Below are 54,333 nucleotides of genomic sequence, written 5' to 3'. Positions count from 1 at the left end.
CGACCCGGATGCATATGAACAGACACTTGAGCGGGTTGTCTCTTACCTCAAGCCGACGGACCGGGTGCTGGAGCTGGGCTGTGGCACCGGCAGCACGGCGCTCAAGCTTGCACCACATGCGGGATCAATCCTTGCCACCGACTTTTCCAAAGGCATGATCGCACAGGCAGAAGCGAAGATAGGTGTGGACAACGTGCGCTTCATGCAGGCCGACACGTTCAGTCCCGCATTGGCGGACGGATCCTTTGATGTTGTCCTGGGGTTCAACCTGTTTCACCTTGTGGACCGCGTTGACGACGCAATGGCGCGTGTGCACGATCTATTGGTGCCGGGCGGCGTCTTTATCTCGAAAACGCCCTGTATTGGTGAGCGGTCGCTTGGGTTGAAGTTCGGGTTGTTGAAACGGCTCATTCCGCTGATGCAACTGTTTGGCAAAGCGCCGTTTGTCCGCTTCGAAACCATCAAGAGCCTCGAGGCGCGGATTGTCCGTGCGGGGTTCGAGATTGTTGAGACAGGAAACTATCCCCTGCGCCCTCCCAGTCATTTTGTTGTGGCCCGCCGTCCTTGACCCTTGTTTTTGGTCCTGTCAGACGCAGGTTAGGTCCAGCTGGGAACAAAGGAGCACTGCGATGCTGAACGTATACCTGTCCGGGGAAATTCATACCGATTGGCGAGAGCAGATAGTAGATGGCGCACAGGGCCTTGATGTGACCTTTTCCGGGCCGGTGACTGATCATGCTTCAAGCGATGATTGCGGTGTTGCGATCCTTGGGGCCGAAGACAAGAAGTACTGGCATGATCACAAGGGCGCGATGGTGAACGCCATCCGTACCCGCAAGGGAATTGCGGACGCGGACGTGGTCGTAGTGCGCTTTGGTGACCAGTACAAGCAATGGAATGCCGCCTTTGATGCCGGGTATGCTGCGGCACTGGGCAAGTCGTTGATCATCCTGCATGGCCCCGATCATGCCCACGCCTTGAAAGAGGTGGATGCAGCAGCCCTGGCCGTGGCCGAAGAGCCCGGGCAGGTGGTGGATGTATTGCGCTATGTGCTCACTGGCTCTTTGCCCGGATAGGTCGCCTGGTGGCACTGTTCCGGGCCTCTGGCCCGAAATGCGCCCACCCGCCGACCCTGGGTCACACTTGTAACGCTTCGGGTGCGCTCTTAGCCTTTTTGAAAGGGAGACGCGCAGATGAAATTCGACTACGTGATCGTTGGTGGTGGCTCAGCGGGATGCGTGATGGCGTCGCGACTGAGTGAAGATTCCACAGTGTCGGTGTGCTTGATCGAGGCGGGTGGCTCGGGGCGCGACATCTTTGTCCGCGCGCCTGCGCTGGTGGCGGGCATGATCTCTGGCAGACCCAAGATCAACAATTGGGCTTTTCACACGGAACCGCAGCCCGAATTGAATGGACGGCGTGGGTTTCAACCGCGTGGCCGCACATTGGGCGGGTCGAGTGCCATCAACGCGATGCTGTACGTGCGCGGGCATCAGCGCGACTATGATGAATGGGCGGAGCTGGGCGCCGACGGGTGGGATTGGGACAGCGTGCTGCCCTATTTCAAACGGTCAGAGGGCAATGTGCGCGGTGCGGATGATCTGCATGGGGATAGTGGGCCGTTGCAAGTCGCCGAGCAGTCCGATCCGCGCCCGATCACGAACGCCTTTATCGAGGCCGGCGCGCAACAGCAGTTGCGTGTCACCGATGACTTCAATGATGCGGAGCAGGCGGGTGTGGGTCTGTACCAAGTGACGCAGCACCATTCCGGCACGGCCAAGGGCGAGAGGTGCTCGGCCGCGGCGGCCTATCTGCCGGAAAATGTTCTGGCGCGGACGAACCTGACCGTGTTGACACGCGCCATGGCGCATAAGGTGGAAATAGATGGCACGCGCGCGGTTGGCGTACGCATCAAACATCAAGGCAAGGTGAAGCTGGTCACGGCGGGGCGGGAGGTCATCCTGTCTGGTGGTGCATTTGGATCGCCCCAACTGCTTCTCTTGTCCGGGATCGGTCCGCGCGATGAACTGGCGTCGCACGGCATCGAACCGGTCCATGAACTGCCTGGGGTCGGGCAGAACCTGCAAGACCATCTGGACTATATCATCAGCTACCATTCCAAGCGCGATGACGTTGTGGGGCTGGGTCCCAAGGGCTTGATGGCGTTGGCCAAGGCGGGGTTGCAATGGCGCAAGGACGGGTCGGGCATGTTCGCGTCACCCTTCGCCGAAGGGGGCTTTCCTGCGCTCCGATCCGTCTGTTGACCGCCCTGATCTGCAACTGCATTTCGTTGTGGGCATCGTGGACCAGCACATGCGCAAGATACATGTGAAGTTCGGCTATTCCTGCCATGTCTGTGTGCTGCGCCCGCACAGCCGGGGCCATGTTGGTCTGCACTCTGCTGATCCGTCAAAACCGCCGTTGATTGACCCCGGTTATCTGACCGACCGGCGTGATCTGGATGTGATGATAAAAGGTGCACGACAGATGGAGAGCATACTGACCGCACCACCGCTGGAGCCATGGCGCGGCACGCAACTCTATCCCCATGACGGCAGCGATGCGGGGTTGGAGGCTGACATTCGGGCGCGCGCAGATACGATCTATCACCCGGTTGGCACGTGCCGGATGGGACAGGACGAGATGGCAGTAACGGACGCTGCGGGCCGGGTGCATGGTGTTGAGGGGCTGCGGGTTGTCGATGCCTCTCTGATGCCGCGCCTGCTTGGCGGGAACACGAACGCCCCCACCATCATGATGGCAGAAAAGATCAGCGCCGAGATGCGCGCAGCGTGATCCAATAGACGCTGCGCGACACCATTCCGTATTGGAGGCCAGCCCCCAAACCCCCGAGGTATTTTCAGCCAGAAGAAGGGGTCAGGGGCGTGGCGGAATGTTCTTGGCCTTGTCCACGGCCGGGCGGGCCATGAAGCGATCAAGGTAGGCTGCAAGGTTTTTGTGGTCGTCCCAACCGATCATCTCCTTTGCACCATAGAAGTTCAGGGCGTTGAGCCAGGGTGCGATCGCGATATCCGCGATGGAATATTGCCCGGTGATCCAGTCCTTGTCGCCGAGTTCCTTGTCCAAGACGGACAGCAGGCGTTTGGATTCGTTGACGTACCGCTCTTGTGGGCGTTTATCCTCCCAATCGGAGCCGGCGAATTTCAGGAAGAAGCCCATTTGACCGAGCATCGGACCGACACCGCCCATCTGGAACATGAGCCATTGGATCGTCCGGGCCTTGTCGCTGGCCGTCTCGCCAATCAGCTTGCCCGACTTTTCCGCAAGGTAGATCAGAATCGCACCGGACTCGAACAGGCCGACTGGCGTGCCATCCGGGCCATTTGGATCAATGATCGCCGGGATCTTGTTGTTGGGGTTGAGCGACAGGAATTCGGGGCTTTTTACATCCGCATCCGACAGCGTGACCAAATGCGCCTCGTAGGGGATCTCCATCTCTTCCAGTGCGATGGACGCCTTCACGCCGTTCGGCGTTGGAAACGAAAACAGTTGCAGAACGGATGGATCCTTGGGGGTCCACTTCTGCGTGATGGGAAAGGCGCTGAGGTCAGCCATGGGTCGTCTCCTTGAAATGATGGGTCCCACATAGGCGAAATTCCCCCCAAAATAGGCTTTGTCATGTGGGAAGATGTGTTAACCAGTGTTTGCACGCGCACATCAAAACAAAATAGAGCGTGTGGAAGCCAACGAGGGACTAGATATGCTAAACGAATTCAAGGATTTCATCGCCAAGGGCAATGTCATGGACATGGCCGTGGGGATCATCATCGGTGCGGCCTTTACCGCCATCGTGACATCGCTGGTTGGTGATCTGATCAATCCGATCATCGGTCTGTTTACGGGTGGACTGGATTTCACTAACAACTATGCGGTTCTGGCGGGTGATGTGGCCGAGGGCGCATCGCTGGAAGCGGCCCGCGAAGCCGGGGCAGCCGTGTTTGCCTATGGCGCGTTTCTGATGGCCGTGATCAACTTCCTGATCATCGCGTTCGTGGTGTTCATGTTGGTGCGCTACGTGAACAAGGTCAAAGCGGCAGCAGAGAAGCCGGAAGAGCCCGCCGAAGAAGCGCCAGCAGGTCCGTCCGAACTGGATGTGTTGCTCGAGATCCGCGACGCTCTGGCCAAGTAAGGCTCAACACCGCAACAAGACCAAGTGGGGCCGCCCGGTGCAATCCGAGCGGCCTTTTTCTTATTGTTTGAGGGCAAGGTTGGGGGCAACCACGTCGATGCCCAGCGCTTTGCCAACGGCGTAGTAGGTCAGTGTCCCGGCATGCACATTCAGTCCGGCCAGCAGGTGCGGGTCATCCTCGCAGGCCTGACGCCAGCCCTTGTCCGCCAGTGCCAGCATGAACGGCATCGTTGCGTTGCCAAGGGCGATGGTTGATGTGCGGGCAACGGCACCGGGCATGTTGGCCACGCAATAGTGCATGATCCCGTCGACATCGTAGATCGGATCGTCATGCGTGGTCGCGCGGGACGTTTCAAAACAGCCGCCCTGGTCGATCGCGACATCGACAATGGCAGCTCCGGGTTTCATGGTCGATAGCTGATCACGCGTCACCAGCTTGGGCGCTGCGGCGCCCGGGATCAGGACCGCGCCAACCACCATGTCGGCCTCCGCCACCAGTTCGGCGGTATTGCCCGCACTGGCGTAGCTTGTCTTAAAAAGGCCGGAAAACGCGTCATCCAGGTAACGCATCCGGGGCAGGGACCGGTCCAGGACCGTCACGTCAGCGCCCATACCGGCGGCAACGCGGGCTGCGTGCGTGCCGACAACACCGCCTCCGATCACGACCACCTTGGCAGGCCCGACACCGGGCACGCCGCCCATCAACACGCCGCGCCCGCCATTTGCCTTCTGCAAGGTCCATGCACCGACTTGCGGGGCCAGGCGGCCTGCCACCTCTGACATGGGGGCAAGCAGGGGCAACCCGCCATTGGTGTCAGTCACGGTCTCATACGCGATGGCGGTGCAGCCGGACGCGAGCAGGTCATGGGTCTGTTCCGGATCCGGGGCCAGATGCAGGTAGGTGAACAACAACTGTCCCTCGCGCAGCATCTTGCGCTCGACCGCTTGGGGCTCTTTCACCTTCACGATCATGTCTGCGGCGGCAAAGACTTCCTCTGCCGTGTCCAGGATATGCGCGCCTGCCGCCACATAGTCGGCATCATCGAAACCAGCACCCTTTCCGGCACCGGCTTGCACGCTGACAGTATGACCATGAGTTACAGCCTCGCGCGCTGCATTGGGTGTCAGGCCGACACGGTATTCTTGTGCCTTGATCTCAGTTGGGCATCCGATGTGCATAGCAGTTACTCCTCCAGTTGCGCCCAGAGTCGCGCAATTGGCTTGCAATTGGGCACTAGAAATGGATCGTGTTGGTGCGCAAACATCGAAGAAATGTGCGTACTTACGCTCTTGTGACGAAGGATCCTGCACGCATGGCAATTGATTCAACAGATCGCCGTATCCTGTCTGCTCTGCAAAAACAGGGGCGGATATCGAATGCAGACCTGAGCGAAGCGGTGCATCTGTCACCATCTGCATGCCACCGGCGTGTGCAACGGCTCGAACAAGCGGGGTACATTCGCGACTACGTGGCCTTGCTCGACGCTCGAAAGATGGGTGTGCCGACAACAGTTTTTGTCGAGATCACACTGCAGGGTCAGGCGGACGAAGTGCTTGAAGCCTTTGAAAAAGCAGTCGCGCGCATCCCGGATGTGCTAGAGTGTCATCTGATGGCGGGCACCGCGGACTACATCCTAAAGGTAGTTGCAGAAGGGACTGAAGACTTCGCGCGCATCCACCGTCAACATCTCGCGCGCTTACCCGGGGTGGCACAAATGCAGTCAAGTTTTGCACTTAGAACTGTTTTTAAAACAACGGCTTTGCCGGTCTGACCTGCACCGCGACATAGCGCCATTATTTTGGCCGTCGTCATACAGCGGTGATGTTCATCAGGCACGCACACGGAGGGCGCGAATCGCCGCAATCCAACTACATATTTTGGAGTTCACGATGAAAGACGCAGATACTCAGGAGTTGTCCTTTGACGATTGGGACGAGCTGAAATTTCCACGCAAAACAACGCAGGGCTTTGATGAGGTCGTAGAGCGCGCCATTTCGCGCCGGGGCTTTTTGGGGGGCGTGGTTGCCTTCGGGTCGGGCGCGGCCGTGATGGGCACCGGTATGCTGAAGGGGACAACGGCAATGGCCGGTCAGTCCTCACGCTTTGCCTTTGACCAGATTCCGATACAAACCGACGGCACCGTACATGTGCCCGACGGCTACAGCTGGGACGTACTGGTCCGTTGGGGCGATCCGTTGTTCTCGGACGCACCCGCATTCGATCCGGCGAACGGTGTGCCCGTCGCGGGCTCGGACCGTGTGTTTGCCGAAAACACCGACGGCATGCATCTCTTTACCGTGGGCAACAAACAGATCCTCGCGGTCAACAACGAGTACGCAAACCGCAAGACCAACCTGCCCAACAACGCAGAAGGCGTGCCTGCCTCGGCAGACGATGTGCTGATCTTCCAGAACCTGCAGGGCGTCACCATTATGGAAGTGGCCGAAGGCAATGACGGCTGGAGTGTTGTGATCGACAGCCCCTACAACCGCCGTATCACGCACAACACACCGATGACGCTGGATGGCCCCGCAGCCGGCCACGATCTGCTCAAGACCGAGGCGGATGCCACGGGCACCGCATCGCTGGGGACCATGAACAATTGTGGATCGGGTCCGACCCCCTGGGGCACCTACCTGACGTGCGAGGAAAACTTCAACGGCTACTTCGGTGCAACGGGCGACATGCCCACCGACGAAACGACGGCCGCAGGCTTTGAACGCTACGGCGTTGGCCCGGATGGCTGGGGTTATGACTATCACAAGTGGGACGCCCGCTTTGACGTCAGCCAGAACCCGAATGAACCGCATCGCGTGGGCTACGTGGTCGAAATCGATCCAACCAACCCCGATGCTACGCCCGTCAAGCACACCGCCCTAGGGCGTATCAAGCACGAGAACGCGGCCTGCGCCTTGGCGCCTGATGGTCGCGTAGTCGTCTACATGGGCGACGACGAGCGGGGCGAGTTCATGTACAAGTGGCTGTCGCGCGAAGTGTACGTACCGGGTGGCGATACCTCGACCTTGCTGAGCGACGGGCAGCTTTATGCCGCCAAGTTCAACGACGACATGACGGGCGAATGGGTGGCGCTGACACCCGACGCAACCGGCATGGACGAGGCGCATATCGCCATCTTCACCCGCATAGCTGCCTCAGCCGTGGGCGCGACCACGATGGACCGCCCGGAATGGGTGGCCGTGAACCCCACGGCGGTCGAAGCCTATTGCTGCCTGACCAACAACAAGAACCGTGGCGTGCAGCCCAATGCAGGGGGCGACGACACGTCGGCCAACGGTCCCAACCCGCGGGAGGCCAACAATTTTGGTCAGATCGTGCGGTGGCGTCCCCATGGGGACAACCATGCCTCCAACACCTTTGACTGGGATCTGTACGTGATGGCGGGCAACCCCAAGGCGCAGCAAGGACCCTACAAAGGGTCGTCCAACGTCAACGAAGGCAACCTGTTCAACTCGCCCGATGGCATGGCGATCGACTCGACTGGTTTGATGTGGATCCAGACCGACGGGGATGACAGCAATGAGGGCGAATTCGAAGGCATGGGCAACAACCAGATGCTGGCAGGTGATCCGGTGACAGGTGAAATCCGACGCTTCCTCACTGGTCCCAAAGGCTCCGAAGTGACCGGCCTCACTTGGTCGGCAGATCGCCGCACCATGTTTGTGGGCATCCAGCACCCGGGCGCAACGTTCCCGGATGGCGAGGAGGTACTGCCCCGTTCGTCCATCGTTGTGGTCAAACGTGACGACAACGCATTGGTCGGCTAGGCCGAAAGGCACAAGGTCCGGGCGTCTATTATGAATGACGCCCGGGCCGGCAGCACGCCAGTTTCTTCGGTTTCATTGCATGGCATTGCAAAGCACTGAGCGTTACTATTTGTAACTGCCTCGCCGGACAGCGTGCGCTTTCACCACAACTTAACCTGTTTCCGTTTCGACGTTTCAAATGCATTTACGGGCGCTGAAATTTGCGACGCGCCTCGTCAGCTGCGGCGCGTATGGCACAGCCGTTGCTATGGTCGTTGATCAATCCCATGGCTTGGATAAACGCAAACACAGTTGTTGGGCCCAGGAATTTCCATCCCCGACGCTTCAATTCGCGGGCAAGCGCTATTGAGGTTTCGCTGGTCGATTGTGATTGGGGCGGGCCCAGATCCTCTGCGTTTGGCTCAAACCCCCAGAAAAACGATGCAAGCTTGCCTTCCGTTTCGACCATCTTCACTGCGCACGCGGCATTGTTGATGACTGCGGCGATCTTGTGAAAATCAAAGTCGTCGAATGCTGCACGAAAGCCTTCTCGCTTGGTGAGGATCGTGCGCCAACTCAACCCCGACTGAAAACTTTCCAAGCACAGTTTTTCGAACAGACGAATGTCGTCCGACACCGGAAATCCCCATTCGTGATCGTGGTAGTCAAGAAACTCGGGGGCCGCGCCGCTCCACTTGCATCGGGCCAGCCCGTCTGCGGCAACGAAATCTGTCATGCGGCGTCGTCCCTCAAGAAGGCGAGGCGCGGATCGGTTCGCGCTGGTGCAAGTTCCTGGATATGCGGGGTTGCAATCCCTTCCGATACAAATGGGTCCGCAGCGACACGCTGCTCAAGCGCGGACAAGTCGATGTTTGTCGCCAGAATGGCACCACCACCTTGCGGTTTTAAACCACCGACCAACACAAACACGCCATCCTCAAAGCCGCGGGCGATCCAATCGTTGTGGGCGGCCATGAAGTCAGGAGCCTTTGACTTTTGTTCGGTCAGGGTCAGCGTGACAACGTACATGTTCAGTCCTTCTCATCATTTTGGTCTTGTGATCCCGCGACCGCATCAAGCCATGCCAGCATCTGCGCAACCTCAGTTTCAAGGAACGGCTCGTCAGGATAAGCGTTGGCAAGGGTTGCAGCACCTTGGCTGCGGGCCAGAATGTGCATGGCCAGCGCATCGGCATCTTGTTCCCTGCCCATCTCTTCAAAACGGTGGCGCAGCCAAATGCGGAACAGGTCAAACAGTTCGCGGGCTCCTGATCCACCGGGGTGATCCAACTTCGCCAACTCGGAGAACAAGGTCCCGACCGGACACCCGAATGACCGGATCTTCGTGTTGTTCATCACCAGAATGCCAATGAAGCTTGCAATGCATTGCTTGGGTGTCTGGTTGCTGTCGACCCAACCTTCAAGCATTTTATGACGATCTTTGATGCGGCGCTCAATCACCGCGTCCAGAATTTCGTCCTTGGTCCTGAAATGGTAGTAGAAGTTGCCGCGGGATATGCCGACCAATTCGGCAACACCCGCAAATGAGGTGGCTTCGAACCCGCGTTCATAAAACAGCCGGTCGGCCGCGGTGACGATCTTCTCGCGTGTGGCGGATGCTGCCATTTTTAGGTCCCTCCCATCGAATTTTCTATCAGGCCGCCGACATCAAGTCGCGATCGGCGAAGGGGTAATCATTGTATCCTGTCTTACCCCCGACATAGAACGTTGCCTTGTCGATGGCGTTCAGTGGAAGGTCTTCGCGATATCGCCGAACAAGATCGGGATTGGCAAGAAAGGGTGCACCGAACGCCACAAGATCAGCGTGGCCGGACTGGATCGCGGCAATGGCGTCTGCCTTGCTGTAACCGTTATTTGCAATGTAAGTCCCGGGAAAGTGGCTCCGCAGCCTACGATAGTCGACGTCTTTGGCGGAACCTTCAATATGGCCCGTGATCCCCATACTCGCTTCGGTGACATGAAGGTATGCCAAGCCATGGTCGGCGATTGCGGCAACAATTTTTTCGAAATGCTGCTGCGGCTCAGAGATCGCCCATCCCATTAAACGTGTTTTCAGGAGACAGCTTCACACCGACACGGTCAGCCGGAAAGACGGTAGTGACCGCTTCGATCACTTCTTGGAGGAACCGCGTTCTGTTTTCGATGGATCCGCCATAGCCATCCGTGCGCTTGTTGGTCCCATCTCGCAGAAACTGGTCGATCAGATAGCCATTTGCACCATGCACTTCGACGCCATCAAGACCCGCATCCTTCGCATTTTGTGCGGCAAGACGGAATTGATCGACAACATCGGGAATTTCTGACGTCTCAAGCGACCGGGGGGTCTCGAATTTCTGATAACCACTGGCAGTGAAGGCAAATCCATCAGGCTTCATGGCAGATGGGGCGACGGGCAACGCATTGTCCTCCTGATGAGAGGGGTGCGAAATGCGGCCACAATGCTGAAGCTGCGCAAACATGCGGCCGCCCTTTGAGCGGACGGAATTCATAATGCGCAACCAGCCCGACGTTTGCTGTGGGGTGAATATGCCAGGCGTATTCGGATAGCCCACTCCCTGCTGAGAGACTGGCGCAGATTCTGAAATGATCAGCCCTGCCGTGGCCCGATCCGCATAATGCTCGACCATCATTTGGCTTGGAACACCGCCGTCGATGGCGCGACTGCGGGACATCGGTGCCATTACCATCCGATTTGGAAGCTGCAAGCTTCCCAAGGAGGTCATTGAAAAGAGGTCTTGTGTCATTCAGTTTGTCCGTCTGTGATATTAGGTCGATTGTCCTAGAATCATGAATAGGACGCTTGACCTATTCTGTCAATCGGATCCTCTTGGGTCGACAGGTTCGCGTGGTGTACGGAAGCAGGTTTTGGTGCTGACGCGTCATTTGGAAGAATGGGATCGGGCATTTGTCCGGCAGATGCAGAAGCGATGCGTATCGTCGGCTGACAGTCTGTCTGCCGCACGCTCTCACCACTCGGACGCTGGAACGGCGCGATCCCTGAGCGCCGGTTCACCCGCCGTCTCATTGGCCATTGCCAAAAAACAAAAAACCCCGCAGCCGGGCGGCTACGGGGTCCTTGAATTCGTCAGCTCACGCTGGTGGCTTAAAGCAGCCCTTCGCGTTGCGCTTTTTTCCGAGCCAACTTACGGGCCCGGCGGATCGCTTCAGCTTTCTCGCGCGCTTTTTTCTCAGACGGTTTCTCGAAATGTTGCTTCAGCTTCATTTCACGGAACACGCCTTCGCGCTGCAGCTTCTTTTTCAGGGCACGAAGCGCCTGATCGACATTGTTGTCGCGAACACTAACCTGCATGTGGTTGTCACCACCTTTCTAGATAAGAGTTGCAAGGATTTGCAGGAGATGTGCGCATAGCAAACCAGATCGGCTTTGTCCATAGCGAGGCGTTGGCGATCAGAACAGGAAATCACTTGCCTGAAGATCGTCTATGTCCACACCCCGAAGGATCATGGTGTTGCCGTCCAGATCATCAATTACAGCGTTGCTGCCTGCCTGCCGAAGATGCCCATCGTTCACCAGGTCATTGTAGGATGTGATCGAAGCAACAGCGCGTAGATCGACCACTTCCGACTGGGCCGCAGTGTTGAAATCTGTGACCACATCACGGCCGGCGGAAAAGACGAACACGTCCTCACCGGCACCGCCGGTCACGACGTCATTCCCGGTGCCGCCATCCAGCCTGTCACGGTCTGCGTATCCCAGAATGCGGTCATTGCCCGCACCACCCAAGAGGAGATCGCGCCCGCCGCCGCCGCCCATGACATCGTTGCCCGAACCACCATTAAGAGTGTCATTGCCGCTCTCACCCGTCAGGGTGTCGTTGCCGCCGGTGCCAAAGAGCGCATCAGCGCCGACACCGCCCTTGAGACGGTCATCGCCTACACCGCCGTTCAGCCTGTCGTTGCCAGCGCCCCCGTTCAGGGTGTCATTGTCACCCCCGCCGTTCAAAACGTCGTTGTCAGCGCCGCCAAAGATGTTGTCCCGTCCGGCACCACCCTCAATCGTGTCACTGCCAGCCTGACCTGCAAGGAAGTCGTTTCCATTCTGACCGCGCAACATGTCGTTGCCTGCCCCGCCGTCCAGTCGGTCATTGCCTCCCGTGCCAACCAGCACATCATCACCGTCGACCGGGTCAACGGGCGGTGTCGGAGAGCCTCCGGTATCAAGGTTTACCGGAGCGGACGTGCGTGCGAAATTCTGCGTGACGTAAACGGCGTCATACCCAGGGCCGTCGCCTTCCTCGATCCCGATTCCAATCAGTTCAAAGTTGGGGTTCAGGATGTTGGCACGGTGGCCGGGGCTGTTCATCAACGACGTGTGCAGATCGACCACGTCATCCGAGATGCCAGGTGCACCCCGTTCGGATTGGAAGGCTATGTTCTCGCCCCAGGTCCAATTGCCGGAAAATGTGAAACCGGCATCGCGCATGCGGTCGCCGGGATCGGATTGGTTGATACCGGTATGACTGAAGTTACCGGTTTGATCCATCCAATCGCTGTGGTCCTCACTTGCGTCGTTCAAACGCCTTTCGAGGGTCAGCGGATCAAGGCCGCGAGATGTGCGTTCCTCGTTGATGAGGTCGAGCATTTGGCGTTCAAAACTGCTTGCAACGGACATCATGTGTTCCTTTCCTGAGTGCGTAGCGGCTCCTGTCTCGTTAGGCAGCAAGGTGTGGGCAAGCGGAGGAGCTTGCGCTGAAAATTTCAGCAATTCGGCGCGGAAATGGCTGTGTTTTGCGGCGGCAATCCGCGTCTCATAACGCCAAAGGGCACTGTTGGCTGACTGTCGCTTCCGTATGGTGCGCTATGCAGCGGGAGGTTGCGCAAAGAGCCGTTGCCGGGATGCGACAGCACAGACACTTGTCTGCTTGCAAGGCCCGCTCTAGGTCTCTTCACATGACAGATTCATCGCAAGACCTGATTGACAGGCTTCTGGGCGCCGCCCTGATGCACGTCCCATTCGACGGTTGGTCCGAAACCACGTTCAAGGCGGCGGCAACGGATGCGAATGTCGATTTGACCATGGCCCGCGCCATATGCCCCCGCGGGGCAGTGGACCTTGCCCTTGCCTATCACGCGCAGGGCGATGAAGCGATGCTGGCCCGCCTCAAGTCAGAGCCATTGCCGGATCGCTTTCGCGACAAGATTGCCGCCGGCGTCAGGTTTCGGATCGAAGCGGTAACGGACAAGGAAGCGGTGCGTCGTGGCACCACCCTGTTTGCCCTGCCCGTCTATGCGGCGGACGGCGCCAAGGCCATTTGGGGCACGGCGGACAAGATCTGGGATGCGCTGGGGGACACGTCAGACGACGTGAACTGGTACACCAAGCGCGCGACGCTTTCAGGCGTCTACTCGTCCACGGTACTGTATTGGCTGGGCGACGACAGCATAGACAATCAAGCCACCTGGGCTTTTCTTGACCGGCGCATCGACGACGTGATGCAGATCGAAAAGGTCAAGGCGCACGTGCGTGACAGCAAGGTGCTGTCGACCCTCTTTGCCGGGCCGAACTGGCTGTTGGACCAGATCAAGGCGCCGTCGCATAGCTCGAATTCAGACTTGCCCGGAACCTGGTCATCCCCCCGTAACTGACCACGCCAGGATCACGGCAACCTGCACGATCAGGACAAAAAGGTTTGTCAGGATGACGGGGCTTGCCACACCCACAACCACTGCGCTTGCCAGCTTGTAGGAAATCTGCACGCCAAAGAGCGCAAAGGTCATGGGCACGGCCCATGGATGGTTCACCACGTTCAAAACAATGAGTGCAGCACTCGTAACCGCGAGGCCGAAATAGACGCATGCAAGAATGCGTCGTGCATCCGTATCCGGTCCAAAAGCGCTGTCCATCGTGCCGTTCATCAACCCAGTGATCACCGGGATCAGGATCACCAGGTTCAGTCCGAGCGCGGCAACCAGCATGTGGGTTCCTTTCCTTGTCCATGCCGGGATACGGTAGGCAAAACGAAAGGGATCAGAATGGCTCAGGACATGCGCGCTGTCGAAATCACCAAACCCGGCGGACCGGATGTGCTGCAGCCCGTCACCCGTCCACGTCCCACAGCGGATCACGGCCAGGTCGTAATTGAAGTGGCTTGGGCCGGTGTGAACCGACCGGACGCGCTCCAAAGGGCTGGCCTGTACAACCCGCCGCCGAATGCAAGCGACCTGCCGGGTCTTGAAGCGTCGGGCACAATTGTCGAGGTCGGTCCGGGCGTAAGCGGCTGGGCTGTCGGGGACAAGGTCTGTGCCCTGCTGCCCGGTGGCGGCTACGCCGAGTATGTTGCGACACCCGCCGCCCATTGTCTGCCGGTTCCGGACGGTATGGGACTCAAGGAAGCGGCCTGCCTGCCCGAAACCTATTTCACGGTGTGGTCCAATGTCTTCATCCGCGGAGGCTTGACGGGCGGCGAACGCTTTCTTGTGCATGGGGGGTCATCCGGGATCGGTACAACCGCAATACAGTTGGCCAATCATTTTGGCGCACGTGTGTTTGCCACGGCCGGATCCGAAGAAAAATGCCAGGCATGCCGCGATTTGGGCGCCGAGGTGGCCATCAACTACCGCGAGGACGATTTCAAACAAGTGATGAAGGACGAGGGCGGCGCGCACCTGATCCTGTGCATGGTCGGCGGCCCTTACATTGCCAGGAACCTGTCGGCACTGGCGGATGACGGACGGCTGGTGCAGATCGCATTTCTTCAAGGCCCGAAGGCCGAGGTCAACTTTGCCCAGCTCATGACCCGCAGGCTGACCATGACCGGCAGCACATTGCGACCGCAAAGCGATCTGGCCAAGGCACGCATCGCTCAGGATTTGCGGGAAGCGGTATGGCCACTGCTGTCGGCGGGTCGGATCAGGCCGGTGATGGATTCCGAGTTCCCGCTGGACGATGCCACGGGTGCACACGCGCGCATGGAAAGCTCGGGTCATATCGGGAAGATTGTTTTGGAAGTCGCAGGCGGCTAGGGCGTGATCCAAAGGCCGCCTGTCGGCGACACTATTGTCCAGGGGGCTCTGCCCCCGTCCTTCGGACTCCCCCGTGGTATTTTCAGTCAGAAGAAACGAAGCGTTAAGGTTAACGTGCTCCTTTCTTGAGGCGGTATAGGCTGTGGAGCCGATGACCGTGTCAGGAGAAGCAGCAGCTTTCCCCGTTCGCCCGCGGTGCTCACACTGGATGAGTGGCGCGGGCGATTTCGTTTCTTCTGACTGAAAATACCACCGCCGGAGGCTCCGACACGTGTCGGCTGCGCCCGAGGCTGAAAATGAATTGATCCGGTCTCCTTGAACATCAAACCGAATCGAGACATATATGTCTCATGCGAGACAAAGATGTATCAAAAATAGATCATATCCTCGAAGCGGCGTTCGAGGTTTTCAGCCAAAACCCAGGCGCATCGCTGGCCGATGTCGCCAAGCAGGCGGGTGTTGGACGCGCAACGCTGCACCGTCATTTCGCGGGGCGCGATGACCTGATGATCGCGCTGACGTTGACCGCGGCCAAGGAACTGGATGCCGCGGTTGAGGAGGCCACAGCCAATTGCCAAACCTATTCCGAAGGGTTGGAAGCCGGGCTGCAGGCCATTCTTCCGCTGGCGGCCCGGCACATGTTCCTGTCAACCGACCCAGCCAGCCAGGATCCGCGTGTGACCGAGGTCTATGCCACGCAAACACGCGATCTCGCCCATGACATCGACATGGCCAAGGCCGAAGGCAACTTCGATCCGCATGTCCCCACCGAATGGATCGTGCAGGCCTACGAAAACCTGATCTACGCTGGCTGGGCCACGGTCGTTGCCGGTGATGCAACTCCGAAACAGGCCGCCGCTCTGGCCTGGCGTACCCTGACAAAAGGAACCTGCCCATGACCCCTGCAAGTCTGGAAACACTTGGCACCCAGATCGATGAAGTGTTCTTTTTCATTGGCATCGCCATCCTGTTGATTGAACTGGCCGAGGTCTTGTTCAAAGGCAGCCACAAGGGGCGCACGATTGCTGAGATGTTGGTAAGTGCCAGCACCCAAATACCGTCGATCGCCGTGCAGGTCTTCATCCTGACGGGTGCCTACATCGTCTACTATATCTTGGCCGAAATCGCGCAGCCCTGGCAGATTCCGCTGACTTGGTGGGGCATCCTGCTGGTCGTGATTGCAGCCGACCTGACCTACTACTGGGAACACCGGATTGCACATGAGGTGCGTGTGCTCTGGACCCAGCACGCGGTCCACCATTCCTCGCGCGATTACAATATAATTACCGGCATCCGCTTCGGCCCGCTTGAGGGTGTCTGGAGCCTGATCGCTCACATCCCATTGGTCTTCCTTGGTTTTTCGCCCGAGATGATCTTTTTCGGCATCATCGTGGTGCTGGCCTACCAGACGTGGATTCATACGGAAGTGATCGGCAAGCTGAGATGGTTCGACAAGGTTATGAACAGCCCGGCCAACCACCGCGTCCACCACGGCTGCGACGATAAGTATATCGACAAGAACTATGGCGGCATCACCGTGATCTGGGATCAGCTTTTCGGCACCTACCAGGCCGAGGAAGAGACGCCGCGCTATGGCCTAAAACGCGACTTTGACAGCCGCAATCCCATCCGCGTCTGGTTCTCGGAGCTTCCCGGTCTTTGGCACGATGTCGTCAACGCCCGCAGCTGGGGAGAGGCGTGGCGCTACCTGATGCGGCCCCCGGGCTGGACGCCGGGCGGAACCTCAGCGGATCGGAGTGAATAGCGCATCGCGCGCCGTGCAATCGCGCACCACATCCTGACCGCACGGCACCGGATCAAGATCGCGGGACAGGCATATCCGGGCTTCCTGGATATGCCCATCGCGGCAGGTGATGGTTACGCCGTCGGCTTCCATGTCCGGATTGGATTGCAGGAACGCCTCTTCCACCACGGATGCGGGCAACTTGACCGTTTTGTCGAGCTTGCGGAACACAGGCGGGCGGATCACGCGGCCATACGCCTCGCGCGACAGGGCATAGTAGGCGGGTGCTGACAGGCCGGAACACACCCCGTGTTTCTTCCACTGGTGCCACGCCAAACCGGATGTGCCCATGATGTCCGCCATGTCCCGCGTCATCGCACGGCTGGGCGGACGCTCGGCTGTTTGGCAGTATTCGGGCCAGCCGCGATGGTATTGCGGCCACAGCCCATGCATAATCCACCCGTGATCATGCCGCGCATCGCATTGGTCGGATCCGCGCGCGTCCCCTTCGTAGGCGCACCAGTTCGGCGACCAACTCAGCGACAGGACGTAATAGTCAAACTCGCCTGATCGATCCTGCGCCCAGGCCCCCGCTGCCATAGCCAGCCAAATCAAAACAACACGCATCAGGCTTCCCTTTTCCGATCGATCCGACTATATCGCGTCCAAGTTCCCCTACAACGGAAACCCGCCTTGGACCCCAAGGCCGCCTCTTTCAGGCGACGGGAAAGATATGCATAGGAGCATGTGACAATGGCAAAACCGATCATGGCCAAGGCAACCGCCGTCTGGCTGGTGGACAACACGACGATCAGCTTCAAGCAGATCGCTGACTTTGTCGAAATGCACGAACTGGAAGTGCAGGGCATCGCCGATGGTGATGTGGCGGCGGGCGTCAAAGGCTTTGATCCCATTGCCAACAACCAGTTGACGCAAGAAGAAATCGACGCTGCAGAACAGAACCCGCTGCACAAGCTGAAACTGAAGTTTAACGCCGCCGCCGTGGGCGAGGAAAAGCGCCGTGGCCCGCGTTATACGCCCCTGTCCAAACGGCAGGACCGCCCGGCTGCGATCTACTGGCTGGTCAAGTTCCATCCGGAACTGACCGACGGCCAGATATCGAAACTCGTGGGCACGACCAAGCCGACGATCCAGTCGATCTCGCGAGCGCACGCACTGGAACATCTCGAACATCCAGCCGGTCGATCCGGTGGCCCTTGGTCTGACCAAGCAGTCCGAACTGGATGCTGCCGTTCAGAAAGCCGCCTCCAAGAAAGCGGCAGAGGGCAGTGTGATGTCCGATGACGAACGCCGCAAACTGGTCAGCACCGAACAGTCGCTCGGCATGGAAGCCGAACCCAAGATCCCGACAGCCATCGAAGGGCTCGAAACCTTCTCGCTTGCGGACGATGACGAGGACGACAAAGAAGACGAAAGCACGCTGGTCGATGCCGACAGCTTCTTCAACCTGCCCAAAGGCGACGGCGAAGAAGACGAACAGCCCTAATCTAGTGCTTCAATTGATGGTCAGGGCAGCAACTGCCCTGGCATGACGTCCGACATGTGATCGATGAACGCCCGCACCGCCGGGCGCATCAACCGGCGTGATGTGAACGCCAGATGCACAGGCGCACGGCGCGTGTGCCAGCCGGGCAGTACGCGGCGCAGCGCCCCATCTGCAACGGCTGGCGCGGCCACGATGTCCGGCAACACCACCACCAGATCCGAACGGACCGCCGTTTCCAGCAACAGCCACGGGTTCATTGCGATCATGCGCGGTTGGACGGAAACCTCATGCACGTGCCCCTCGGGCGACGTGATGTGCAAGCTGGGGGTCGCGGACATGCCTGGATGCATCAGCCCAACCGGACAAGTGGCCAGATCATCCAGGTTTGCGCATCCGGCAGCTTTCGGTCCGCAGAACAGGCTGGCAAAGACCGTGCCCATCGGTTTCGCGATGATCTCATCATTTTCGGGCGGGCCAACCCGCACAACGGCATCGAACCGCTCTTCAATCAGATCGACATGCCGATCCGACAGGTCTACCTCCAGCGCGCACTCGGGATAGGCTGCCAGAAACCCCGCCGCTGCCGGAGCCAACAGCGCCTGACCAAAGATCGTCGGTGTGCTGATGCTGACTGTCCCGCTGAGGACAGCGCGCAACCCATCTATGGTCAGCTCTGCCGTCTCGGCCGCTGCAACTATGCGTCGGGCCTCGTGGGCCGCGACCTCACCGGCCTCCGTGATACACACCTTGCGTGAGGTGCGCTCGAACAGGCGCAACCCGGCCCGCTCCTCCATCTTGGCGATCCGCCGGCTGACGGTTGTTGTCGGCACCTTCAACACACGGGCGGTGCCGGCAAAACTGCCGCACTGACGCAGCTCGACCAGAATACGCGCATCTACCAGATCGCTGATGATCATCCCATTTCCGCCATTGCTGCATTCCGAATTTGTTCAATTGTTTCAATACGATCCCGGGCCATGTCATGGCGCGGCGGGGCCAGAGTGTTGGTGACACGGACCCGCCGGTCAATTCAAGACAGAACCCAGGAGAGACCCAAAATGGCACTACCCGCTTCCGACCTGACCCCCGACAACTGCGTGTTTCTGATGATCGACCACCAGGTCGGGCTCATGCAGTTCCTCCCATCGATCGACCCGCTCCAACTCAAGAACAACATCCTCGGCCACGCCCGCACGGCCAAGGCATTCGACATTCCCGTCATCATGGGCACAAGCTGGCCGGATGGCCCCAACGGGCCAACCATGCCGGAACTAAAAACCCTGTTCCCGGACGTGAACGTGATCGACCGCCCCTTCGTGAACTTCTGGAAAGACGACGCATCCCGCGCGGCGGTTGAGGCCACGGGGCGGCGCAAGCTGGTCATCTCAGGCCTCGCAACCGAGGTATGTGCGGCATTCCCGGCCATTTCGGCCCTGCGTGACGGCTACGAAACCTACGTCGTGCTGGACGCCTGCGCCGACTTCAACCCGATGATCCAGCAGGTGACAACTCAACGGCTGGCGGCAGCCGGGGTGATTGTCACCACATGGGTCGCGGTTCTGGCAGAGCTTGCCTCGAACACCGAAGTCAACGGCCAGCATATCGGGCGCTTGCTGGGCGACCATATGGGCCAATACTACGCCGCGATGAACAACTTCCTCGGAACCGCAGCACATACGGATGCCGTGCGCGAAGGGGTCGGGCTGACGGGAAATCCACCAATCCCGGCTATCCTCGACTGACCGGTCCGGCCTTGCGTTCCCGGCGGGTGCGCCTACGATTGGCGTGCCCGTATCCATGTCCCGCAAAGGCGCACCCCATGAACCAATATGCTCAGGTCGAGGGCGACAGCCCCGCTAACATCATCTGCGATCTGCGCAGTGACACCGTCACGCGGCCCGATGCTGCGATGCGCAAGGCAATGGCCGACGCGGATGTGGGCGATGACGTCTTTGGCGATGACCCGACGGTCAATCGGCTCGAAGCGACGCTGGCCGAACGGCTTGGGAAAGAAGCGGGGCTGTTCCTGACCTCGGGCACGCAAAGCAACTTCGTTGGCATGCTGGCGCATTGCGCACGGGGCGAAGAGATCATCACAGGCCGCCCCTATCACATATACAGATACGAGGCTAAAGGCGCCTCCGTTCTGGGCGGCATAGGGTTCGAGGCGTTGGATGTCGCCGATGACGGAGCACTCAACCCGTCCGACATCACCACAGCGGTGAAAGAGGATGACCCCCACATGCCGATCACCCGGCTTCTGGGGCTGGAAAACACGCACAACGGCATGGCAATCCCGCTCACCCGACTGGGTGACGCGGTGCAGGCAGGCCGCGACGCGGGGTTGGCCGTACATCTGGATGGTGCGCGCTATTTCAATGCCGTGGCCGCGCTCAATTGCCCCGAAACCGCGCTGGCCGACATGTTCGACAGTGTCTCGATCTGTCTGTCCAAGGGGCTGGGCGCCCCCGTCGGCTCAGTCCTCGTCGGCCCTCAGGACCTGATCGACCGCGCCCGCCGCTATCGCAAGATGCTGGGCGGCGGCACACGGCAGGCCGGCATCCTTGCCGCCGCTGGCCTTCATGCGCTGGATCACAACACCACCCGCCTGACCGAAGACCATTCCCGCGCCACTGTACTCGCTGACGCCCTGAGACAGTACGGAGGCGTACAGCAAGCCACCAACATGATCTTTTTCACGCCGCCCGGCGGGGTCACTGCGGACTTGCCGCACCACATGGCCGCTCACGGCGTTCAATTGACCGGGGCCACCGGCACAACACGGCTCGTACTGCACAAGGATGTCACCGATGACGGGTTGCAAGCCGCGATCACCGGGTTCCGCAGCTATTTCGATTGATCCCGAACAGCCCGTGACCCGGCAAAGGTCACAACCAGTGCTGCAAAGGTGATGGCAAACACACCCAGCAAGCCGGTGACACCGGGAAAGACCGAAAACAGGATCAGGTCAAAGCCCAAGGCCCAGATCAATCCGGTGAAATCGAACGGGGCCAGCGCACTGACCGGCGCGCGGGCCACCGCTTCGTTTGCCACGATGTGACCGACACCGCCGATTACGCCTGCCAGTACCAGCCAACCCAGCACCGCCGCGTTCAGCGCCACCCAGCCAAGGGGCAGGGTGGCCAGACCGATGACCGCCGACACCACGGCAAAGTAAAACGCAATGGTCGACGAGCTTTCGGTCAGCGTCATCGTCTTCGTATGCACCCGGACAAAGGCCATGGTCACGGCGTAGGCCAGCCCGGCGGCAACGCCGATCAACGCTCCATCACCCGGTCGCTCGAACGCATCCCACAACAGCAACAGGACCCCGCCAAAGCCTAGGGCGATGGCAATGAAAATGGCGTTCGAAAGCCGTTCCTTCAGCATCAGGGCGGCCAGCGGCAGAACCAGCACGGGCGCGAGGTAGGCCAGCGCCTGCGCATTCGCGACCGGCAGATAGGCCAGCGATAGAAAGGACATCGCCATGGAAAATGCCCCGAACACGCTACGCGTGACATGCAGGCCCGGTCGGGTCGTGCGCAGACCGTGGGGAAAGTCACCCAGCCACATCATGTACAGGCAGATCGGCACCAGCGCGACGGCAGACCGCCAGAACATGATCTGGCCGATGGGCACGGTTTCAGCTGCACCATGCACGGCCGCTGACATCGCGGTCATCAGAAAGGCAGCCAGCAGGCGCAGGCCCACGCCCTGCAGAAAGTCTTTGCGCGATGTCATATGTGCTGTGTGTCAGAACGGGGTGGGGCGGGCAATCGGTTCCCGCGGCACTGCACAAAACTTAATCAAGAGTTATCAAGCCCTTGGAAACGTTAAGATGCCACGATCCTGAACGGGGTGTTAACGCTGTGCCATGTCGCAAAAGGTGCAGTTTGCGCGGCAAAATGTGCAGTTTCTGAAAATGGGCGGAATTTGCTTGGGATATCGCGTCTGGAAATATGCAGTTTCTGGTCCAAAATGCGCAGTTCGCCAAAATTGGCCCACCGAACGGTGGCTTAAGACCTACAGCGCTTTCCGCGCATTCAGCGCTGCCGTGATCGTCCCGTCGTCCAGATAATCCAGCTCGCCCCCAATCGGCACCCCTTGAGCCAGCGACGTCAGCTTGACCTGACCTTCAAGCTGATCGGCGATGTAATGGGCGGTCGTCTGACCGTCGATCGTGGCGTTCAGGGCCAGAATGACCTCGGTGATGTTCTCGGTCTGCACCCGGTCGATCAGCCGTGGAATCCGCAGCTCGTCGGGGCCAATAGCATCCAGCGCAGACAGCGTTCCGCCCAGTACATGATAGCGTCCCTTGAACACACCCGCCCGCTCCATCGCCCACAGATCGGACACATCCTCGACCACGCAAAGTTCTGAATTCGCACGTTTTTCTGACGCGCATATATCGCAGATGTCGCTTGTGCCGACGTTCCCGCAATTCAGGCATTCCCGCGCCGTGGCAGCGACGGTCTGCATCAGGTCAGCCAAGGGGGTCAGCAACAGTGCCTGCTTGCGGATCAGGTGCAGAACAGCCCGCCGGGCAGAGCGGGGGCCAAGACCCGGCAGCTTCGCCATCATCTCGATCAGGTTGTCTATGTCACGGGTGCTGCTCATTCCCTTGATCCTATTGCGCTTTTGGCAGAACAAAAAGGGTCTATTGCGGTTCACCAGTTCGAAATGAAATGAAGTTAGCCTGTGCTAAATCAGCAATGAAAACAGGCAAATGCAACGCTCTCTTTCCCGATCAACGCTTGCAGTGACTGCACTTCTGCTGTGGCACAACATGGCACTGGCGTGCGCCTATCCGGTCCCCTTGCGGGTTGCCAATGGGACACTGCTGTCTGTCCTTGACGGCGGCGGAAACGTGTCTGTGCACCAACGGGACCGTTTGGCGCGGGCCATGGCGCAGATGTCACCAGAGGTGGTGAAGCGAACCCTGTCACAGGACGCACGGCGTCGAGATGCCCGCGCGGCACATGCCGTAATCGACACCGCACTTGCCTTGGCAAGCGGTCGGGGGGTGACCGTAGATGAAGGTTTGCGTGACCACGTTGTGCGTCTTGATCAGGCGGTTGACGCGTCGTGCTCAGGCAGTGATAGCGCCGTCAGCGGCAGCGAGGACGCAGACGGCGCGGAACATGGCGTGACGCGGCCAACAGATCGCGGCGAACGCTCCCTCACATTTCGCGAGGGGGTCAAACGGCTAAGCCTGACATTCACCATTTACATGGTGTTTTTGGCGTTCTTGTTCGGACTGCGTAGACATTTGCGCCAGCGCTCGACCGAGGCAACCTCAGCATCAGAACCGCTGCAAGCGCATGATGCCAAAGCGTCCTAGAACGGCAATTTCATCCCCGGTGGCAGGCCCAGACCTTCGGTCAGTTTGCCCATCTCTTCCTGCGCGCGCTCTTGCGCCTTGGCTTGCGCGTCCTTGATGGCGGCAAGGATCAGGTCCTCGACCACTTCCTTGTCGTCGCCGTTGAAGATCGATGGATCGATGTCGAGCGCGGTCAATTCGCCCTTGGCCGTGGCTGTAGCCTTGACCAGTCCCGCGCCGCTTTCGCCAGTGACCATGACGTTGTGCAACTCGTCCTGCATCTCGGCCATCTTGGTCTGCATTTCCTGGGCTTTCTTCATCATCCCGGCCATATCGCCAAGCCCGCCAAGTCCCTTGAACATCTAACTCTCCGATCCATCTGCGCCGCTTGCCCGCGGCTTCGTATATAAAACAATCCCGACACATATCGCAGCGACGGCCGCGATGAACAAGGTGGGTGGACCAATGCAGCCCTCAACCATCGCCAGTCCCCGGACACCCGTTGGGTCCGCCATGGTGACGACGGTGATGAACACGGTCCACAGGATCACCGCAGCCAACCCAACCCACTGGTGACGAAATCGCAGCGCAATGAGCGACAGCAACAACAAGGCGACGCCGGCTGGCGACAGAAAAAGGCTGATCGCTTCGCCCACCATGCCCACGGGGGCGCCGTCCCAACCGGGGCGCGCCTTGTCACAGACTTCAGCCATGGCTGCTTGGGGCAAAATGCTGAGGTGCAAAAGGAAGTATGCCGATTTCATTTTGCCATCCTCAAAACAGTGCGACCCATACGGAACAAGCCAAACAAAGCAATTGCTGCGAGCACGGCCCACCACAGTTCTTGATTACCTATGCAGCCCTCACGCTTCGCCTGCCATCGCGCGTCATCCAGAAAAAGCGGATCTACAAACAGCAAGGCATACCCAGAGATGATGAGCACGCCGAGAAGCACAAGCTTCAGTTTCTTCTGCAAAACGAGAGCAATCGAAAGACCGACCAGAATTGCCGTGAATGGGTTTGAAAGCTGACCAAAGACCTCTTCGAACATATTGACATGGGTTCCATCCCAATAGGGGCGCACCTTGTCGCAGACATCTGCCCACACGATGTTCGGAAAAACAGTTGCAGCGATTCCAAGCCCGCAACCCTGTCCCCGCGGGGACAGGAGGTGCATCAGTCCTCTTCGAAGGGGTCCCATTCGTCGTCCACTTCTGGCAGCGCTTCGATATGGGCCTCTTGCGCAATCTCTTCGGGTGTGCGGATTGCGGTGATCCTGGCCTTGGGAAACTGCTCCATGACCGCCTGCACCAGCGGGTGTGCTTCAGCTTTGGACTTCAGCTCCAGATCGGCGGCATCGCGCACCTCGGCAATTGTCTTGCCACCGCCGTCACTGACAATCGACACGCCCCAACGGTTGCCGGTCCACAGCTGCAGTCGGGCACCTAGACGCTGCGCCAGATCCCGCGGCGCGTCCTCGGTTGGTTGAAATTCGATCCGCCCGGGCTGATAGGCCGCCAAACGAAGCGTCGTTTCCACTTCGACCAGCAATTTCACATCCCGGTTCGACCGGATCAGTTCAATCACATGTTCAAATGTCGGATAGCGGGCCAGCGCTTCGGCCGGGTCCTGCGCCAGAGCGGTTGCCTGCCCATGGGCCGATGGGTTCGTCGCCATCCGTGTCTGGGCCTGCTGCACCGCCTGCGCGCCCGATGGCGTTCCTGCGCCTGTGGCGCCACCATTCCCAACGGGCGCGGCAGGCGGTGGGCTGTCCTGCAGCTTTTTCACCAGATCACCCGGGCTGGGCAGGTCCGCCACATGGGTCAGCCGGATAATCGCCATCTCGGCAGCCATCATCGCGTTGGGCGCACTTGCCACTTCGTCCAACGCCTTGAGCAGCATCTGCCAAAGGCGCGTCAGCACACGCATCGGCAGCGTTTCCGCCATCTGCAGGCCCCGGCTGCGTTCGTCCGGCGAAATGGTCGGGTCGTCGGCAGCCTCAGGCGTGATCTTCACGACCGAGGTCCAGTGCGTGATCTCGGCCAGATCGCGCAGCACCGCCATGGGGTCGGCGCCGTCGGCGTATTGTGCGCCCAGCTCGGTCAAGGCCCCGGCCGCGTCGCCCTTGAGGATCATGTCGAACAGGTCCAGCACGCGGCCCCGGTCAGCAAGGCCCAGCATGGCCCGCACCTGATCGGCGGTCGTCTCACCGGCACCATGGGAAATCGCTTGATCCAGAAGTGACGTCGCATCACGCGCCGACCCTTCGGCGGCGCGCGTGATCAACGCCAGCGCGTCATCTGCAATCTCTGCCCCTTCGGCGCCGGCGATCTTGCGCAGCAAGGCAATCATCACCTCCGGTTCGATCCGACGCAGGTCAAACCGCTGGCACCGCGACAGAACGGTGACCGGGACCTTGCGGATCTCGGTGGTGGCAAAGATGAACTTCACGTGGGCGGGCGGCTCTTCCAGTGTCTTCAGCAGCGCGTTGAACGCACTGTTCGACAGCATGTGCACCTCGTCGATGATGTAGATCTTGTAGCGCGCGGATGCGGCCCGGTAGTGGACGGAATCGATAATCTCGCGAATGTCATTCACGGATGTGTTCGAGGCGGCGTCCATCTCAAGCACGTCGACATGGCGCCCTTCCATGATCGCCACGCAGTGCTCGCATTCTCCGCAGGGCTCTGTGGTGGGACCACCGTTGCCGTCCGGTCCGATGCAGTTCATGCCCTTGGCGATGATGCGCGCGGTCGTCGTTTTGCCCGTTCCACGAATGCCCGTCATCACAAAGGCTTGGGCGATCCGGTCCGCCTCGAACGCGTTTTTCAGTGTGCGCACCATGGCGTCCTGACCGACAAGGTCGGCAAAGGTTTCGGGCCGGTATTTACGGGCCAGCACCTGATATTTCTGGGTCTCTTCTGACATGGGCCTTCGCGCGGATTCGGAGTGACCTGTGGACACTACGGGGCAGGGCGGGCGGCGTCCACCATTGCTGTCAGATCAGGCGCGGGATCGCTGCGCTTGCCTATCGATTCAAGTGGCTTGGAAAATACCGGTGCCATCGGCGTTGTTACAGCCGATCCGTCATCTTCCGGATAACGTCGGAACTGCGCCGTGCCCGTGCCAGTGCCCAACCGCCTTGTATCAGCATGAACAGATGTTCCGATTTGGCCTGCGCCTCCTCTGGACTCAGGCCCAGCCGCGCGGCGTGGTCCTGAACCTCGGCGATCCAGCCTTCGTAGATGTGACTGGCATGGTCCCGGAAATCTTCGTTGTCTGGGCCTTCGAACAGAGTGGCCGCGATGGGGCAGGTGTCCCAGCCCGTAATGTCGAACAGTTTGGCCAGCTTGAAACACAGTGTCTTTGCGCCGTCATTGAAGCTTTCGGCGCCGTCAAAGCTCGCCGCGATGAGGCGCAGCATTTCGTCCGACGCCGACGTGGCCGCCGCCATGGCAAGGTCGGATTTTCCATTGGGGAAATGGTGATACAGGGACCCCTTGGGCGCCTTGGCATCGGCCAGCAAATCGGCCAGCCCCACGCCGTGGTAGCCACGTGTGCGGAACAATGTGGCGGCTGACAGGATCAGGCGATCCTTGGTTGGAAGTGGTCGGTCGTTCATTCTTTGATCTTGACAGCATTAGACCGATTGGTCCAGCGTTGCAATTAGACCAAATGGTCTAGCGCTGCCACAAGGAGATGCTCCATGTTCGATACGGCTCCAACTCAACGTGCAGTGACCGAACGGTCGCTGGCTTTCAAGACGCAGGACGGCGCAGAACTGGTCGGGCGGATGTATCGACCAAAGCAACGTCCCTTCGCCGCGGTGGTGCTAAACAGTGCTACGGGTGTGCCGCAGACTTTCTACACCCATTTCGCGCGCTGGTTGGCTGCGGAACGGGGGATGGCTGTGCTGACCTATGACCACCGCGGCCTTGGGCGGTCCTATGCCGGGCCAATGCGCCGGGTGCAGGCTGACATGACGGACTGGGGTATCCGCGATCAGGTCGCCGCCCGCCGTGCGATGCGCCGCGAAGCCCCGGAGACACAGCTGTGGGTCATTGGTCATTCCCTTGGGGCGATGTTGTTGCCGAACCAGCCGGAAATGGACGATGTCGCACGCATCATCGGTGTGGCATCCGGGATGGTGCATCACAACGATCACCCGTGGCCCTACCGCGCGCTGGCGCTGAATTTTTGGTTTGCCATGGGCCCGTTGGCAACGCTGATCTGTGGCTACATGCCCGGCAAATCACTCCGCTTTGGCGAAGACTTGCCATCAGGTGTGTTCTGGCAATGGCGCAAATGGTGCACATCGCGCTCGTTCTACGATGCGGATATTGGTCCACGCTTGACAGCCCCGAATTGGCAAAGCAGTGCGAAAGTGCGGTTGCACGCATTCACTGACGACGATCTGATCCCACCGCCGCAGGTGGCAAGGCTGGCAAAGGTCTATGGGACTGAACCGGTCGTCATCGATCCACGGGACCATGGGGTTAAAAATGTCGGACATCTCGGCGCATTCTCGCGCCGGAACAAAGCGATCTGGCCAGTGCTGCTTGAGGACTAGTCTGCTATTGTAGACCACCCTCCCGCACCTTTCAGATGCGCTGCCGGGCCGACGCACACCACGCCGCGCTTTGGTGAGAGATTGACAACGACCCAAGCGGGGCTCGTTACGGCTGCTTCCTTCCGGATCTGACCGGGTTGGCGAGGCGCCTGCCCGCGCCAACCTCTCAAGAGGTCATATAAAGCGGGCACCCATCCGGCGCAAGAGGTGCACAATTAGTCATATCGAGACTTGGACCTGAAGAAACCCGCTTTCGTCCAAACCCAAGGGCCGCGGATCAAAGTCCGAGATATAGGACAGATAGTCCTCTGCCACCGGTGATGTCTGGATGATGCGGCGAACGCCTTGGTTGGGCGTGAATCTCCAAGGGTCCGAGCCAGGTACAATGGCCGACTGTATGTCCCCGGCCATTGCAGCCCGCAGTGCTTGCCGCACTTCCACATTCGTCTGCACAATCTCTGTCTGCGGACCGATGCCAGGGTAATTACCTCCACCGGCACCACGATAACTGGTCATGGCGACCACGAAGCGATCTTGCGGGTGCACCGATTGGCCTCCATACGCCAATTGTCTCACGCGAGATGCGTCTGGCAGCACGCGATGACCATTGGTTTCGAACTTTGCGGGTGCGCGCAAATCCACCTCCACCTCCGTTCCATGCAACACATCAAAGTTGAAAGCCGGAGAGTCGGGGTTCACCAAGGCAGCTCCCTCGCCATCGACCGGATTGAAAAAGGCGAGGCTGCGCTCAATCCAGTCCTGCAGGTCTGCGCCGGTTAGGACAGCAGCCCAAACCGTATTGGGATAAGGGCATAACATGGCCACGTGACGTTCGCACAATTGGCCTGATGGAATGTTGACATAGTTGTCCGGGCCTGCCCTGCCACCCAGTGCGGCCGGTGCAACACTTGCCAGAACGGGCAAGTTGGCGAGGTCCGTGTCAGCGACAGCTTTGGCAATCGTGCCTGATAACGCTCGCGCGACCAACGCTTCTGTCGGGGACGGGCGCAGCATCGAAAACCAAGTGTGCAAGTGTTCGGGTGTCGTCCCGATTGGCTTGTCCAGATGCATCCGCGCGGCTTCAACCAAAGGGCTGGTGATATTCACCAATGTCTGATCCTGGGGATCATCGATGCGGACACCAGAACGCCGCACGGCATGCCCGTCGACCTGCCATCCGTTCCGCCCATGCACCAGCGTCAGATCAATCACGCCCAGTTCTGTACCTGCGTGTCCCGGCATCACCCCTGGCACACCAAACACTGTGCCGTTGATGGCATCCACCCCGTCGAGCCCTGAGTGGTCTGGTCCAGGAAATCGCAGATGGGTGTGCCCCAGGATCATTGCATCGACGCCTGGCACATCTGCGGCAATCGCCGCCCCAAAATTCTCGCCAGTCGAATCGACGCCGTCGTTCAATCCGCTGTGACACAAGAAGACAACAACGTCCGCACCGGCGTCGCGCAGGGCTGAGACCGCTTTTTTAGCGGCTTCGACGCCGCCTTCGAATTGCACTGCATCGTCCAGACAACGCCGGTTCCACACGGCGGTTTGCGGCGGCAGGACCGATGTTAGCCCGACACGCAGCAGGCGACCCTCACCGTCTGAACAGAGGACATTGCGTTCAACGATGGCGAAGGGGGCAGCACATGTGACAGCATTGGTTGTCTCATTGGCGCACAGCACAGGACAATGGGCCTGACCCATCACTTGGTTCAGGAACGGCAGTCCAAAATCAAAATCATGGTTGCCGAGGCCGACAGCGTCATAGTTCAGAGCGTTTAGAATGGCTGGCCATGGATGGTTTTCTGGCGCATCCACGCAAATATCGCCCAGTGGAGTACCCTGCAGCGCGTCCCCGTTATCGACTAGAATAAAACCGCCCGCAGCCGTCCTGCGCGCGTCTTGGATCAGGTTCGCCAGTCGATCCATACCCTTGGTTTGCGTGTGGGTGTTGCGCAGTGCATCCCGTCCCGTGAGGTGCATATGGACGTCGGATGTGGCGGCGATGCGTAAACAAGCGGTCGGCAGGGTCATATTGCAACTTGCACCCTACGGTTGAGTTCAAGGCAAGCAAAAAAGAACATTTGGTTCGGAAACATCCGCGTTGGACCATACGCCGTCCCATTGCGTCACCGTCCGGCGCATGCCAAGCAAGGCGCAAATGAAGAAAATGCGAGGGCAGGCGTGAAACATGCTGAGACCGTGACATTCGGGGGGTCCCACCTTGACCGGGCGGCAGAGATGCGGGGCGATGCCGAGGCTATCGCCGGGGCGCTGGCTGACCCGACGGCGCGCGCGGTTCTGATTTGGCGTGGCAAACCGTTGATCCAACGTACCCGACCGGCATCTTTGGTGCGCCTTGCGATGGATCACCCCGCTTGTGAAGTCGCAGATATGAAAACTGCCGTGTTTCTTGGGAGCGAAGATGGCGCGCCGCGCTTTGCCTTGGACGTGTCCAGCTGGGCACCAGATGATCTGGACTTGTCGACGTTGGGCGGGTTTCTGGACCCAACAGAGCAACACCACCCTGCCTGTGCCGAAGACGAGGTTTTTGCTGAATTGCGGCGCACCATGACATGGCTGTCGCCGCGCGACGCCGAACTCGCGGCGACAGCCAAAGCCGTCTTTGGGTGGCACGAAACCCACGGGTTCTGCGCCAAGTGTGGCGCGGCGTCGGAGATGACCCAAGCAGGCTGGCAACGCACCTGTCCCTCTTGTGGCGCACATCATTTCCCGCGCACGGATCCGGTGGTTATCATGCTGATCACCCATGGGAACTCGGTCCTGATGGGCCGGTCGCCCGGATGGCCGGAGGGTATGTATTCGTTGCTGGCCGGGTTCGTAGAACCGGGCGAAACCCTCGAAGCGGCAGTGCGACGCGAAGTATTTGAAGAAGCGGGCATCCGTGTGGGCCCGGTTGAATATCTTTCGAGCCAGCCATGGCCGTTTCCGGCTTCGTTGATGTTCGGCTGTCAAGGCGAAGCGTTAACCCGCGACATCACGATCGATCCGGACGAGATCGAAGACGCCATATGGGTCACGCGCGAAGAGATGCTCGCGATCTTCGCAGGCGAACACAAAACCGTTCTTCCCGCACGCAAAGGGGCAATTGCACACTTTTTACTTGAGAACTGGCTTGCGGACACCCTTGATTGAGGGGAGACTGAACCCTGAAATAACAGGCATATGAAATGAAGCTCTCGGCCCGGGAAGACGTGGCTGCGCATATCGACAAGGTGTTCGCAGCCCTCAACGATTTTGACAGTTTCGAACGTCAGGCGATGCGCCGCGGTGCCGAGGTTCAGCGCGTGGACCCTCTGACACAGGCCGGTGTCGGCATGCGCTGGAAAGTGTATTTTAAGATGCGTGGTCGTCGGCGTGAAATGGACCTTGAGCTCACGCGCTACGACGCGCCGAACGAAATGGTGTTCGATATCACGTCTGCGGGGATCAGCGGCACCTTTTCAGTCGAATTGCTGGCCCTGTCACGCAGCCGCACGCGCATGGCGCTGGTACTGAACATTGTGCCCCTGACGCTGTCCACGCGGCTGTTTATACAGTCGCTGAAATTGGCCAAGACGTCACTGACGAAGCGCTTCAAGCTGCGGGTTGCAGACTACGCCAAAGGGTTCGAAGAGCGTCTGGAACGTACTGCTTGATCTTGTCGTTGTGCGGCTCTGTTTGACCCATGCGGGTCAAAGGCGCCCGCCCACCGACCCCGTGATCAATCCCGACCGGGCGCTGCTGGGTACACCCCAAGGATGTCGAGCCGGTTGGTGAAGTAGTCCAGCTCCTCAAGTGCCCGTGCCAGCTCAGGATCGTCGGGGTGTCCCTCGACATCGGCGTAAAACTGCGTGGCCGTAAATGCGCCACCGACCATGTAGCTTTCCAGCTTGGTCATGTTCACGCCATTTGTCGCAAATCCACCCATGGCCTTGTAGAGCGCAGCCGGAATGTTCCGCACTTCAAAGACAAACGTGGTGATCATGGTGTCGGCGCGGCGCGCCGTGTCCTTTTTGGGCGCCATCAGCAAGAAGCGCGTGGTGTTGTGCCCTTGATCCTCGATATCGCGGGCAAGGACATTCAGACCGTGAATATCCGCAGCCACCGAAGACGCCAGTGCGCCGACGCCCCTCTCGCTTTCCCTTGCGATGGCGGCCGCAGCACCTGCACTGTCTGGCGCTGCCTCGGCCGCAATACCATGCGTATCAAGGTAAGCGCGCGCCTGCGGGATCAAAACGGGATGTGCGCGAACAAGCGAGATATCGTCCAGCGTCTGACCCGGAAGGGCCATCAGCGCGATCCGCACCCGAACAAACGCCTCATCCACGATATGCAGGCCGCTTTGTGGAAGCAGGCGATGGATATCGGCCACGCGCCCATAGGTGGTGTTTTCCACCGGAAGCATGGCCATGTCAGCGGCGCCATCACGCACGGCGGCAATAACATCTTCGAAGGCATGGCAGGGGACCGGAGTGGCATCTGGCCGGGCTTTCAGAACGGCTTCATGGCCGTAGGCGCCCAGATCACCCTGGAACGCAATCCGTGTCGACATCGTTTGTCCTTTGCTGCCGGGCCGCTGCACTTCGGTCGGGCAGGGCGATTGGTCGCGCTTTCTATACCTTGCCAGTGACAAGGGGAAGCCGTAGATACCCGCCGGAACAATATCAAAAGCCACGGAATCGGAAGCCAAATGTTCGACACCATGACCTTTACCAAGATTGCGGCCAGCCTGTGTGGTGCGTTGCTGGTGCTTTTGCTCGGCAAATGGGCCGCGGAAGAGCTGTACCATGTCGATGGTCACGGCGAACAAGCGTATATCATCGACACCGGCGCTGACGAGGGTGCAGAAGAGGTGGTCGAGGTGGCCTTTGCAGACGTTTACGCAGCCGCGGATGCAGGGGCAGGTGCACGCGTTTTCCGTCAGTGCAGCGCGTGTCACAAGCTTGAAGCCGGTGCAAACGGTGCGGGTCCCTACCTGCATGGTATTGTCGGACGCGCGGTCGAGGCCGCGGATGGGTTTGGTTACTCGGGTGCGTTGAATGCAGTGGTTGACACCTGGACACCTGAGCACTTGAACGGGTTCTTGGAAAACCCGCGCAGCTATGCGCCCGGCACGTCCATGGGCTACAACGGCCTGCGCGACATCGAAGATCGCGCCAACCTGATTGCCTATCTCGAAACCATCAAAGACTGATTGTTTCAAAACTTGACCCGATCAAAGCCGTAAGCGCCCCCGCCTGCGGCTTTTTTCTTGCCAATTGTTTCAACGTTCTCACGTGCCGGGCATCGTGATCACGGAATCTCAAGTTGCATATTGGCATGTTGGGCATTTAGCTTACCTCCAATGACAAGACGGCCCTGAATGCCACGAACAGGAGAGTACCAATGCAACCCAATCGCAGACATGCCCAGGCGCGGACCCGTGCAAGCAAGACACGGGACAAGAGCATCCTGTGGGGCGGTCTTGCGATCCTTGGCCTACTGGCAACGCTGGCTCTGTCCGGCAAGGCGCGGGCAGAGGGAGATGAGAATATCATCTCGTCGCACGGGTACTCCTTTTATGGTGATCTGAAGTACCCGGCTGATTATCCGCATTTCGACTATGTAAATCCGGACGCACCAAAGGGTGGTGAATTGGCGATTGGATTTGTCGGGACACTCGATTCAATGAACCCTTATGCGCGCCAAGGCCGCGCACATGCGTTTTCGGTGTTCATGTACGAAAGCCTGCTGGGTGAAGCACCGGGCGGAGGTGCTGCACCGGCAGACGCCTATGGTGAATACTACTGCCTTCTTTGCGAACGGCTAGAGTATCCTGAAGACCGTTCGTGGGTCATCTTCTACATGCGACCCGAGGCACGCTTTTCCGATGGAACACCCGTAACGGCTCACGACATCGCCTTCAGTCAAAACCTCCTGCTGGACCAGGGCTTGAAATCCTACGCGGATGCGGTGCGCAAGCGGATTCCTAAGATTGAAGTGATCGACGATCATACCATCAAGTTTTATTTTGCCGACGGCATATCGCGTAGGTCGCTCATCGAGCAGGTGGGAGGCGTGCCCGCCTGGTCCAAGAAGTGGTACGAGGAGACGGGCGCCAAATTGAATGAGAGCCGGCTCGATATTTCTCCGGGCTCAGGCGCATACATGATCGATAGTGTCGATGTCTCGCGCAGAATCGTGCTGAAACGAAATCCGGACTACTGGGGGAATGACCTCCCCTTCAACGTTGGGCGCAACAACTTTGATCGTCTGCGAGTCGAGATATTCGGGGACAGTGCCGCCTCGTTCGAGGCCTTCAAAGCGGGTGAATACTCGTTCAGGGCAGAAGGCGACAGTCGTATCTGGGCTACACAATACGACTTCCCAAAGGTGCAAAACGGGCAGGTCACAAAAAAGGAACTGCCAAATGGCACGCCCCCAACAGCGACCGGCATTATCTTTAACCTGGGGTCCGAGCATTTGCAGGATCGTCGTGTGCGACAGGCGATAGCGCTTGGCTACAACTTCGAATGGACAAATGAGAGCCTTCAAAACGGGTTGTTCTCGCAGCGGACGTCATTCAGTGAAGGCACGCCGATCATGGCGACTGAGCCGCCTACAGGGCTGGAACTGGAAATGCTGGAATCTCTCGGCGGTTTGGTGCCGGAAGAGATTCTGACAGAACCGGCTCTCGTGCCACATACATCCAATCCTGAAACCCTGCGCGACCGCCGAAATCTACGGCGGGCCATGCGGTTGCTGGATGATGCCGGTTGGGTCGTAGGAGATGATGGTATCCGTCGCAATGCCGCCGGAGAAAAGCTGACCATCAACTATCTGTTCAACTCTGCTGCATCACCAACGCTTACGGGGGTCATGCAGACATTTGTGAAAAACGTCTCCGACATGGGCATCGACATCACGCTGGAACGTGTGGACCCGTCTCAATTCACATCGCGTGAACGGGATCGTGACTATGATCTATTGTACGACAGCTATCCGACATTTCTGGGCACAGGCACAGGTTTCCCACAGTTCTTCGGGTCCGAGGATGCAGCCTTTTCGCTATTCAACCCTGCCGGGCTTGCCAGCGAACTTGTGGATGAGTTGATCAACATTTCACTGCGCACCGAAACGCGCGAGGAAGAGATTGCGTCTCTCCGGGCCTTGGATCGTGCGCTGCGCTACGAGTTCATCATGGTGCCGCTCTGGTACAACCCGAACCACTGGGTTGCTTACTATGACATGTATGAACACCCTGAGGTCATCCCGCCTTACAACCTTGGCTACCTCGATTTCTGGTGGGTGAACGAAGACAAGGCCGCTGCCCTCAAAGCGTCCGGCGCACTGAGGTAAGGCAATGGGCCCCTATATCCTGCGCAGGCTGCTCTTGGTCATCCCGACCTTGCTGGGCATCCTGTTGGTCAACTTCACCCTGACACAATTCGTGCCCGGTGGTCCTGTGGAACAAGCCATTGCGCGGGCCCAGGGTGGGGGCGACGTCTTTGGTGGGTTTGCCGGGGGCAATAATGATGCCGGGGCCGATGAACTGAATACCGCATCCGACAGCACCTATGTCGGCGCGCGGGGCCTGCCGCCTGAATTCATCGCCGAACTTGAGCGGGAATTCGGTTTTGACAAACCGCCTATCCAGCGCTTCCTGAACATGATCTGGAACTATGCCCGCTTTGACTTTGGCGACAGTTACTTCCGATCTATCAGCGTCGTGGACCTGATCGTCGAAAAGCTGCCGGTGTCGATCACGCTTGGGCTGTGGTCCACGCTCATAGCATATCTCGTGTCGATCCCGCTCGGCATTCGCAAGGCGGTCAAGGACGGTACACCGTTCGACACCTGGACCTCGGGTGCCATCATCGCGGCCTATGCCATCCCCGGTTTCCTCTTCGCCATCCTGTTGCTCGTGCTTTTCGCTGGCGGAAGTTACTTCCAGATTTTCCCGCTGCGGGGTCTCACATCTGACAACTTCGATGACCTCAGCGCCTTGGGCAAAGTGGCCGACTATTTCTGGCACATCACCCTTCCGGTGTTGGCAGGTACGATTGGTGCTTTTGCCACGCTGACACTGCTGACCAAGAACAGCTTTCTAGACGAGATCAAGAAGCTTTACGTGATGACCGCCCGCGCCAAAGGTCTGTCAGAGCGCCGCGTGCTCTATGGCCACGTCTTCCGCAACGCCATGTTGATCGTGATTGCGGGTTTCCCGGCTGTGTTCATCGGTGTCTTCTTTGGTGGCTCGCTGATTATCGAAACCATCTTTTCGCTCGACGGGCTGGGGCGGCTCGGGTTCGAGGCGGCCGTAGCCCGCGACTATCCGATTGTATTCGGCACACTCTACATCTTTGGCCTCATGGGGCTGCTTGTCGGTATCATCTCGGACCTGATGTACGTGCTGGTCGATCCCCGCATCGATTTTGAGCGGAGGGAGGGCTGATGGCGATGCCGGACCCCGTGACCGATACGGACACCCCGCCAACCGCAGTGGTGCCAGCCCCGCGTCGACCTTTCTTCTCCCTGTCGCCGCTGAACCAGCGTCGTTGGCGGAACTTCAAGAAGAACCGCCGCGCCTACTGGTCGCTCTGGATCTTCTCGATCCTGTTCGGACTGTCGCTGGTGGCCGAACTGATCGCCTACGATAAACCGATCCTCGTACGGTATCAGGGCGAATTCTACACCCCGATCTGGAACTTCTACCCCGAAACCGCTTTCGGCGGCGACTTCCGGACCGAGGCCAGCTACCGCGACCCCGAAGTGGAGTGCCTGATCGTGTCGGGCGGGCTGGATACGTGTTTCGATGACCCCGAGGGGGTGATCGAGGACGCGCAAGACGGCGACGTCGATGGCGAGGCGATCACCAAGGGCTGGACCATCTGGCCGCTCATTCCCTACAGCTTCGACACGGCCGTGGACCGCCCAGGTGCTGCCCCGTTGGCACCCAACGGCGAGAACCTGCTTGGCACCGACGGCACCAAGCGCGATGTGTTGGCACGCGTGATCCACGGTTTCCGGCTGTCTGTCCTGTTCACTCTGGTTGTCACGGGGGCCAGTGCGTTCGTCGGCATTATTGCGGGCGCCATCCAGGGCTATTTCGGCGGACGCACCGACCTCATCTTCCAGCGGATCATCGAGATCTGGTCCTCCACCCCTAGCCTCTATGTCATCATCATCATGTTCGCGATCCTTGGGCGAAGTTTCTGGCTGCTCGTGTTCCTTCTGATCCTCTTTGGCTGGACGGGCCTTGTGGGTGTAGTGCGCGCCGAATTCCTGCGCGCCCGGAACCTCGAATATGTCCGCGCGGCCCGGGCGCTGGGCGTCAGCAACCTGACCATCATGTTCCGGCACATGCTGCCCAACGCCATGGTGGCGACGCTGACGATGCTGCCGTTTATCATCACGGGCACCATCTCGTCCCTGGCCGTGCTCGACTTCCTCGGCTTCGGCCTGCCGTCTTCTGCCCCCTCGCTTGGGGAACTGACGTTGCAAGCCAAACAGAACCTGCAGGCCCCGTGGCTTGCCTTCACCGCCTTTACCGTGTTCGCCGTAATGCTCAGCCTGCTGATCTTCATCTTCGAAGGCATCCGCGACGCGCTCGACCCAAGAAAGACTTTCTCCTAATGGCGCTACTCCAAGTCAAAGACCTGTGCGTCGGCTTCCGCCAGGACGGGCAACTGACCGAGGCGGTCAAGGGCGTGTCCTTCCATGTGGACCGGGGTGAGACGGTCGCGCTGGTGGGCGAGTCCGGATCGGGGAAATCGGTGTCGGCCCTCTCCACTGTGTCCTTGCTGGGGGACAGCGCCGAGGTCACCGGCTCCGTCACCTATGACGGTCAGGAAATGATCGGGGCGGACGAACGGCTGCTGCGCAAGGTGCGGGGCAATGACATCTCGTTCATCTTCCAGGAACCGATGACGTCGCTGAACCCGCTGCATACGATTGCCAAGCAATTGGGGGAAAGCCTCGCTCTGCATCAGGGGATCGCCGGGGATGCAGCGCGCGCGCGCATTCTCGAACTTCTGGAAAAAGTCGGCATCCGGGACGCCGAAAGCCGTCTCAATGCCTATCCGCACGAACTGTCGGGCGGGCAACGCCAGCGTGTCATGATCGCCATGGCGCTGGCCAACAAGCCGGACGTCCTGATTGCCGATGAACCGACGACGGCGCTTGATGTCACCATCCAGGCACAAATCCTCGACCTTCTGGCGGATCTGAAGGCGGCCGAAGGCATGGGCCTCCTGTTCATCACTCACGACCTCGGCATCGTGCGGCGCATCGCGGATCGCGTCTGCGTCATGCAGAATGGCGAGATCGTGGAAACCGGCCCGACGAAAGAGATTTTCGACGCGCCCAAGCACCCCTACACACAGAAGCTGCTCAGCGCCGAACCGACGGGCCAACCGTCTCCCGTGCCTCAGGACGCTGAACTGGTGGCCGAGACGGAACACCTGAAAGTCTGGTTCCCCATCACTGCAGGCCTCCTACGTAAGACGGTTGGCCACGTGAAGGCCGTAAACGATGCCACGATCAGGGTACGCGCGGGCGAAACCGTGGGCATCGTGGGCGAAAGCGGATCGGGCAAGACCACGCTTGCGCTTGCCATCATGCGGTTGATCTCGTCCGAGGGGCGGATCGTCTATATGGGGCAGGACATCCGGGCGTGGTCCGTGCGCGAGCTGCGGCGGTTGCGCAAGGATATGCAGATCGTGTTCCAAGACCCGTTCGGGTCCCTGTCACCCCGGATGACGGCGATGCAGATCATCGCCGAAGGGCTGGGTGTGCACGGCATCGACGACGGACGCAGTGCGCGCGAGGTGGTGGCCGAGGTGATGACCGAGGTGGGCCTCGATCCCATGACCATGGATCGTTATCCACACGAGTTTTCCGGCGGTCAGCGCCAGCGCATCGCCATTGCACGCGCCATGGTGCTGCGGCCCAAGTTGGTGGTGCTGGACGAACCGACCTCAGCCCTCGACATGACGGTGCAGGTGCAGATTGTTGAGCTGTTGCGCGGGCTGCAGCGGAAGTACGGGCTGGCGTTCCTGTTCATCTCTCACGACCTCAAGGTGGTGCGGGCGATGAGCCACAAAATGCTGGTGATGAAGCAGGGGGATATCGTCGAGCAAGGCGTGGCAGAAGACCTGTTCGAGCGGCCTCAGACCGACTATACGCGCCTGCTGTTGCAAGCCACGCATTGACGGTGGGCGACGTGCGTTGCCCGTCTCGGGTCAACGACACCCCGCCCACCGTCCCTTCAAGCCAAGGCCAGTCCGATCACCATGGCGGCCAATGCGATGACATGGATCAGCGTCATCGCCATGTCGTTCCAGCGCCAGCCTACGATCAGCCAACCGATGAGGCCGGCCAGGAAGAAGTACATGTTCAATGGCGCCAGCCCTATGGCCGTTGCGCCATAGCCGAAGATCTGGATGACCGACGCGCCCCACTTGATCGTGTTCGTCTCGGTCGAGCGCCGTAGAACCGCGTTCATAGCCGTTCCAGATCGATGCATTTGGTGCGTTTGCCGTGCCACCATCGGGTTTTGGGGAGGTTAACCCGGATACAGCGCCGTTGGCGGGCCGCTGTCATGAAAGTTTGAGCATAGATGTTGAGCATGGAACACCTCTTGGGTGGTTAAGGAACATGATTATATATTGATCCATCGCGCTCCTTATGCGACTCAATTGGAATACTCATGTGTAATCTGAGCTGACATATGGAATGGCGCAGCCTTCCCCGCTTGCAGCCCTCCGGGCCTTTGCCGCTTATGTGGATACGGGCAGCGTGGTTGCGGCGGGGCAAGCGCTGTCGGTCAGCCATGCCGCCGTCAGCCAACAGCTTCGCGCGCTTGAGGCCCATTTGGGCGTAAGCCTCTTTGACCGCTCGGGGCGGGCCATGCGGTTGACCCCCGACGGCGAGATACTGGCCCAGGGCTGTGCAGACGGTTTTGCCAGCATCACGCGCGCCGTGGCACTTGTGACGGGGGCAGAGGCGGCGCGTCCGCTGCATATCTCGCCCACACCCAGCTTTGCCTCTGCCTGGTTGATGCCGCGCCTGTCCGAGTTCCGGGTCAAGCATCCCGAGATCAACCTTGTGCTCAACCCGACATCGGACATCGTGCAGTTGTCGCCGGGCGGTGTCGATCTTTCGATCCGCTACGGCGTTGGTGGATGGGATGGGCTCGACAGCGAACTTCTGGTCCCGACATCGATGGTGGTGGTCGCGGCCCCCGACCTTGTTGCCGGGCGCGATGTGTCCGACCCTTCAAGCCTTGGTGCATTGCCGTGGCTGGAAGAGATCGGGACCACGGAAAGCTCGAGATGGCTGTCCCAACGCGGTGCTGCGGATATGCCAAGGGGCCCGGTGACGCAGGTGCCCGGAAACCTCATGCTTGATGGTGCGCGAGACGGGCAGGGGCTTGCCGTCACGGTTCGCAACTTTGTGGCCGCTGACATCGCAGCCGGACGGCTGGTTGTCCTGCACGAGGATGCGGTCGATGGCGCGGGGTATCATCTCGTTACGCGCCCCGGCGTTCTTCGCCCTGCGCTGCGGGACTTTATTCGATGGATCAGAAAGGCGGCGAAAGAATGATCCTGTTTCTTGGGCTTCTCGCATTGATCGGTGGCTTCCTTGCGTGGCGTGCGTGGTCGAAACGGCACTGGCAGCAAGAGGTGCTCGCCTCGCGCCTGACAGAGGCCGAATGGCTTATCATCCGGGCGCAGGTGCCCCTGATCCGCAAACTGCCGCGCGCGCTCAAGGAACCGTTCGAGGGCAAGGTCGCGCTCTTTCTCAACCAGGTCGAACTGGTCGGGTGTGACGGGCTGGAGGTGACGGACGAGATCGCGCTCAGCATCGCGGGGCAGGCGGCTCTGCTCGTTGTCGGGACGGATGCCTGGTACAAGCACTTGACGACCGTGCTGATCTATCCCGGCGCGTTCAAATCCAAACAGACCACGCAGGATGGCTATGTTGTGACCCAGGAAGAGGTGGTGCGCCTCGGCGAAAGCTGGTCACGCGGCCCCGTTGTGTTGTCGTGGCGGGACGTGCAGCAGGGCGGGCTGAACGACAACGACGGACTGAATGTGGTGCTGCACGAATTCGCGCACCAACTGGACGACCTGTCGGGCCAGACCGACGGTGCCCCGCCCATGGCAGAAGGTCAAAGCTTTGCCCGCTGGGCGCAGGTGATCGTCGAGGCCTATGACCGCCATGTCATCAACACGCAGGCCGGACGTCGCACGGCCGTCGACGCCTATGGTGCCACCAGCCATGAAGAATTCTTTGCCGTCGCGGTCGAGCTGTTTTTTGAAAAGCCGCACACGCTCCAGGAGGCGGAACCCGAAGTCTACCTACAACTTTCCAAGCTGCTGAACGTTGATCCAGCCAATTGGGGTTAGGATTGCGGCCCGATCATGAAGCAGGTCATGTTGCGCGATTGCAGGCGACGACAGGCCAGATCGGCCCCATCACGGGTCATGCCCATGAAATTGGCGTCAAACCCGGTGGGCCGGCGGACGACCTTGCGCAAGCTGCCATCCAGCGATGACATCTCGGTCAATGCCGTCTGCAACAGCACCTTCTCGGCCTTGTAGCGACTGCCGTAGCGGCCCACGTTCACGCCCCAATGGCGACCCCCGGACGTGGACACACGGGTCACGACCTCGGGTTCTGCTTTCAACGCCACCTGGGTTGGTCGCGCTTCTGGGCGGACTGTCGGTGCCAACGCGGCAGAGACCGCAGTGGCGGCCGCTGTTGCCGTTGTCTCGGACACTTGCGCCGCGACCAGAGCGGTCTGGATGTCATCCGGCAAAACGGTCGAGGCGACTGGCGCTTCTGCCACCAGAACAGGGGCCGCGCTGCCAGGACGCATCTTTGGGCGATAGCTTGTCTTGACCGCGCCGCTCAGGCGAATGATCTTGCCAGCCCCTCGTGGGGCATCCTGGTTTCCTGCAACGATGATGGGCTCATCCCCGGGCACATAGCTGGGTTTGGATGGTTTGCGCAGCGGCGCACGGCTGGGTGCACGGCGGAACCCAAGGTCCAACAGTTCCGCGACCTTGGCATTGCGCGACGCGGTGGACTTGCCGCCAAAGACGGTCGCGATGATGCGCTCATTCCCACGTTCGGCCGACGCAACAAGGTTGAAACCGGCAGCACGGGTATAACCGGTCTTGATCCCGTCCGCGCCCTTGTAGTTGGCCAGCATACGACGGTTCGTGTTGTTCACTGTGGCGATCCCCGCATTGGTCGAGGTGCGCGAGAACAGGTTGTAATACTGCGGATAATCGTACAGCAGGTGCCGCCCAAGGGTCGACATGTCGCGGGCCGTGGACATGTGGCCACTTTCGGTCAGGCCGTGGGCGTTCTTGAAGGTCGTTCGGGTCATGCCCAGCGATTTCGCCGTCCGGTTCATGCGGCGTGCAAAGGCGGCCTCAGACCCTGAAATGGCCTCGGCAATGGCCGTGGCCGCATCATTGGCCGACTTCACGGCAGAGGCGCGCACCAGATAACGCAGCTTGATGCGCGATCCTGACCGCAGGCCCAGTTTCGATGGCACCTCGGCGGCGGCCTTCCTTGAAACCTTCACCTCGGTGTCCATGGTGATCTCGCCCCGCTCAACGGCCTGAAAGACGACGTAAAGCGTCATCATCTTGGTCAGCGATGCGGGGTGCAACTGCGTGTCTGCGTTGCGAGAATGCAGTACTTCACCCGTCCGGGCGTCCATTACGAACGCCGCATAAGGTGCCGCCATGACAGAGGCGGGCACAATGACCACCATCCACAACAATGCAAAAAGAATAAGCCCTAGCCGGGCCGGCTGTGCGCGCCGAACCTTCACGGTAAACCTGCCTATGTCTGCCTCTGGCCGTCGATTATTCGACTGACCTTTTTTGTAATTGCCGCGAAGCTAGCACAGGTCGCAGTTTCGATAAAGTGTTGATGCGGCTCACGTTTCCGTTTTTCTGCACTCGCATCAAACAACATGTGGGGGATGCGGCAACGCATGGCCCCAAAAGGGCGATTGTGGCAGGAATGTGGCGGCGGTCTACCGCCGCGTTTTCAGAAAGTCGGACAGGGCGCCCAAATCAGGCAAGGCCGCGTATCGCGGGTGTCCTTCGGGGGCATCGGCAGCCTCCAGATCCCAGGCCAGATCATGGGGCACAAAAACACCGAAACCGCCCGCATCGATCATCGGGCGCACATCGGATTTCATCGAATTGCCAATCATCATGCCGCGGTCTGCGCCACCAAAACGGTCGAATATGCGGGCATAGACAGCCGGGGTCTTGTTCGACACGATCTCGACCCCGTCAAACAAATCACCCAGACCGGATTGCGCCAGCTTGCGTTCCTGATCCAGCAGATCGCCTTTTGTGATCAACAGGACCGGGCCATGCTCCTTGGCGCGGGCGACGGCCTCGTCCGCATGCGGCAACAGGTCAATGGGATGGCGCAACATGTCCTGACCGGCCGCGATCAGATCGCCAATGACATCCCCGGGCACCCTGTTCTCGGTGACCTCAAGCGCCGTTTCGATCATCGACAGGACAAAGCCTTTGACGCCAAAGCCATAATGCCCAATGTTGCGTCGTTCGGCAGCCAGCAATTGCGCATCCAGGTCCGGCACATCTGCGTGCGGGGCCAGCAATTCTGCAAACCGCTCCTGCGTCAGCTTGAACACGCGCTCATTGTGCCAAAGCGTGTCGTCTGCATCGAACGCGATACACGCGGTTTCAAAGCCCATTGGGATCACCATGACGCGACATTCCCGCACCGCCCTCTTTCCTAAATACGCGCTTGCGTTATATAGGGTGATCCAAGCTCACCAAGAGATTCCCGTTTATGAGGACGCGCATGCAGTCTGACATGCACATGATGGCACCCAAGTCGGCAGGTCCGGCGGATGAGGATGGCGATACCGCCATTGTCACCGAAACCAAGCCCAAGACCAAGCGCCCGCCGCTCTACAAGGTGCTGCTTTTGAACGACGACTACACACCCATGGAATTCGTGGTGCATGTGTTGGAACGGTTTTTTGGCCTCAATCACGCACAGGCGTTCGAGATCATGTTGACCGTGCACAAGAAGGGGCTCGCCGTTGTGGGCGTTTTCAGCCACGAGATTGCCGAAACCAAGGTGGGACAGGTCATGGACTTTGCCCGCAGGCATCAGCACCCGCTGCAATGCACAATGGAAAAAGAGGAATAGGTCGCCTACGTGCTAGGTGATCGTCTGCCTCTGGCGCTCGATGCGATGGACGCATGGAGCGATGGCCCCGTGGCCGTTCTGCACCCGTCCGAGGATGCTGATTTGTCAGCGCTGTCCAAGGACCGCGTGCATATCGTGTCGCCCTTGGTCATGGTGTGCGACCGGTTTGAACGGATGGGCTACACCGTCTCTCCTGAACTGCCCAAAGATACTCGCTTTGCCGCCAGCATCGTCTGCCTGACCCGTGCCCGGGCCGAGGCGCAATCGCTCGTCGCAGGTGCCATGGCACAAACCGATGGCCCGGTGATTGTGGATGGGCAAAAGACGGATGGCGCAGATTCCATGTTGAAAGCATTGCGCAAGCGCGTCGAGGTGGGCGCGCCCATCTCAAAGGCGCATGGCAAGATCTACTGGATGGCCGGTGGTGCCGATTTTTCCGACTGGGCCCGTGGCCCAGAACTGCATCCCGGCGGTTTCTGGACCGCGCCGGGTGTGTTCTCTGCCGACGGGGTCGATCCCGCCTCTGAATTGCTGGTGGGGGCATTGCCCGAAGCGATGGTAGGCACCATCGCCGACCTGGGCGCAGGCTGGGGCTATCTGTCGGCGCACGTCCTGACCCGTGGTGTCAAAGCCGTACACCTTGTCGAAGCACACGACATGGCCCTGCAATGCGCCCGCCACAATGTGACGGACCCTCGCGCGCAGCTTCACTGGGCGGACGCTACCGTATGGTCACCAGCTGCAAAGGTCGATGCGGTCATTATGAACCCGCCCTTCCACAAGTCGCGCAGCGCCGATCCGTCCCTCGGGCGGGCCTTCATTGCCAATGCGGCGCGCATCCTGCGTCCCCACGGGGCGCTGTGGATGGTCGCCAACCGTCACCTGCCCTACGAAGATGCCCTTGCGTCCCATTTCACCAAAGTGGTTGATCTGGACGGCGATGCGCGGTTCAAACTGGTGCGAGCCGAACGGCCAAAGAAAAACAAGGGGTAGCCCCATGTCCTTTTCCATCAATGGCAAGACAGCGATTGTGACGGGTGCTGCCAATGGCATCGGCCTCGCCATAGCGCGGCACTTTGCGGATCGCGGTGCGAACGTGATGTGTGCCGATATGGATGAAAAGCGGCTGCACGCAGAGTTGGGTGATGTCGCGGAAGAGGGGAACATCCGGTACTTCGCCGGCGACCTGCGGCAACGACTGACCATCGCCAATCTGGTCTCGGCCACCATTGATGCTTTTGATCAGATCGACATTCTTGTGAATGCATCGCGTCAAGTCATGGAAACCGACGCACTGGACACCGAAGACACCTCTGTCGAAACCTTGCTCGAACAGAACCTGATGACCGCCCTGCGCCTCAGCCAGCAGGTTGCGCGTCGTATGATCAAACAGGCCAAGGACAATGAAGAAGCAACCTGTGTTGGGTCCATCGTCAACCTCAGTTCCATCGCCGCGCATCAGACCCGCCCTGAACTGTTGGGATACTCCATCGCGTCCGCCGGGTTGGAGCAGATGACGCGCTCCATGGCGCTTGCCCTGGCGCCGAAACGCATCCGTGTGAACGCCGTTGCCTTCGGGTCGGTCATGTCGGCGTCGCTCAAGGCTGCGATCGGCGACAACCCCGACTGGCGTGAGGATATCGAGGGGCACACCCCCCTCCATCGCATTGCCAGCCCGACGGAATTGGTGGATGCGGTGCAGTTCCTGGCATCGGATGGATCAGGCTTCATGACCGGCGACGTCATGACCGTGGATGGGGGACGCAGCCTGCTGGACCCCGTCGACGCGCCCGCGCATTAGAGTTTGCGCTTGGCCCCGCGGGGACCGTTGGGCTAGAAAACTGTCAATCAAACAGGACAGCGCGTCATGACCGAACAATTCGACAGCCAGAAAACCCGCGCCGCTGCGTGGTTCCGTCACTTGCGGGACGATATTGTTGCTGCGTTCGAAGGCTTGGAGAACAACCACGGCACAGGTCCGATGTCTGATGACGCACCCGGCCGGTTCGAGGTGACGGACACCAAGCGCACGTCCGACGATGGCTCGGACGCGGGCGGCGGGTTGATGAGCGTCATGCGGGGCGGTCGGGTGTTCGAAAAGGTCGGAGTGAATGTCTCTACTGTCTACGGCACGCTGGGAGAACGGGCGCAGAATGCCATGGCAGCGCGCAAGGGCATTCCGGGAATGAAGGATGACCCGCGATTCTGGGCCTCGGGTATCAGTCTGGTGGCGCATATGCAAAACCCGCATTGCCCGGCGGTGCACATGAACACGCGCATGTTTTGGACGCCCCACGCATGGTGGTTTGGTGGCGGGTCTGACCTGAATCCCTGTATCGAGTACGCGGATGACACGGCGCATTTTCACGCCCAGCAGAAGGCGCATCTGGATCCCCATGGGGACACGCATTACCCGCGCCTCAAGGAATGGGCAGACGAGTATTTCTATATTCCCCACCGTAATCGCGCGCGGGGCGTTGGGGGCATCTTCATGGACGACCATTGCACCGGTGATTGGGAGGCGGATTTTGCGCTGACCCAGGACATCGGGCGAGCGTTTCTGCCCGCCTACGTGCCGCTTGTCGAAAAGCGCCGGGTGCAGGATTGGGACGAGGATCATAAGCACAAGCAGCTTGTGCATCGCGGGCTCTATGCCGAGTACAACCTGGTTTATGACCGGGGCACCAAATTCGGGCTTGAAACGGGGCACGATGCCAATGCCGTGCTGATGTCTTTGCCGCCTTTGGCGAAGTGGGTGTGATTTGTCCCCGCGGGGACAAGGTGTTCTAGGCCTTTTCCGAAGTTTAACCGGTCTGTGAATGTGCCGTATTTTCAGTGAGTTGAGCGCCGTACGGTGCGATATGCCTATTTTAACCCTGCGCGTGGCACCCTCGTGCCCGATGGGGCGCGGTTTCGTGAGCGTCGTCGGGCGGCTCTGTTTGCGCTTTGCGCAAAGGCGCCCGCCCGCCGACCCTTTCAGCTTTCGAAACTTGCCAGGATGCTTGCAATGTCGAGGCCAGTGGCGCTGCCAGCGATCTGACCGAATGGTGCGTGGATGCGGGTACTGATGAACCCGTCAGCCACGGCAGAGGGGGCGTGGCGGATCAGGACAGATGCCGCCAGAAGAAGCGCGGTGCGTTCGGCAAAGGTGCGCGCCTCGTGTTCGGCAGGCAGGGCGGGCCAGCGGGCGCGGTGGTCTTTGAGGGCCTGATCGTAGCGGGCATCCTGCCCGGTGGCACTATCGAGGTCTGCGGTCAGAGCGGCATCTGCCTCAGGCTCGCGTGCCAGCGTGCGCAGGATGTCGAGACAGATCACGTTGCCTGACCCTTCCCAGATGCTGTTGAGGGGGGCTTCGCGGTAGTACATCGGCATAGGCGTATCTTCGACATATCCCATGCCGCCGAGCACCTCCATCGCCTCCAAGGTCACGCGCGGGCACAGCTTGTTGTTGAGAAACTTGGCGAGGGCCACAGCGATGCGGGAAAAGGGGCGCGCATTTGGATCATCGAAGGCTGCGGCGACATGCAGCCCGAGATGGGTCGCAGCCTGCCAGTCAAGGATCAGATCGGCCAGCACCGCGCCCATCAACGGCTGGTCGATCAGGGTTTTCTGGAATGCGCGCCGGTGCCGCGCCCAGTGCATGGCGTGGGTCAGCGCCCCGCGCATGAGCCCCGCGGGCGCGATGGCGGTGTCCAGACGCGTGTGGTGCACCATTTCGATGATGGTCTGTACGCCGCGCCCCTCGTCGCCGAGTTGATAGGCGAGGGCGTCGTGATACTCGATTTCTGACGAGGCGTTGGCCTTGTTGCCCAGCTTGTCCTTGAGCCGCATGAGGTGGATCGCGTTCCGGTCGCCGTCGAGCCAGCGCGGAACCAAAAAACAGGTCAGCCCTTGATCTGTTTGGGCGAGGGTCAGGAACCCGTCGGACATGGGGGCGGAGCAGAACCATTTGTGGCCTGTCAGCCGCCAATGATCTCCATCCCGCACAGCCCGCGTACTGTTGGCCCGCACATCCGAACCGCCCTGTTTCTCGGTCATGGCCATGCCCAGCGTCGCGGATGTCTTTTGGTCAATCGGCAGGACGCGGGGGTCGTAAGAGCGGGTCGTCAGCTTGGGGGTCCATGTTGCGGCCAATTCCGCATCTGCTTGCAGGGCGGGTATAGCTGCATAGGTCATGGTCAGCGGGCAGCAATGACCCGGCTCGACCTGGCTGGCCATGTAGACCATCGCGGCATGGTCCACGTGGCTGCCGCCGTCCCATGCTGTGGCGGCATAGCCTGTACCTTGGCTGAGCGTCATCATCTGATGATAGGCGGGATGAAATGTCACCTCATCAAGGCGACGCCCGCCTGCATCGAAGAGGGTCAGTTCCGGAGTATGCCGATTGGCCGCTTGTCCTGTTGCACGTGTGTCGGTCCGCCCCAATGCCGCGCCGTACTCCTTCAGGTGATCGGGTGCGACCGTCACCAGAATGGGATCGTCTGTAAACAAGTTCACGTCGCCCAGCGGATCAGGCTGGTTTTCGACCTCATGCGTGGGCAGATGGCGGCGCGGTGTGGGCATGGGACAAGCGTGAGGCCTTGCGCCTGAGTCGGTCAAGACCGGACCGTGCCGGGACCCTGATCTGATGCCCCGCTCATTGGGGCTCTGCCCCCGGTCTGCGACCTCCCCCGAAGTTTACTTGGCAAAGTGAAATGGGATCAGTGCCAGTCGAAGAAGCCCGGGCCTGCTGTTTTGAGAAGGTCTTGGGCGAGGTCTGTGCCCATGGCTGCCCCGTCGGCGATGGCACCCTTGCGCGTGCCGCTGATCGCGTCCGATCCGTCGGGGCGTAGGACTTCGCCTGTCAGTGTCAGGGTGTTGTCGTCGAGCGTAGCAAGTCCGGCGATGGGTGTTTCGCATGAGCCGTCGAGCGTGAACAGGAACTGTCGTTCGGCGGCAAGGCGTTGGCCCGTTGGGGTGTCATGGATGGCCGACAGCATTTCGGCTGTGTTGGCATCATCGGTGCGCCGTTCGATCCCGATGGCCCCTTGGGCGATGGCGGGCAGCATGTCGGTTGGTTCGATGGGGGTGGCTGGTACGTCGGTCATGTTCAACCGGTTCAGCCCCGCATGGGCGAGGAATGTACAGTCCGCTACACCATCTGCCAGTTTCTGAAGCCGGGTCTGTACGTTGCCGCGGAACTCGACCACGTGCAGGTCGGGGCGCTTGTGCAGGAGTTGCGCCCGGCGGCGCAGGGATGAGGTGCCGACTGTGGCACCTTCGGCGAGGTCAGCGATCCGCGTCAGGCCAGGTGAAATGAAGGCGTCGCGGACATCCTCGCGCGGCAGGAAGGTGTCAAGGATCAGCCCATCCGGCTGGACCGTGGGCATGTCTTTTGTCGAGTGCACGGCGATGTCGATGCTGCCGTCGAGCAGGGCGTCTTCAATTTCGCGTGTGAAGAGGCCCTTGTTTCCGATCTCCTTGAGCGGGCGGTCTGCGGCGATCATCGAGCGGTTGTCGCCCGTGACCTTGATCACAACGATCTCGAACGCCCCTTGAGGCACGTCGAAGGCGCTGCTCAGACGCTGGCGCGTCTCGTGGGCTTGGGCAAGGGCGAGGGGGGATCCGCGGGTTCCGATCTTGAGCGGGGCGGATGGAGTTGGTAGGCGCACGGTCATGACTTTATCTTTTAGATGTGTCAACTTATGTTGACAACTGGAAACGAAGAGACAGGGGCGTGTGTGATGAAAGATGGCGGGACCGGCAAGACCATTTTGCGGGCTTTGGCGGGTGAAGTGTTGCCGACGCCACCCATCTGGATGATGCGACAGGCTGGGCGGTATCTGCCCGAGTACAAGGCCACGCGGGCGCAGGCCGGGGATTTCCTGTCGCTGTGCTATAACCCCGATCTGGCGGCCGAGGTGACGTTGCAGCCGATCCGACGCTACGGCTTTGATGCGGCCATTCTGTTTGCTGATATTTTGCTGGTGCCCCAGGCGCTGGGCGCGGATTTGTGGTTTGTGACGGGTGAAGGGCCGCGCCTGTCGACCATCACCGATCAGGCGGGTGTGGACGCGTTGAAGTCGGTGGATGACATTCACGAGACGTTGAATCCGATTTATGAGACGGTGAAAATCTTGCGGCGTGAATTGCCCACCGAGACGACGTTGATCGGATTTGCCGGGGCGCCTTGGACTGTTGCGACCTACATGATCGCGGGTCAGGGCACGCCGGATCAGGGTCCGGCTCATGCGATGCGCGAGGGCGCGCCGGAGGCGTTTGATGCGTTGATGGCGCGGATCACCGCCGCAACCATTGAATACCTCGCTGCGCAGATCGAGGCGGGCGCTGAGGTTGTGAAGATCTTTGACAGTTGGGCCGGGTCGTTGAAGGGCGAGGCCTTTCAGAAATACACTGTTGCCCCCTGTGCCGAGATCACGGCTGCGCTCAAGGCGCGCTATCCGAACATCCCGGTCATCGGCTTCCCGCGTGAGGCGGGCGAGGGCTATGTCGGGTTTCACAAAGCGACGGGCGTGGATTGCGTGGCGTTGGACAATTCCGTGTCGCCCGAATGGGCTGCCGCGCACGTTCAGGTGGATGGCTGTGTACAGGGCAACCTTGCGTCGTCGCACATGGTGACCGGTGGTCAGGCGTTGGTGGACCAGACCCGGGCCATCGTGCAGGCGTTTTCCAAGGGGCCGCACATCTTTAACCTGGGCCACGGGATCACCCCGGATGCGGACCCGGACAACGTGGCGCTGATGATCGAAACGGTCCGGTCCACAAAGTCCTGATTTCTGGCTTGACGACTCTGAGGCGCTGGCATAGGTCACGCCTCCATGGCGCGGTAGCTCAGCTGGTTAGAGCGCTCGACTCATAATCGAGAGGTCGGGAGTTCAAGTCTCCCCCACGCCACCACATCCAACCGTTTGGACGAATTGAAGGGGTCCGCGCCGTAGCTGGCCCGAGTTGCGCGCCTTGCCTTTGGCGTTACGCTGAATGCGGGAGTTCAAGTCTTCCCCTACGGCACCACGTTCACCTGTTTCGGTCCCTTCGACATCACGCCGAGTTATGCCGAACCTGACGTTCGGTGCGTTGAGGCGATGGTGGGCGCCAGCCCGAAGCGGATTTTGTTGGAACGGCCCATACGTTAGATATGCAGTCCGAAACCCCGTGCATTCAAATCACTGACCAGACCGGAATCAAGCCGAAGGCGCCGGTCCAACACAAGCCCGTCTCGGCGGGCTGGTGTTTTGGCTGCTGCCCGGAACAGAATTTCTATGGAATGTGCTTGGCGACCATAAAGCGCTACCAAATGAGCGGTGCGACACCACCCCACGGGCTTGTGTTGCTCAGGCTCAAGGTCGGCAAAGCGGGACACTGCTGCCGTTCGTGGTGACGGCTGGAATGTCTGCTATGAGATTGGCAACTCCGAAGTTGCTTTCTCCGTTGAAACCACGATGGAAGTCCGAAATTTCCGAACGTTCTTATCGGCAAAGAAAAACCGATGTGTGAAGGCTTCGTAGCCTGCGATATCTTTTGCCATCACGACGAGGATGAAATCGGCCTCGCCCGCAATACAATAGAAATGCGTTACTTGACGATCTTCACGCGCTTTACGCTTGAATGCATCAATCTGATCAAGCCGATCACGTTCCAGTTCTACGGATACGATGGCAGTAATGCCTAAGCCCAGAGACTTCGGATCAAGAAGTGCGACCTCGCGTTTGATCACACCCGCTTCCCGCAGCGTCCGCATCCGTCTCTGGACTGAAGCTGTCGAAATGCCAGTGGCATCTGCAAGTGATTGAACGGAAGTTTTGGCATTTTTCTGAAAAAGATCGAGTAGCTTTCGATCTGTCGTATCCATGATCTACACGTTCCCATTATCTACCATTACGTGATGTAAACACATCATATATTGTCTCATTTAGGTGTATATCGTATCGGATACTCTGTCTATTCCTGTCCTCATGAAACACGGTGCTATCGCTATCCTCCCTCTCGCCCTCGGCGCTGCCATCTATGGCTTTGCGTTCGGTCTTCTTGCCGCCCAAGTTGGTTTCCCCTGGTGGGGCGTTGGACTGATGAGCGCCACCGTCCATGCAGGGTCGTCTCAGATTGTCGCCGTGGAACAGTTTGCCTCCACGCAAACGGTGGTGGGTGCTGCCTTGGCAGGGGCCGCGCTGAATCTACGCTATATTGGGATTGTCGCATCCCTATCGGACGTATTGGCTAATCTGTCGTTAAAGGCCAAACTCTTGGCGATCCACATCACAGGTGACGAAAACTGGGCATTGACGATGACTGAACGCGCGAAATCGCCTGATGTCGGGGCGGCTTTCCTGATGGGGTCAGGCTTCGTGATGATCACTGTTTGGACGGCTTCAACCACAGCCGGAGCGGTGGTTGGGGCGGTGCTGCCCGACCTTGAACGCTTTGGACTAGGATCTCGCATTCACAGCCGCGTTCATTGCGATGGCGCGAGGGCTTTGGCGCGGAAGGCCAAAGATGTTCCCATGGGTGGTCGCCGCCACCGCAACCATCGCTGTCGTGTCACTGGGTTTGCCGAAGGCCTATGCAATCGTCGCTGGGACGGTCTCCGGTCTCTTGATGTCCTTGATCTTGCGACGCGCTAGCGGAGTGGTCGCATGAGCGGCTCGCACTGGGGCGTCATCGGCATTTTAGCCCTCGCGGCGTTTTCCATTCGCGTTCTCGGTTTGATTGCAGGCGGACGCATCCGTGCCTCTCGCCATGCGTGGGTGTTAGACGATTTGCCAGGCTTGATCGTTGTTAGTCTGGTTGCAGCATCACTTGCGGGTCAGCCCTTGCAGACATGGGTTGCTGCCGTTGCGGCACTCGGAGCGGCAGTTCTGACCAATCACGTTATTGCCACGATGGTCGTTGGTGTGGTGGCCTTTGCGGGTCTCGCAGTAATCGGGCTGTGACGGATACAGCTAGGGCAACGGCCTAAGGCAAAAACGCAAGAGCAGCCCTTCGTGCATCTCGCAGCATTCGGTAAAGTGGGCATAGCGGTCATTCGACCAAACTTTGCAAAGTCCGCTTTCTGCGCATTTACCCTCATACGTTCGATGCAGTGCAACTGACACTTTGGACTCAAGTTGTTACACGCACCACTCGTATGACATTTTGTCTGTCCCAATGCACAAAAGCGCTTCTGGTAAAAAGGAACGACTACACGATCAGTGTGCGGCGTTCTGCACATCCAATAGCGTAGCATAGGCGATTCCGGCTTGTGTCTTTGGCACAAAGATATGGTCGTGGTGATATCCGGCCACCACGTTGCATGGGATGTTCTGCTTTGCCAACGCGGTTGCGACCGCAGCGGTCAGGCCGACCCCTTCGAGGTCGGAGTTCACTTGCAGAGTGATCAGCTGCATCACTGCGCTGCTTTGATAGTCGCCCGCTTTGGCCGTTGCTTCGGGCAGGATCAGGGTGGTGCCTTCGGCTTCCTGGATCACCGCGAATGCGTCAGGTGGGATGGTGCCCGTGCCACTCACTGCACAGAAGACCCAATCGCCGGGGACGATGATCGGCGTCATGCCTGCGATCATGGCTTGAGTGTCTTTGACGGTCATGGCGCGCCTCTCAGGGGTATCGGATGTCGAATGCCGCACGGATGGCGGCGTCGGCTGTGTCATCGATATAGGACGGATGGTGATTGGCAAGGATGTCGTCCACCTGCGCGGCTGCCCGGTCCCAAGCCGTGAGCGCGCCCGTGTCTTCCCATGTCTTTGGCGTTTCGCGATCGGCGAGGGAGGGGTAGACATAGTCCCGCTCCATCGCGGCGATGGTGGCTGGCCCGCCAAGGAAGTGGCCTTCGCCCAGAACTGCCGCATGGATGCCGTCAAGGTCGAGCGTATCGTCCGATACTTCGATGCCACGCAGGATGCGGTAGGTGGCGGCATGCATCTCGTCATCCAGTACGAAGGCTTCGAAACTCGCACCAAGCAGGGCCGCTGTCATGCCGGAGCTTTCGTAGATCAGGTTGCCCCCCGCGAGGGCGGCCGCAAGCGAGGTCAGCCCCTTTTCCTGCCCGTATTGCGCATCAAGCGCCTTGGCAT

At 59.7% G+C, this 54,333-nt stretch carries 58 protein-coding genes, 2 tRNA genes, 1 other RNA gene and 2 pseudogenes (2 of these 63 cut by a window edge); 33 read left to right on the top strand and 30 right to left on the bottom strand.

Annotated features, from left to right (window positions below):
• The 3 genes and pseudogenes from ACZ1HN_RS21950 to ACZ1HN_RS21940 all read left to right on the top strand — a co-directional run.
• Positions 1–568 carry the 3' portion of a class I SAM-dependent methyltransferase gene (locus ACZ1HN_RS21950; protein WP_472729033.1) on the top strand. The gene continues 65 nt to the left of window position 1, outside the view, so only the last 568 of its 633 coding nucleotides appear in the window; its start codon lies beyond the left edge, outside the window; it ends in the stop codon at positions 566–568.
• A gap of 61 nt (positions 569–629) precedes the next feature.
• The gene (locus ACZ1HN_RS21945) at positions 630–1,076 is read left to right on the top strand and encodes a YtoQ family protein (protein ID WP_472729032.1); all 447 of its coding nucleotides are present in this window, start codon (positions 630–632) and stop codon (positions 1,074–1,076) included.
• Between the two features lie 117 nt (positions 1,077–1,193).
• A pseudogene (locus ACZ1HN_RS21940) lies at positions 1,194–2,796 on the top strand (GMC family oxidoreductase).
• 81 nt (positions 2,797–2,877) lie between these two features.
• Here ACZ1HN_RS21940 and ACZ1HN_RS21935 read toward each other — a convergent pair.
• Positions 2,878–3,576, bottom strand: a complete 699-nt coding sequence (locus tag ACZ1HN_RS21935) for a glutathione S-transferase family protein (protein WP_472729031.1) — start codon at positions 3,574–3,576, stop codon at positions 2,878–2,880.
• Positions 3,577–3,721: 145 nt separating this feature from the next.
• Here ACZ1HN_RS21935 and mscL point away from each other — a divergent pair, with 145 nt between their 5' ends.
• Positions 3,722–4,150 (top strand): large conductance mechanosensitive channel protein MscL, encoded by a 429-nt coding sequence (gene mscL / locus ACZ1HN_RS21930; RefSeq protein ID WP_299208613.1) that lies wholly within the window; start codon positions 3,722–3,724, stop codon positions 4,148–4,150.
• A 60-nt stretch (positions 4,151–4,210) separates the two neighbouring features.
• On the opposite strand, the gene ald is transcribed toward mscL, so the two are convergent.
• A complete protein-coding gene (gene ald, locus ACZ1HN_RS21925; RefSeq protein ID WP_472729030.1) occupies positions 4,211–5,329 on the bottom strand; it encodes an alanine dehydrogenase in 1,119 nt (372 codons plus the stop codon).
• A 134-nt stretch (positions 5,330–5,463) separates the two neighbouring features.
• Here ald and ACZ1HN_RS21920 point away from each other — a divergent pair, with 134 nt between their 5' ends.
• The gene (locus ACZ1HN_RS21920; RefSeq protein WP_472729363.1) at positions 5,464–5,922 is read left to right on the top strand and encodes an Lrp/AsnC family transcriptional regulator; all 459 of its coding nucleotides are present in this window, start codon (positions 5,464–5,466) and stop codon (positions 5,920–5,922) included.
• A gap of 118 nt (positions 5,923–6,040) precedes the next feature.
• Positions 6,041–7,936, top strand: coding sequence for a PhoX family protein (locus ACZ1HN_RS21915; RefSeq protein ID WP_472729029.1), 1,896 nt, complete (start codon positions 6,041–6,043; stop codon positions 7,934–7,936).
• Between the two features lie 184 nt (positions 7,937–8,120).
• On the opposite strand, the gene ACZ1HN_RS21910 is transcribed toward ACZ1HN_RS21915, so the two are convergent.
• From ACZ1HN_RS21910 to ACZ1HN_RS21880, 7 genes are all read right to left on the bottom strand, one after another.
• Positions 8,121–8,651, bottom strand: a complete 531-nt coding sequence (locus ACZ1HN_RS21910) for a DNA-3-methyladenine glycosylase I (RefSeq protein ID WP_472729028.1) — start codon at positions 8,649–8,651, stop codon at positions 8,121–8,123.
• Positions 8,648–8,944, bottom strand: a complete 297-nt coding sequence (locus ACZ1HN_RS21905) for a YciI family protein (RefSeq protein ID WP_472729027.1) — start codon at positions 8,942–8,944, stop codon at positions 8,648–8,650. The genes ACZ1HN_RS21910 and ACZ1HN_RS21905 overlap by 4 nt, the downstream gene beginning before the upstream one ends.
• Before the next feature lie 2 nt (positions 8,945–8,946).
• Positions 8,947–9,540, bottom strand: coding sequence for a TetR/AcrR family transcriptional regulator (locus ACZ1HN_RS21900; protein WP_472729026.1), 594 nt, complete (start codon positions 9,538–9,540; stop codon positions 8,947–8,949).
• Positions 9,541–9,568: 28 nt separating this feature from the next.
• On the bottom strand, positions 9,569–9,907 hold the full coding sequence (locus ACZ1HN_RS21895) for an oxidoreductase (RefSeq protein ID WP_472729025.1): 339 nt from the start codon (positions 9,905–9,907) through the stop codon (positions 9,569–9,571).
• A gap of 49 nt (positions 9,908–9,956) precedes the next feature.
• Complete coding sequence (locus ACZ1HN_RS21890; RefSeq protein WP_472729024.1) at positions 9,957–10,616, bottom strand: oxidoreductase; 660 nt, start codon at positions 10,614–10,616, stop codon at positions 9,957–9,959.
• Positions 10,617–11,038: 422 nt separating this feature from the next.
• Positions 11,039–11,245, bottom strand: coding sequence for a 30S ribosomal protein S21 (rpsU, locus tag ACZ1HN_RS21885; RefSeq protein ID WP_005614280.1), 207 nt, complete (start codon positions 11,243–11,245; stop codon positions 11,039–11,041).
• A 99-nt stretch (positions 11,246–11,344) separates the two neighbouring features.
• The gene (locus tag ACZ1HN_RS21880) at positions 11,345–12,538 is read right to left on the bottom strand and encodes a CAP domain-containing protein (RefSeq protein WP_472729023.1); all 1,194 of its coding nucleotides are present in this window, start codon (positions 12,536–12,538) and stop codon (positions 11,345–11,347) included.
• 308 nt (positions 12,539–12,846) lie between these two features.
• Between ACZ1HN_RS21880 and ACZ1HN_RS21875 the strand changes: the two genes are divergently transcribed.
• Entirely contained in the window at positions 12,847–13,542 is a 696-nt protein-coding gene (locus tag ACZ1HN_RS21875) for a COQ9 family protein (RefSeq protein ID WP_472729022.1), read from the top strand.
• Here ACZ1HN_RS21875 and ACZ1HN_RS21870 read toward each other — a convergent pair.
• Positions 13,525–13,872 carry a hypothetical protein gene (locus ACZ1HN_RS21870; protein ID WP_299701851.1) on the bottom strand — a complete coding sequence of 116 codons (348 nt, stop codon included), beginning with the start codon at positions 13,870–13,872 and terminating at the stop codon, positions 13,525–13,527. The genes ACZ1HN_RS21875 and ACZ1HN_RS21870 overlap by 18 nt on opposite strands.
• Positions 13,873–13,929: 57 nt before the next feature.
• Here ACZ1HN_RS21870 and ACZ1HN_RS21865 point away from each other — a divergent pair, with 57 nt between their 5' ends.
• From ACZ1HN_RS21865 to ACZ1HN_RS21855, 3 genes are all read left to right on the top strand, one after another.
• Positions 13,930–14,919, top strand: coding sequence for an NAD(P)H-quinone oxidoreductase (locus tag ACZ1HN_RS21865; protein ID WP_472729021.1), 990 nt, complete (start codon positions 13,930–13,932; stop codon positions 14,917–14,919).
• A 350-nt stretch (positions 14,920–15,269) separates the two neighbouring features.
• Positions 15,270–15,818, top strand: a complete 549-nt coding sequence (locus ACZ1HN_RS21860) for a TetR/AcrR family transcriptional regulator (protein WP_472729020.1) — start codon at positions 15,270–15,272, stop codon at positions 15,816–15,818.
• The gene (locus ACZ1HN_RS21855; RefSeq protein ID WP_472729019.1) at positions 15,815–16,684 is read left to right on the top strand and encodes a sterol desaturase family protein; all 870 of its coding nucleotides are present in this window, start codon (positions 15,815–15,817) and stop codon (positions 16,682–16,684) included. Before ACZ1HN_RS21860 ends, ACZ1HN_RS21855 begins: the two co-directional genes overlap by 4 nt.
• On the opposite strand, the gene ACZ1HN_RS21850 is transcribed toward ACZ1HN_RS21855, so the two are convergent.
• A complete protein-coding gene (locus tag ACZ1HN_RS21850) occupies positions 16,664–17,290 on the bottom strand; it encodes a ribonuclease T2 family protein (RefSeq protein WP_472729018.1) in 627 nt (208 codons plus the stop codon). The two genes, ACZ1HN_RS21855 and ACZ1HN_RS21850, sit on opposite strands and share 21 nt — an antisense overlap.
• Before the next feature lie 126 nt (positions 17,291–17,416).
• On the opposite strand from ACZ1HN_RS21850, the pseudogene ACZ1HN_RS21845 reads away from it, so the two are divergent.
• Positions 17,417–18,170: pseudogene (locus tag ACZ1HN_RS21845) on the top strand (DUF1013 domain-containing protein).
• 20 nt (positions 18,171–18,190) lie between these two features.
• Here ACZ1HN_RS21845 and ACZ1HN_RS21840 read toward each other — a convergent pair.
• The gene (locus ACZ1HN_RS21840; protein ID WP_472729017.1) at positions 18,191–19,087 is read right to left on the bottom strand and encodes a LysR substrate-binding domain-containing protein; all 897 of its coding nucleotides are present in this window, start codon (positions 19,085–19,087) and stop codon (positions 18,191–18,193) included.
• Positions 19,088–19,228: 141 nt separating this feature from the next.
• Between ACZ1HN_RS21840 and ACZ1HN_RS21835 the strand changes: the two genes are divergently transcribed.
• Together ACZ1HN_RS21835 and ltaE are read left to right on the top strand one after the other, a co-directional pair.
• Entirely contained in the window at positions 19,229–19,912 is a 684-nt protein-coding gene (locus ACZ1HN_RS21835; protein ID WP_472729016.1) for an isochorismatase family protein, read from the top strand.
• A 77-nt stretch (positions 19,913–19,989) separates the two neighbouring features.
• Positions 19,990–21,030, top strand: a complete 1,041-nt coding sequence (ltaE, locus tag ACZ1HN_RS21830) for a low-specificity L-threonine aldolase (RefSeq protein ID WP_472729015.1) — start codon at positions 19,990–19,992, stop codon at positions 21,028–21,030.
• Here ltaE and ACZ1HN_RS21825 read toward each other — a convergent pair.
• Together ACZ1HN_RS21825 and recR are read right to left on the bottom strand one after the other, a co-directional pair.
• Positions 21,018–21,911: a DMT family transporter gene (locus tag ACZ1HN_RS21825; RefSeq protein WP_472729014.1), complete on the bottom strand. Its 894-nt coding sequence runs from the start codon at positions 21,909–21,911 to the stop codon at positions 21,018–21,020. The two genes, ltaE and ACZ1HN_RS21825, sit on opposite strands and share 13 nt — an antisense overlap.
• A gap of 282 nt (positions 21,912–22,193) precedes the next feature.
• Complete coding sequence (recR, locus tag ACZ1HN_RS21820) at positions 22,194–22,787, bottom strand: recombination mediator RecR (protein ID WP_299208575.1); 594 nt, start codon at positions 22,785–22,787, stop codon at positions 22,194–22,196.
• Positions 22,788–22,929: 142 nt separating this feature from the next.
• Here recR and ACZ1HN_RS21815 point away from each other — a divergent pair, with 142 nt between their 5' ends.
• Complete coding sequence (locus ACZ1HN_RS21815) at positions 22,930–23,511, top strand: hypothetical protein (RefSeq protein ID WP_472729013.1); 582 nt, start codon at positions 22,930–22,932, stop codon at positions 23,509–23,511.
• Here ACZ1HN_RS21815 and ACZ1HN_RS21810 read toward each other — a convergent pair.
• The 5 genes from ACZ1HN_RS21810 to ACZ1HN_RS21790 all read right to left on the bottom strand — a co-directional run bounded on the left by ACZ1HN_RS21810 (position 23,508) and on the right by ACZ1HN_RS21790 (position 27,112).
• The gene (locus tag ACZ1HN_RS21810) at positions 23,508–23,852 is read right to left on the bottom strand and encodes a YbaB/EbfC family nucleoid-associated protein (protein ID WP_189368109.1); all 345 of its coding nucleotides are present in this window, start codon (positions 23,850–23,852) and stop codon (positions 23,508–23,510) included. The two genes, ACZ1HN_RS21815 and ACZ1HN_RS21810, sit on opposite strands and share 4 nt — an antisense overlap.
• A complete protein-coding gene (locus tag ACZ1HN_RS21805) occupies positions 23,853–24,203 on the bottom strand; it encodes a hypothetical protein (protein ID WP_472729012.1) in 351 nt (116 codons plus the stop codon).
• Between the two features lie 47 nt (positions 24,204–24,250).
• Positions 24,251–24,598, bottom strand: coding sequence for a hypothetical protein (locus tag ACZ1HN_RS21800; protein ID WP_472729011.1), 348 nt, complete (start codon positions 24,596–24,598; stop codon positions 24,251–24,253).
• A 68-nt stretch (positions 24,599–24,666) separates the two neighbouring features.
• Positions 24,667–26,418: a DNA polymerase III subunit gamma/tau gene (locus ACZ1HN_RS21795; RefSeq protein ID WP_472729010.1), complete on the bottom strand. Its 1,752-nt coding sequence runs from the start codon at positions 26,416–26,418 to the stop codon at positions 24,667–24,669.
• 145 nt (positions 26,419–26,563) lie between these two features.
• Complete coding sequence (locus tag ACZ1HN_RS21790) at positions 26,564–27,112, bottom strand: TetR/AcrR family transcriptional regulator (RefSeq protein WP_299208564.1); 549 nt, start codon at positions 27,110–27,112, stop codon at positions 26,564–26,566.
• Between the two features lie 84 nt (positions 27,113–27,196).
• On the opposite strand from ACZ1HN_RS21790, the gene ACZ1HN_RS21785 reads away from it, so the two are divergent.
• Entirely contained in the window at positions 27,197–28,060 is an 864-nt protein-coding gene (locus ACZ1HN_RS21785) for an alpha/beta hydrolase family protein (RefSeq protein ID WP_472729009.1), read from the top strand.
• Between the two features lie 71 nt (positions 28,061–28,131).
• Here ACZ1HN_RS21785 and ffs read toward each other — a convergent pair.
• Together ffs and ACZ1HN_RS21775 are read right to left on the bottom strand one after the other, a co-directional pair.
• An RNA gene (gene ffs, locus ACZ1HN_RS21780) (signal recognition particle sRNA small type) lies at positions 28,132–28,229 on the bottom strand.
• A gap of 50 nt (positions 28,230–28,279) precedes the next feature.
• Entirely contained in the window at positions 28,280–30,097 is a 1,818-nt protein-coding gene (locus tag ACZ1HN_RS21775) for a 5'-nucleotidase C-terminal domain-containing protein (RefSeq protein WP_472729008.1), read from the bottom strand.
• A gap of 150 nt (positions 30,098–30,247) precedes the next feature.
• Between ACZ1HN_RS21775 and nudC the strand changes: the two genes are divergently transcribed.
• Positions 30,248–31,219, top strand: a complete 972-nt coding sequence (nudC, locus tag ACZ1HN_RS21770) for an NAD(+) diphosphatase (protein WP_472729007.1) — start codon at positions 30,248–30,250, stop codon at positions 31,217–31,219.
• Between the two features lie 35 nt (positions 31,220–31,254).
• Positions 31,255–31,722, top strand: coding sequence for an SRPBCC family protein (locus ACZ1HN_RS21765; protein WP_472729006.1), 468 nt, complete (start codon positions 31,255–31,257; stop codon positions 31,720–31,722).
• A 65-nt stretch (positions 31,723–31,787) separates the two neighbouring features.
• Here ACZ1HN_RS21765 and ACZ1HN_RS21760 read toward each other — a convergent pair whose 3' ends face one another.
• The gene (locus ACZ1HN_RS21760; RefSeq protein WP_299208554.1) at positions 31,788–32,618 is read right to left on the bottom strand and encodes a prephenate dehydratase; all 831 of its coding nucleotides are present in this window, start codon (positions 32,616–32,618) and stop codon (positions 31,788–31,790) included.
• A 138-nt stretch (positions 32,619–32,756) separates the two neighbouring features.
• Here ACZ1HN_RS21760 and ACZ1HN_RS21755 point away from each other — a divergent pair, with 138 nt between their 5' ends.
• The 5 genes from ACZ1HN_RS21755 to ACZ1HN_RS21735 all read left to right on the top strand — a co-directional run bounded on the left by ACZ1HN_RS21755 (position 32,757) and on the right by ACZ1HN_RS21735 (position 39,258).
• A complete protein-coding gene (locus ACZ1HN_RS21755; RefSeq protein ID WP_472729005.1) occupies positions 32,757–33,260 on the top strand; it encodes a c-type cytochrome in 504 nt (167 codons plus the stop codon).
• A 191-nt stretch (positions 33,261–33,451) separates the two neighbouring features.
• Positions 33,452–35,404 (top strand): extracellular solute-binding protein, encoded by a 1,953-nt coding sequence (locus ACZ1HN_RS21750; RefSeq protein WP_472729004.1) that lies wholly within the window; start codon positions 33,452–33,454, stop codon positions 35,402–35,404.
• 4 nt (positions 35,405–35,408) lie between these two features.
• Positions 35,409–36,500, top strand: coding sequence for a microcin C ABC transporter permease YejB (locus tag ACZ1HN_RS21745; RefSeq protein WP_299744327.1), 1,092 nt, complete (start codon positions 35,409–35,411; stop codon positions 36,498–36,500).
• A complete protein-coding gene (locus ACZ1HN_RS21740) occupies positions 36,500–37,681 on the top strand; it encodes an ABC transporter permease (protein ID WP_472729003.1) in 1,182 nt (393 codons plus the stop codon). The genes ACZ1HN_RS21745 and ACZ1HN_RS21740 overlap by 1 nt, the downstream gene beginning before the upstream one ends.
• Entirely contained in the window at positions 37,681–39,258 is a 1,578-nt protein-coding gene (locus ACZ1HN_RS21735; protein WP_472729002.1) for an ABC transporter ATP-binding protein, read from the top strand. The genes ACZ1HN_RS21740 and ACZ1HN_RS21735 overlap by 1 nt, the downstream gene beginning before the upstream one ends.
• Before the next feature lie 56 nt (positions 39,259–39,314).
• On the opposite strand, the gene ACZ1HN_RS21730 is transcribed toward ACZ1HN_RS21735, so the two are convergent.
• Complete coding sequence (locus ACZ1HN_RS21730) at positions 39,315–39,551, bottom strand: DUF6552 family protein (RefSeq protein WP_299744321.1); 237 nt, start codon at positions 39,549–39,551, stop codon at positions 39,315–39,317.
• Positions 39,552–39,781: 230 nt separating this feature from the next.
• Here ACZ1HN_RS21730 and ACZ1HN_RS21725 point away from each other — a divergent pair, with 230 nt between their 5' ends.
• Together ACZ1HN_RS21725 and ACZ1HN_RS21720 are read left to right on the top strand one after the other, a co-directional pair.
• A complete protein-coding gene (locus ACZ1HN_RS21725; protein ID WP_472729001.1) occupies positions 39,782–40,651 on the top strand; it encodes a LysR family transcriptional regulator in 870 nt (289 codons plus the stop codon).
• Positions 40,648–41,457 (top strand): M90 family metallopeptidase, encoded by an 810-nt coding sequence (locus ACZ1HN_RS21720; RefSeq protein ID WP_472729000.1) that lies wholly within the window; start codon positions 40,648–40,650, stop codon positions 41,455–41,457. Before ACZ1HN_RS21725 ends, ACZ1HN_RS21720 begins: the two co-directional genes overlap by 4 nt.
• Here ACZ1HN_RS21720 and ACZ1HN_RS21715 read toward each other — a convergent pair.
• Together ACZ1HN_RS21715 and ACZ1HN_RS21710 are read right to left on the bottom strand one after the other, a co-directional pair.
• Complete coding sequence (locus ACZ1HN_RS21715) at positions 41,454–42,899, bottom strand: D-alanyl-D-alanine carboxypeptidase family protein (RefSeq protein WP_299208538.1); 1,446 nt, start codon at positions 42,897–42,899, stop codon at positions 41,454–41,456. The two genes, ACZ1HN_RS21720 and ACZ1HN_RS21715, sit on opposite strands and share 4 nt — an antisense overlap.
• 207 nt (positions 42,900–43,106) lie before the next feature.
• Complete coding sequence (locus ACZ1HN_RS21710; RefSeq protein WP_299773353.1) at positions 43,107–43,805, bottom strand: HAD family hydrolase; 699 nt, start codon at positions 43,803–43,805, stop codon at positions 43,107–43,109.
• A gap of 110 nt (positions 43,806–43,915) precedes the next feature.
• Here ACZ1HN_RS21710 and clpS point away from each other — a divergent pair, with 110 nt between their 5' ends.
• From clpS to hemF, 4 genes are all read left to right on the top strand, one after another.
• Entirely contained in the window at positions 43,916–44,269 is a 354-nt protein-coding gene (gene clpS / locus ACZ1HN_RS21705; RefSeq protein WP_299208534.1) for an ATP-dependent Clp protease adapter ClpS, read from the top strand.
• 9 nt (positions 44,270–44,278) lie between these two features.
• On the top strand, positions 44,279–45,262 hold the full coding sequence (locus ACZ1HN_RS21700; RefSeq protein WP_472728999.1) for a class I SAM-dependent methyltransferase: 984 nt from the start codon (positions 44,279–44,281) through the stop codon (positions 45,260–45,262).
• A gap of 4 nt (positions 45,263–45,266) precedes the next feature.
• On the top strand, positions 45,267–46,070 hold the full coding sequence (locus ACZ1HN_RS21695; RefSeq protein WP_472728998.1) for an SDR family NAD(P)-dependent oxidoreductase: 804 nt from the start codon (positions 45,267–45,269) through the stop codon (positions 46,068–46,070).
• Between the two features lie 66 nt (positions 46,071–46,136).
• Entirely contained in the window at positions 46,137–47,030 is an 894-nt protein-coding gene (gene hemF / locus ACZ1HN_RS21690) for an oxygen-dependent coproporphyrinogen oxidase (RefSeq protein ID WP_472728997.1), read from the top strand.
• 215 nt (positions 47,031–47,245) lie between these two features.
• Here hemF and ACZ1HN_RS21685 read toward each other — a convergent pair whose 3' ends face one another.
• Entirely contained in the window at positions 47,246–48,832 is a 1,587-nt protein-coding gene (locus ACZ1HN_RS21685; protein WP_472728996.1) for an acyl-CoA dehydrogenase family protein, read from the bottom strand.
• A gap of 137 nt (positions 48,833–48,969) precedes the next feature.
• Positions 48,970–49,926 carry a hydroxymethylbilane synthase gene (gene hemC, locus ACZ1HN_RS21680; RefSeq protein WP_472728995.1) on the bottom strand — a complete coding sequence of 319 codons (957 nt, stop codon included), beginning with the start codon at positions 49,924–49,926 and terminating at the stop codon, positions 48,970–48,972.
• 66 nt (positions 49,927–49,992) lie between these two features.
• On the opposite strand from hemC, the gene hemE reads away from it, so the two are divergent.
• The 3 genes from hemE (at position 49,993) to ACZ1HN_RS21665 (ending at position 51,280) form a co-directional block, all read left to right on the top strand.
• The gene (gene hemE / locus ACZ1HN_RS21675; RefSeq protein ID WP_472728994.1) at positions 49,993–51,042 is read left to right on the top strand and encodes a uroporphyrinogen decarboxylase; all 1,050 of its coding nucleotides are present in this window, start codon (positions 49,993–49,995) and stop codon (positions 51,040–51,042) included.
• 47 nt (positions 51,043–51,089) lie between these two features.
• Positions 51,090–51,166 (top strand) — tRNA-Met (locus ACZ1HN_RS21670).
• A 34-nt stretch (positions 51,167–51,200) separates the two neighbouring features.
• Positions 51,201–51,280: transfer RNA gene (locus tag ACZ1HN_RS21665), tRNA-Gln, on the top strand.
• Between the two features lie 382 nt (positions 51,281–51,662).
• On the opposite strand, the gene ACZ1HN_RS21660 is transcribed toward ACZ1HN_RS21665, so the two are convergent.
• Positions 51,663–52,118 carry an Lrp/AsnC family transcriptional regulator gene (locus ACZ1HN_RS21660; protein ID WP_299706208.1) on the bottom strand — a complete coding sequence of 152 codons (456 nt, stop codon included), beginning with the start codon at positions 52,116–52,118 and terminating at the stop codon, positions 51,663–51,665.
• A 103-nt stretch (positions 52,119–52,221) separates the two neighbouring features.
• Between ACZ1HN_RS21660 and ACZ1HN_RS21655 the strand changes: the two genes are divergently transcribed.
• Together ACZ1HN_RS21655 and ACZ1HN_RS21650 are read left to right on the top strand one after the other, a co-directional pair.
• Positions 52,222–52,887: an AzlC family ABC transporter permease gene (locus ACZ1HN_RS21655; RefSeq protein ID WP_472728993.1), complete on the top strand. Its 666-nt coding sequence runs from the start codon at positions 52,222–52,224 to the stop codon at positions 52,885–52,887.
• 12 nt (positions 52,888–52,899) lie between these two features.
• Positions 52,900–53,196: an AzlD domain-containing protein gene (locus tag ACZ1HN_RS21650; RefSeq protein ID WP_472728992.1), complete on the top strand. Its 297-nt coding sequence runs from the start codon at positions 52,900–52,902 to the stop codon at positions 53,194–53,196.
• Positions 53,197–53,451: 255 nt separating this feature from the next.
• Here ACZ1HN_RS21650 and ACZ1HN_RS21645 read toward each other — a convergent pair whose 3' ends face one another.
• Positions 53,452–53,847, bottom strand: coding sequence for an ACT domain-containing protein (locus ACZ1HN_RS21645; protein WP_472728991.1), 396 nt, complete (start codon positions 53,845–53,847; stop codon positions 53,452–53,454).
• 10 nt (positions 53,848–53,857) lie between these two features.
• A protein-coding gene (locus tag ACZ1HN_RS21640; protein ID WP_472728990.1) for a trimethylamine methyltransferase family protein crosses the window boundary here: on the bottom strand, positions 53,858–54,333 show its 3' portion. Its footprint extends 1,048 nt past the window's final position; only the last 476 of its 1,524 coding nucleotides appear in the window; its start codon lies beyond the right edge, outside the window; its stop codon occupies positions 53,858–53,860.

Source organism: Tateyamaria sp. GN1-10, assembly GCF_055693845.1.
This window is presented reverse-complemented; position numbering and strand designations above follow the sequence as displayed.

Bases quoted from the DNA above. Each gene is read 5' to 3' on its own strand.
- ACZ1HN_RS21945 (WP_472729032.1), top strand. From the start codon at position 630: ATGCTGAACGTATACCTGTCCGGGGAAATTCATACCGATTGGCGAGAG.
- ACZ1HN_RS21935 (WP_472729031.1), bottom strand. From the start codon at position 3,576: ATGGCTGACCTCAGCGCCTTTCCCATCACGCAGAAGTGGACCCCCAAG.
- mscL (WP_299208613.1), top strand. From the start codon at position 3,722: ATGCTAAACGAATTCAAGGATTTCATCGCCAAGGGCAATGTCATGGAC.
- ald (WP_472729030.1), bottom strand. From the start codon at position 5,329: ATGCACATCGGATGCCCAACTGAGATCAAGGCACAAGAATACCGTGTC.
- ACZ1HN_RS21920 (WP_472729363.1), top strand. From the start codon at position 5,464: ATGGCAATTGATTCAACAGATCGCCGTATCCTGTCTGCTCTGCAAAAA.
- ACZ1HN_RS21915 (WP_472729029.1), top strand. From the start codon at position 6,041: ATGAAAGACGCAGATACTCAGGAGTTGTCCTTTGACGATTGGGACGAG.
- ACZ1HN_RS21910 (WP_472729028.1), bottom strand. From the start codon at position 8,651: ATGACAGATTTCGTTGCCGCAGACGGGCTGGCCCGATGCAAGTGGAGC.
- ACZ1HN_RS21905 (WP_472729027.1), bottom strand. From the start codon at position 8,944: ATGTACGTTGTCACGCTGACCCTGACCGAACAAAAGTCAAAGGCTCCT.
- ACZ1HN_RS21900 (WP_472729026.1), bottom strand. From the start codon at position 9,540: ATGGCAGCATCCGCCACACGCGAGAAGATCGTCACCGCGGCCGACCGG.
- ACZ1HN_RS21890 (WP_472729024.1), bottom strand. From the start codon at position 10,616: ATGGCACCGATGTCCCGCAGTCGCGCCATCGACGGCGGTGTTCCAAGC.
- rpsU (WP_005614280.1), bottom strand. From the start codon at position 11,245: ATGCAGGTTAGTGTTCGCGACAACAATGTCGATCAGGCGCTTCGTGCC.
- ACZ1HN_RS21880 (WP_472729023.1), bottom strand. From the start codon at position 12,538: ATGCTCGACCTCATCAACGAGGAACGCACATCTCGCGGCCTTGATCCG.
- ACZ1HN_RS21875 (WP_472729022.1), top strand. From the start codon at position 12,847: ATGACAGATTCATCGCAAGACCTGATTGACAGGCTTCTGGGCGCCGCC.
- ACZ1HN_RS21870 (WP_299701851.1), bottom strand. From the start codon at position 13,872: ATGCTGGTTGCCGCGCTCGGACTGAACCTGGTGATCCTGATCCCGGTG.
- ACZ1HN_RS21865 (WP_472729021.1), top strand. From the start codon at position 13,930: ATGGCTCAGGACATGCGCGCTGTCGAAATCACCAAACCCGGCGGACCG.
- ACZ1HN_RS21860 (WP_472729020.1), top strand. From the start codon at position 15,270: ATGCGAGACAAAGATGTATCAAAAATAGATCATATCCTCGAAGCGGCG.
- ACZ1HN_RS21855 (WP_472729019.1), top strand. From the start codon at position 15,815: ATGACCCCTGCAAGTCTGGAAACACTTGGCACCCAGATCGATGAAGTG.
- ACZ1HN_RS21850 (WP_472729018.1), bottom strand. From the start codon at position 17,290: ATGCGTGTTGTTTTGATTTGGCTGGCTATGGCAGCGGGGGCCTGGGCG.
- ACZ1HN_RS21840 (WP_472729017.1), bottom strand. From the start codon at position 19,087: ATGATCATCAGCGATCTGGTAGATGCGCGTATTCTGGTCGAGCTGCGT.
- ACZ1HN_RS21835 (WP_472729016.1), top strand. From the start codon at position 19,229: ATGGCACTACCCGCTTCCGACCTGACCCCCGACAACTGCGTGTTTCTG.
- ltaE (WP_472729015.1), top strand. From the start codon at position 19,990: ATGAACCAATATGCTCAGGTCGAGGGCGACAGCCCCGCTAACATCATC.
- ACZ1HN_RS21825 (WP_472729014.1), bottom strand. From the start codon at position 21,911: ATGACATCGCGCAAAGACTTTCTGCAGGGCGTGGGCCTGCGCCTGCTG.
- recR (WP_299208575.1), bottom strand. From the start codon at position 22,787: ATGAGCAGCACCCGTGACATAGACAACCTGATCGAGATGATGGCGAAG.
- ACZ1HN_RS21810 (WP_189368109.1), bottom strand. From the start codon at position 23,852: ATGTTCAAGGGACTTGGCGGGCTTGGCGATATGGCCGGGATGATGAAG.
- ACZ1HN_RS21805 (WP_472729012.1), bottom strand. From the start codon at position 24,203: ATGGCTGAAGTCTGTGACAAGGCGCGCCCCGGTTGGGACGGCGCCCCC.
- ACZ1HN_RS21795 (WP_472729010.1), bottom strand. From the start codon at position 26,418: ATGTCAGAAGAGACCCAGAAATATCAGGTGCTGGCCCGTAAATACCGG.
- ACZ1HN_RS21790 (WP_299208564.1), bottom strand. From the start codon at position 27,112: ATGAACGACCGACCACTTCCAACCAAGGATCGCCTGATCCTGTCAGCC.
- ACZ1HN_RS21785 (WP_472729009.1), top strand. From the start codon at position 27,197: ATGTTCGATACGGCTCCAACTCAACGTGCAGTGACCGAACGGTCGCTG.
- ACZ1HN_RS21775 (WP_472729008.1), bottom strand. From the start codon at position 30,097: ATGACCCTGCCGACCGCTTGTTTACGCATCGCCGCCACATCCGACGTC.
- ACZ1HN_RS21765 (WP_472729006.1), top strand. From the start codon at position 31,255: ATGAAGCTCTCGGCCCGGGAAGACGTGGCTGCGCATATCGACAAGGTG.
- ACZ1HN_RS21760 (WP_299208554.1), bottom strand. From the start codon at position 32,618: ATGTCGACACGGATTGCGTTCCAGGGTGATCTGGGCGCCTACGGCCAT.
- ACZ1HN_RS21755 (WP_472729005.1), top strand. From the start codon at position 32,757: ATGTTCGACACCATGACCTTTACCAAGATTGCGGCCAGCCTGTGTGGT.
- ACZ1HN_RS21750 (WP_472729004.1), top strand. From the start codon at position 33,452: ATGCAACCCAATCGCAGACATGCCCAGGCGCGGACCCGTGCAAGCAAG.
- ACZ1HN_RS21745 (WP_299744327.1), top strand. From the start codon at position 35,409: ATGGGCCCCTATATCCTGCGCAGGCTGCTCTTGGTCATCCCGACCTTG.
- ACZ1HN_RS21740 (WP_472729003.1), top strand. From the start codon at position 36,500: ATGGCGATGCCGGACCCCGTGACCGATACGGACACCCCGCCAACCGCA.
- ACZ1HN_RS21735 (WP_472729002.1), top strand. From the start codon at position 37,681: ATGGCGCTACTCCAAGTCAAAGACCTGTGCGTCGGCTTCCGCCAGGAC.
- ACZ1HN_RS21730 (WP_299744321.1), bottom strand. From the start codon at position 39,551: ATGAACGCGGTTCTACGGCGCTCGACCGAGACGAACACGATCAAGTGG.
- ACZ1HN_RS21725 (WP_472729001.1), top strand. From the start codon at position 39,782: ATGGCGCAGCCTTCCCCGCTTGCAGCCCTCCGGGCCTTTGCCGCTTAT.
- ACZ1HN_RS21720 (WP_472729000.1), top strand. From the start codon at position 40,648: ATGATCCTGTTTCTTGGGCTTCTCGCATTGATCGGTGGCTTCCTTGCG.
- ACZ1HN_RS21710 (WP_299773353.1), bottom strand. From the start codon at position 43,805: ATGGGCTTTGAAACCGCGTGTATCGCGTTCGATGCAGACGACACGCTT.
- clpS (WP_299208534.1), top strand. From the start codon at position 43,916: ATGCAGTCTGACATGCACATGATGGCACCCAAGTCGGCAGGTCCGGCG.
- ACZ1HN_RS21695 (WP_472728998.1), top strand. From the start codon at position 45,267: ATGTCCTTTTCCATCAATGGCAAGACAGCGATTGTGACGGGTGCTGCC.
- hemF (WP_472728997.1), top strand. From the start codon at position 46,137: ATGACCGAACAATTCGACAGCCAGAAAACCCGCGCCGCTGCGTGGTTC.
- ACZ1HN_RS21685 (WP_472728996.1), bottom strand. From the start codon at position 48,832: ATGCCCACACCGCGCCGCCATCTGCCCACGCATGAGGTCGAAAACCAG.
- hemC (WP_472728995.1), bottom strand. From the start codon at position 49,926: ATGACCGTGCGCCTACCAACTCCATCCGCCCCGCTCAAGATCGGAACC.
- hemE (WP_472728994.1), top strand. From the start codon at position 49,993: ATGAAAGATGGCGGGACCGGCAAGACCATTTTGCGGGCTTTGGCGGGT.
- ACZ1HN_RS21660 (WP_299706208.1), bottom strand. From the start codon at position 52,118: ATGGATACGACAGATCGAAAGCTACTCGATCTTTTTCAGAAAAATGCC.
- ACZ1HN_RS21655 (WP_472728993.1), top strand. From the start codon at position 52,222: ATGAAACACGGTGCTATCGCTATCCTCCCTCTCGCCCTCGGCGCTGCC.
- ACZ1HN_RS21650 (WP_472728992.1), top strand. From the start codon at position 52,900: ATGAGCGGCTCGCACTGGGGCGTCATCGGCATTTTAGCCCTCGCGGCG.
- ACZ1HN_RS21645 (WP_472728991.1), bottom strand. From the start codon at position 53,847: ATGACCGTCAAAGACACTCAAGCCATGATCGCAGGCATGACGCCGATC.